Below are 57,356 nucleotides of genomic sequence, written 5' to 3'. Positions count from 1 at the left end.
ACGCCATTCCCGCCGCCGAGGTTGGCAGCGAGACTGGCCATTGCTGCGGCGCCTATGTGCCACACGATGCGATTCCGAGGTTCGACCAGTAAGGCTGCGAACAGAATGCCGCTGGGCGGCCACAGCATTGCGATCCCGTCAGCACCGCGGGTGAGGTAGAGGGACGCGAAGGCCGCCAGATAGTAACCAACGCCTGTGGCGATCGGTAGCGCTGCAAAACGTGTGAGCTCGGTTACACGGTGGGCTATTCGGTTCATGCGCAAAATGTAGGAGGCGACGGTTAACGGATCATAAGGACTGGTGTATTTTCAATCGGTTGTGAAGCCCGCTCCAAACTTCTGGTGTTGAGCCCCATCGCCAATAGCGAGACTTGGCCGGCACCATGCGAAACAGAGCAGGCCGTCTGATTTGTGCACCCGCCCTTGGGGATGCCTACGTGGCGTTATGTGAAGATTGCGGCGCATGAACCCGCACGCCGCGGATCTTCAGCGCCTCAAGCTGATCCAGGGTAGCGTGGGTTTGGCAAAGCGGGGCCACGACGGCCTCCAGCTTGTTTGCCCGAAATCCAGACAGCACGCTTGGGGCGGCGGTGCTAGGCACCGTGCCCAATGCCAGCCTCGCCCGCGGACACGCTGGGGCGCTGCAACAGATTTAGCAGATGCTCGTGGACCAGGGGTCGGCGGCAAGCGCAGTGACGAGCCGGGCAGGGCGAGCGCACGGCTAGCCCCTGACGTTCCAAGGCATCCTTATGATCGCAGGCGTCACGCTGGCGTTCTCGGTGTTCGTACGGCAAGCGACGAAGGAGCACGTGGCGCCAACCTAAACCGATGTCTGAGCGCAAGCAGCTGAAGCAGCGGCATCAAAGTCTGCCTGTGGGTCAACATCGCAAAGGCGCGCGGCAAATTCCGCCCAGGCCTATCCCCCCAACGCTACCGTTCAAACAGACGCCTCAAGAATACGGTTTCCACCTCGCGCCGCAGATCGTTGTTCGGCTTTTTCAGAAAGCCGTGCCCTTCGTCGGCGAACACCACATACCAAGTGTCGTTGCCGTTTGCGCGCAGCCGCGTCACGATCTGGTCCGATTCCGATTGGGGTACACGCGGGTCGTTGGCGCCCTGCATCACCAGCATTGGCTTCGCAATCCGCGCGACATTCGTGAACGGCGACACCCGCGTTAGTACCGCGCGCATCGCCGGATCGCGCTCGTCGCCATATTCTGCGCGGCGATTGTCGCGACGATAGGCCTCGGTGTTCTGGAGGAACGTGTTCCAGTTGCTGATCCCGTAGCGCTCGACCCCGCCGACCAGTCGGTCCGAATAATGCGTCATGACGGCAAGGCTCATATAGCCGCCATAGGACTGACCATAGACCGCGACACGGCCTGCATCGAGGCCCGGCTGCGTGCCGATCCAGTCGAGCAGGGCGCCGATATCCTTTACCGAGTCCTCGCGCTTCACGCCATTATCGAGGTTGAGGTAGCGTTTGCCATAGCCGTCGCTGCCGCGGACGTTGGGAAGGATCACCGTCGCCTTCAACGCATCGGCAAAATATTGCGCGCCGTAGTTCCAGATCGGGCGTGTCTGCGCCTCCGGGCCCCCATGGATGTCGATGATCACCGGGGTCCGCGTGCCTGCCGGCAAGCCCTTGGGCCGGTAGACGAACGCCGGGACCGACAGGCCGTCGAAGGACTTGAAGCGCACCAGCTCGGGCTCGGCAAGCGTGGTGGGATCGAGTTCGCCCAGCTCCGACACGGTCCAGCGTGTCAGGCCGCCTCTGGTCACGCCCCAGCTCCAGACGTCACCGGCAGAAGTGGCCGAGGTCAGGCCAATCGCCAGATTCCTGCCGTCGGGCGAAAATCTGAGCGCGGTCAGGACACCGCGCGGCAGCACCGGCTGCGGTAGCGCGCGGCGGGTGACCCGATCCTGCACCACCACGCGCGAGAAGCCGTCCTCGTTCACGGAATAGGCGAGCACGCGCCCGTCATCCGTCAGGTCAAAGCTCTCGACGTCCCATTTCAGGTCCGGCGTCAGGACCGTCTGCGCGCCGCTGGCGATATCGATCTCGACCAGTCGGCGCGTGTCGCTGCCGGAATCGGAGATGGCGATCAGCTTTCGTCCGCCCGGCAGATAGCGGGGGTCGGCATAGACGGCAGCGTCTGCCTTCGGCGCGATCCGGTCCGCCTTGCCGGTCTTAAGATCCAGCTCGAACAGCTGGTCCTCACGGTTGGAAAGGCTGCGCACAAATATCAGCCGCGCAGCGTCGGGCGCGATATCGGCGGGCGCCACCGCGCCGTCGGACTGGTAAAGCGAGCGCGGGTTGCCGCCCGCTTTTGGGTCGACCCCCAGGATTGCATAAGCGGCGCTTCCCTTGGTCGCCCGCGCCCATGCCATCAGCGCGCCATCCTTGCTGAAAACCGGCGACTGGTTGCGGGTGCCGGCTTCGGTCACCGGCGTGGCTACACCGGTGAGGCCGCGCGTATAGAGTTGAAACCACTCGTCACCGCCCGTGTCGCGCGTCATCACGAAACGATCGCTGCGGGGGATCGTCGTCGCGGCGGCAATCGGCTCGGCGCCGAACGTAATCTGTGTGCGTGCGCCACCGGGGGTTGCGACGTGATGCAATTGCTGCGTCGCGCCAAAGCGCGTGGCGATCAGCATCGAGCCGTCCGGCAGCCAATCCTCGAACTGCGCCGCCCGACTATTCTGATAGCGCTGCACCGCCTCGCGCACCTCGACGGGGATATTGGGCACGCCAGAGAGCGTGGCGCTGCCGACCTGCTGCGTCGGCACGGTCTGCGCTGCGGTTCCGGTAGCGAGCGCGAACAGCGCGACGGTTGCGACGAGAGGCTTGATCATTCGCCGGTTGTCGGTCGCCGGGCACCGTTAGGTCAAGGGCGGGTACAGCGGGTCCGCTGAATTGCTAGCGGTCTCGCGTGATCGACATCGTGATTTATCGCCCCGATTCTATCCTCAGCCGATCGGCGAACATCTCGCGTCCATCGCAGGGAGTGCGATTTGCGTCTCAACAATAGAACGCTCGATGATCGCAAGCGTCGCCTACAGCTTGAGCCAAAAAATGGTCTTTATCGCAGTTCCGGTCGCTTCTCGACGCAAGCCGATATAGTTAACTGCTAACTTCAGCATCGATGGAATGCGTAGCCATGGCGGCGCTTCTCCTCCATATATCTAGGACGCCCATGCTGCTTGAAGCAATGTGACCCAATGCAAGCGTTGACGGCAGAACCACGCTTAAGACGAGGCACATCGACGTGCCGCCTTCGCTTACCGCTTAGGAGTGTCTAGGCAGGTCGTGACCGGACCGACGATGGCGCGAACAGCCGAGCGAGATCCCTGTCCGGTAGGCCCGGAGGTGGGCATCGGCGTCGGTACCGGATGGGCGATCGGCGCCAACTTCTATTTCAGCACATAGCGCGGTATCAATCTGCATGGCTCGTGCGCAAAAGCTGAAAGTTTACAGGACCGTCGCTGGCTTCAATGATGCCTATGTCGCTACAACGAGTCAGAAGGCTGCCCTCGAGGCCTGGGGCAGCGAGCGAGACCTGTTCGCGCGAGGCATAGCAGAGCTCGTCACAGACCCGGCGCTTACCGCAGAGCCTTTGGCCTCGCCAGGCGTCGTCGTGAAGCACTCTCGGGGCACGACTGCGGAGCAGATCAAGGCCATGCCGGCCCCCGAACTGCGGACAGCGCGGGGGGATGTTTCGGCGCGCCCCGAAACGTCCAAACAGCCGCGAAAACCGAAGTCTACACCGAAACCGAAGCCGAGCAGCGCGAAGCTCGAGGGGGCGGAGGCTGCGCTGGAAACGGTTACGGCCGACTACGATGGCAGGATGATGGAGTTGGCGGATCGGAAGGCCAAACTGGCCCGCGAGCGACGTGAGCTTAAAGAACAACACCGCGCAGACGTCGGCGCGGCAGAGGCTGCAGTCGAAGCCGAGCGTCAACGATATGACGCCGCGATGCGACAATGGCGAAAAGCAAAAAACAACACTTGAGTCGCAGCTGCCTACGGACATGGTCTATCCCGCCTATGGCGTCCTGTGTCGCGACGCTGCTATTCATGGTTACCAGCTTGGTAACCCTCAATATCCGGAACGATCATCCTTCGACACGGCTTCTAGATCCGTGAGCAACCGAACTGTCGACAGGAATCATCATGAGCACGACCCTCGTATCAGCCGTTTTCGACAATCACGCCGATGCAGAGCGCGCCGTTTCAGAGCTGCGCGCTGCGGGCGTTAATGACAGCGCGATTTCGATCGTGGCGCAGCACGATGGCAAGAACACGACGACAGACGGCAACGGCGACACGCAGGAGTTTGTCGGCAAGGTCGCAGCCGGCGCTGGTATCGGGACCCTGCTCGGTATCGCGGCGCTCGCAATACCCGGCGTCGGCCCCCTCGTTGCAGCGGGAGCGATCGCGTCGGCAGCGATCCCCGGTGCAGCCGTCGTCGGTGCGGCGCTCGGTGGCGCCGTCGGGGGGCTGGAAAAAGTCATGACGGACCATGGCGTCAGCCGGGTCGATGCCAGCTATTATGAGGGGCGTATCAACGAAGGTGGTGTGTTCGTGTCGGTCGATACAGCCGGGGCAGGGGTCGCTCCCGAGGATGCAGCCGATGTGCTGTATCGCTCCGGCGGTCACACATCGACGCGTGCCAAGGTCGCGTCGGCGTAATCCTCTCTGATTTGCTGGCTCGAAGAGACGGGGCGTTCCTAAGGGGGCGCCCCGTCTCGGCATTGGACAGCATCGAAGGCAAGCATCGCGACGCCTGAGCCGAACCCGTGTGCGCATCATGCCATTTGCCAAGGCGACCAGGCCCGGTACAGGGCGCCCCGCAATGGCGTATGTCAGGACCTCATGATGATCAGTACACCCCGCTCGATTGACGACCGCATCGCAGAGGTGGCCACGCACGGGGACGCGGCCTGGTTCGACAATAATCCCGATCGACGCATCCGGATACGCCAAGCGGTTGCAGGGGAGTTCGCCGAGAATATCGGTCAGCCGCCTGTCGGAATGCGGTGGTTCGTACTCGTCCTCGAGGCGCAGCCCGGTGCTCGTCTCCGTCAGCCCATTGCCTTGTCGATCGGGTTTGACATCAGCGGTTTGGACGATGGCGCGCTGTTCAGTCTGTTCAAACAGGCGGCCCCTGTGGAAGCACGAGATCTGCTAAGCAAGCTCCGCGTGGCGAAGCTACCAGGGATCACGAAGCCGGCGAGCTAATGGTATCCCAGAGCTCGACGATCTTCTCGCGGGCAGAGGCCTTCCCAAGGAGCGCTTGGGGTAGAGCCGGTCCACCGCGACGTTCACGAGGGCGTCGGCCGGGGAAGGGCATCGAGCGCTGCCGATACCTGCAGGCGCAAATCGTCGTCCCGGGAAATCTCGAGCATCGCGCTGAGGCTGTTGCGGGCGCCGGCAACATCTCCCGCGACCAGCTGAAGTCTGGCTCGCTCCCACCAACCATGGGCGTGCGTGGGCGCCACGATCGTCATGCGATCGTACACGACTAGCGCGCGCGCGGTATTGCCGGCCCGCTCGGCACGGGTCGCCTGGTTGAGCAGCAGTCGAACAAGCGCCGATCGGTTCGACAGGGGCAGCATACCGTCGGAAAACCGCGTTTGGCCCGTCATCTGCTCCAACAAGGCTTCCACCTGTTCGGGGGCGACGATGCGACCGTCATTGAAGGGATCGATGATCAGCGCATCCGGTGCGTCGCCAAGGCGGACCAGGACGTGGCCGGGGGTATTGAGCGGCGTCGCCGACCATCCAAGGCGTCGGGCCATTGCCACATAGAGGATCGACAGACTGATCGGCAGACCGAGCCGTCGATCGACAACAGCGATCAGGTCCGCGTTCTGGGGATCGTCGTAGTGCGTGCGGTCGCCGGAGAATCCGAAATCCTCGACCATGACGCTGCGCAGGGTCTGGGCCTGAGCGACGCTGGCTGCTGCGTCGCCGTCCGCAGCGCGCAGGGCCAATTCTATGCCAGCCAGTTCGTCGATATATTCATCGAGATCGATACCGGGATGATCGAGCGCTGCGAGTTCCAGGGCGGCCAGATCGAGCTCGATCTCCCCGTCTTCCATGAGCCCGAGATGAAGAATGCTATTGGTCATAAGACGCTAGATGGGGGCTCTTCCGATCGTTCCTATGCCCGACTTGACTGCCGGCATGATCAGCCGAGCGACAACCGGATCGGCGTCGAGGATCAACAGGCCGCCACCGATCGGACTGGCGTGAAGGCTGCGCTGACCCGAACGAAACTTACCCCGGAGCCGGCGCGTTGCGGCGGTGCCGGAGCAGTTTGCTTCGCAGCCATTTGCTTAGCGAGGACACTATCATGGGCCTGTTTTCCAAAGACATCGTAACGTTCGACGACCTGTTCCTGCACCAGTTGCAGGACGTGTATTACGCCGAAAACCAGATCACCAAGGCGCTGCCGAAGATGGTGGCCAAGGCAACGGCGCCAGCCCTGAAGCAGGGTTTCGAAACCCATCTGCGTGAGACGGAAGGGCAGATCACGCGCCTTGAGCGGATCTTTGACCTGCTGGGCGAGAAGGCGAAGGCCGTGACCTGCCCGGCGATCGACGGCATCATCAAGGAAGCCAACGAAGTCGCCGGCGAGATCGAGGACAAAGCCGTTCTGGATGCCGCGCTGATCGCGTCGGCACAGGCTGTCGAGCATTACGAGATCGCGCGCTATGGTACGCTGATCGCTTGGGCGAACCAGCTCGGCCGCGCCGATATTGCTGCGATCCTGAAAGAAACGCTCGATGAGGAATATGCGACCGACGACAAGTTGACCGCGATGGCAACGTCGAGCGTGAACGTCAAAGCGGACGCGGTCACCGCATAAAGCGTTTCGGCGTCGGGGGGCCAATGCCCCCCGACCATATCCAGTTCATGAAAGGCACGTTCGATGGCTGATGATATCGCGTTCACGCTTCCCGAAGCCTTGCGTGCGCAAAAACACATGCGTGATGCACTGGGCCTGGGTGAGGAACGGTTCCCAGTCCCCGCCTTCATCAACATGGTAAGCGACGAGATCGAGCAGCTGCGCAACGCCGGGAAGACCGATGGCGAAATCGCCGCGCTTGTTGAAGAGTCGAGCGGTCATGCCCTCACCGAAGCGGATATCGCGCGCTATTACACGCCGGCCGAAGACCGGCATTCCAACGAGCACTGAAATCGTCCCGACCAGCTCGGGAATTGTGCCTCTTGTTGAGGGCAGGGGCCACAGATTTGCTGTCCTGAACAAGACCGCCACTTCCAGCGTCGAGCGTCCTACCGGTCCTGATACTGTGATCTACGCGTGGGTGGGTGATCATGAGCGCCGGCGATGCGACCCATCTCAGGGCGATACGCCATAGGCTGCGAACTCGTCGGCGGGTGCGCTTCGCGGTGAACATGCCGCCCTTTAACGTGACACGGCGGCGATGTTCGATGCCCGCGACTGTCCTGGCGATATCGTTCTTGCGGCAACAGGATCGTTTCCACCGTGCGCGTATGCAGTGGATAGGGGACGGCGTACGGCGCATCACGGTCGCGCCCGGCGTCGCGGGCGAAATCAGCACGACAGCCGCTCGCCATCCCGTCGGTTGGATACCAGCCTGAGGTCCAATCCATGCGCGCGTTACCCGTCATCGAAAGGCGTCGCTCGCCCGTCCTCGGATCGAAGCTGCTGGCGGTCGAATCGACATCGACAAAGTCGTATTCGCTCTTCCAATAGTCTCGCAACGCCTGGTCGTGCGCATCGCCGACCAGCCTGTGCTGGTGATCGTGGCGAAGATGATCGGGTCGCACCCCTTGCCGGAACTGGTACCCGATGGGCGGCAGGCTCAAGACCTATCCAGGCTATCCACATGACACGCCGACGTCATCAACGCTGACATGCTGGCGTTCATCCGCGGATGAGCGACGGGCGCAGGCGGGATACGTATCGCGCCTGCCAACCCTCTATCGAAACAGGTCGATGCCGGCGATGGCCATATGCGTCCTGGGGGATGCAAGACCGATGAAGGTCATGCGGACGTAGACGGCGTCAACCTTCGTGTCGAAGACGATGCGTTGCGGCGAGAGCGCGTTGGCGATATTCGAGAACTCGTCGGCAGCCGCCTTGACCCATGTCCTCCCGTCGAGGCTTGTCTCGACGAGGAATCGCTTCGGTGGCGCGGTATCCGTCATCACCGCGCGCGAGGGCGTCAGGATAAAGCCAGCCAAGTGCTGAGGCGTGGTCAATTTGAATGTGACGGTCGACCGATCCGCAGTCGACGCAACGGGAACCTGCCAGACTGTGTTCGAATCATTGTCGAGCACGGCGGCCGCGGTCTGTCCCGATGCCGAGACGATTGATATCTCGGGGGGCTGCAGCACATCGCGGCTACGCGCGGCGGGCAGTGCGACCGCGGTCGCCGCGATCTGGCGGAACAGCGCGATTTCGCTGATCGCCGGACACGCCTGTGCGGCGACGATCCGCAGCCGCAGTCGTCGTGCGACGACGGGCGCGGGCAGGCGGACGACGCGCTGGGCGGCGATGCACGTGCCCGATGCGATCTCCGACCACCCCTTGCCGCGATCGACGTCGATCGCAAAGCGGTCGACGCGGACGCCAAGCGGCAGGAACTCCCGGATCCGGACGAGATCGAAGCTGCGGCCGGGCGGAAGGTCGAGGACAAGGCTCGGCGTGTGGACGGTGTCGGGGGTCGACCAATAATTTGCGGGGTTACGATCGAGCACATTGGCCGCCGCAAAGCCCGGCCCGCGAACGTGATCGGCCGACGCGATCGCGCCGGTCGCATGATTGTCCGCGAACGTTGCGCGCTGCGCGGTACCGAATGCTTGCAGAACGGCGACGTCGGGATCGGCCAGACGCCCGCGCCGGTCGGGTGGCAGGTTCAGGATCAGATTGGTGCCACGCGCGATTGATTCGTCGAACAATTGCAGCATCCGCTCAGGATCCTTGACCTTCGCATCCTCGTCGGCGTGGTAGAACCAGCCCGGGCGGATCGAGGTGTTGGTTTCGGCGGGCCACCATAAGGGGCCGTTGCGAAGACCGGCGTTGCCGTCCGCCTGGCTCGGCTTGCGGTTGGCCATGGTCGGCCAGCACGGATCGCCGGCGACACCATCCTCGTTGCCGACCCACCGCACGTCGGACCCCAGCGGTTCGAAGGTGCAGGCCATGGGCTGATGCTGATGCACAAGGGCGAAGATCGACGGCCAGTCATAATAGGTCTCGGAGTCGATCTTCCGTGTCTCGCGGTCGCCGCCATAATAGCCGTCGCCGCCGTTGGCGCCGTCGAACCAAAATTCGAACAGCGGGCCATAGCGCGTACAGAGTTCGACGATCTGTTTGCGATAATAGTCGAGATAGGCAGGGCGGCCATATTCGGCGTGATTGCGGTCCCAGGGCGACAGATAAAGGCCGAAGTCGAGGCCGGCACGCCTGGCCGCTTGCTCGAATTCGCGGACCACATCGCCTTTGCCGTCACGAAACGGGCTGTTCCTGACGCAATGCTCGGTCAGCATCGTCGGCCAGAGACAGAATCCGTCATGATGCTTGGCGGTAAGCACGATCCCGCGCAGGCCGCCGGCCTTGGCCGCTCCGACGATCTGATCCGCCGAGAAGTCGGTTGGTGCGAACAATTTGGGGTCTTCGTCGCCATAGCCCCATTCGCGATCGGTGAAGGTGTTGATCGAAAAATGGACGAAGGCGTATTGCTCGCGTGCGTGCCAGGCGAGCTGGCGCGGGGAGGGGGTTGCTCCCCAGGACGCGGGTGGAGTTCCAGGCGATCGCTTGCGCGCCCAGCCGCTAGACGACGCTGTCGATGCCAGGCCGGAGGCGAGCCCCGAGGCTAGCATAGCGCGGCGGGTAATGATCGGCATGGGGACTCCTGGAACGTTTCGGGTCATGTGGCATCGCTCTCGCGTGGCGTGCTGCTGGCGGCGCCCTGAGCGGTTCTGCGTAGCGCGACGTCGTAGCGTCGGCCCTTCACAGTCTCGAACGTGATAGACTGTGCATCCTTCTCGAATCGGACGATCGTCCCCCGCTGAACAATCTTGAGCGGTTCGAACCCTGACGGCAATCGGACCGAAAGGCGCGTGTCGCCGGCAATTACCGTCGCGTCGACATGGCCATCGCTCCACGCGATCGCAACCTCGTGACCGCCCCGCGCGCGGAGCCCGACGACGCGACCGCTGGTCCATTGCGGGGGGACCGCAGGCAGCAGCGCGATCTCGGTTTCGCGGCTCTGTAGCAGCATCTCCGCGATCGCCGCGGTGATGCCCAGATTGCCATCGATCTGGAATACGGGCCGTGGCTTTGCCGGATGCGTGTCGAGCAGGTTCGCTGCGACGCTGTTGGCGATGAACGCGGAAAGCGATCGCCCGGCCTGCGCGCCGTCACCCAGCCGGGCCCAGACCGCGGTCGCCCAGGCACGGCTCCAGCCCGTGCTGGCACCGCCATGCGCCTCGCGGCGCGTGATCGACGCGCGCGCAGCCCGGGCGAGCGCGGGCGTCCGGACGGGGTCGATCGCATCGCCGGGATAGAGCGGATAGAGATGCGAGATGTGTCGGTGGCCCGGGTCCTGCTCGGCGAAGTCGGTCGCCCATTCCTGAAGTTGGCCATATTGGCCGGTGCGATAGGGCTCGATTTGCTTCAGCAACCCGGCGAGCTGCGCCGTGAGCCCGTCGACGTCACCGATAACCGCCATTGCCGCGATGCAGGTCGTGAACAATTCACGGATCAGCGCCAGGTCCATCGTACAACCTGCCGAAATTGCGGCGGACTTGCCTGTGGCGGTCAGAAACAGATTCTCGGGCGAGATTGACGGCGCGGTCGTGAAAAGGCCGCTTCGCGGGTCGCGAACCAGCCATGCCGCACAGAATTCTGCGCAGCCGCGCATCAACGCAAAGCCCCGCGCCTTGAGGAAGTCGCGGTCGCCGCTGAAGCGGTAATGTTCCCAGACATGTTGCACCAGCCACGGGCCGGCCATCGGCCAGTTCGCCCAATTGGGATCGCCGACGCCCTCACCGACGGGGTTGCTCATCGCCCACAGATCGCTGTTATGATGCACGCACCAGCCCGGCATTCCGTAGAATTGCCGCGCGGTGCGCGCGCCGGTGACCGCGAGCCGTTCGATATGATCGATCAGCGGAAGATGGCAGTCTGCGAGATTGCAGGTCTCGGCGGCCCAATAGTTCATCTGGAGATTGATGTTGGTCGTGTAGTTCGAGCTCCAGGGCGGACGTACCGCCGCATTCCACACGCCCTGAAGATTGGCGGGCATCGTATCGGCACGGGAACTGGCGATGAGGAGATAGCGGCCGAGCTGGAACAGGCGTTCGGCACGCGGTGTATCCCCGTCCCCGATCGTGCCGTTGAGTTCGAGCGAGGCGCGGCGGTAGAGCGACTGATGATCGCTGACGTGACGCTTTACTAGTGTCGTATAGTCATGATGTCTGGCAGCCGCGAGGTCGCGTTCGGCCGAAGCGCGGACCGCGGCGATGGGTGTGTCGGGCGCCAGGTCGAAGCGGCGAAACCCTGTGGCGGCGGCGATCCGGACGATCGCGGTTTTGGCGCCGCGGATGTGCAGCGCGCCCTCCGACGCGGTGATTGCGCCGCCATCGGTTTCGACCGACAGGATCGTCGCGAACGCCATGCCCCGACCGGGGCTATCCGAATACCGAATGGGGTCGGGGACATCGCGGTAATCGGGCTCGCTCTGCGTCGGCGCCTTGCCGAGCAGGGTGATCTGGTTGCTGCCCGGTTGCGCGGTGGACGTCGCCGTCGCGCGCAGCTTGCTCGTCAGCATCAGGCGGCAATTGATCATGCCGCGTCGATCCGCGGTAAGCCGCAGCGTGATCACGCCATCGGGGTGCGAGGCGAACAGGTCGCGGCCGAAGCCTGTCCCGCCAGAGCGATACGTGACAGATGCAACCGCGCGATCGAGGTCGAGCGTCCGGCGATAGTCCTGCGGGGCTTCGCGATGGTCCATCTCGAGGTGGAGATCCGCCATCGGTGCATAGCTCGCACTGAACGGCCCCTGGAGCGCATGGCTCAGTTGATCGGCACTGATCGGATCATCGGCGAACACGGCGCGGCGCACCGCAGCGAGCGCATCCCGGTTGCGAGGATCGGCATGGTCTCGATCGCCGACCGCATGCCCGGGGCTGACGTCGGGCTGGCCGCTCCACAATGAATCGTGATTGAGCGATAGCATGTCGCGTACGACCCCGCCGCCCATCATCGCGGCGAGCCGGCCGTTACCGACGGGATGCCCGAGCAGCCACTCGCTCGCGGGCTCGGTCGCCGTGATCCGGTGGCGCTCGTCCGCGCCGGGGGCGCTGGCTTCGGCGGCGCCCAGCCCTGTGAAGAGCCCGGCGAACATGGATCCGGTCCCTGCTGCCATCACGCGGCGACGTGACACGCTGGCGAATGCGTCGGCGACGCCCGGTGGTTGACCCGTCATGCTTTCCCTTCCCGCATGGCGGCGCGTCCGGTGGCGCCGCCATGCCCGGCTACGGCCCTAGAAATCCAGGGTCGCCCCGATGTTGATAGACCGGCCGAGCGCATCATAGACCGAAGGCGAGGTGTTGACGCGCTCCGCCGCCTCGAGCGGGGGGCTGGGACGAACCGGCGCCGCCCGGTTGAGCACGTTGTTGACGACCAGTCTCAGCGTCAGCGCCCGCGATACGGTGACGCTCCCGCTCAGGTCGAACACGTCATAGGCCGGCAGATACTTATACGCATCCGGCACGTTCGGATCGTCCTCGCCGAAGATCGGATTTCCATCGAGGCGCGAGTTCTTCAGCCCCGAATTATGCCTCCAGTTGACCGAGACCAGCGCCTGAGTCTGCGCAGCTTCGGGCGAGCTGAGCGTAAACCGGAAATTGTGCTGATACCGGCGATAGCCCTGCCCGGCATAGGGCCCGAACAGCCCGACCACGTTGAAGTCGGTGTCGGGGAGGCCGAGATCACCGCCCTTGGCGGTCTGCAGCGTCGCGACATAGCTGGTGGAGAACCGCGCCCAGTTGCCCATCCGCGTGTCGTAATTGGCAGAGAAGTTGATCCCGCGGGCATTCGTTCGGCCAAGGTTGCTGTATCCCTGGTTGATATAGCCCGTTGCTGCTCCGGCGTTGCTGAACAGCGTCCCGTCAGCGTTGCGCTTGAGCTGTCCGCAGAAGAAATCATAGCCGGTGTTCGCGCAGGTCTGCAGGAAGTCGATCGCGCGGTAATAGCCGATGCCGTTCTGGATCTCGATGCTGTAATAATCGGCGGTCGCGGAAAAACCGCGCAGCATGCGGGGCGTCAGGACGAGGCCGTAGGTGTAGGTGTGCGCGACTTCGGGCGTCACCAGACCTTCGGAACCGTTGCGGACAGTGCACAGGAAGTCCGGACATTGCTGGATCGCGCCATATTGGGCGGCGGTCACGCCGGTGCTCGCGCAGACCTCGCGGCTCGCAACGGGGCTCGTCCCTGCGCACGGATCGCCCAGCGTGTTCGTGTCGAGCACGCCGTAACTGGCGTTGGCGTTCGACGAGAGTTCGTAGATGCTCGGTGCGCGGGTTGCCTTGTTGTAGCTCGCCCGGAAGAGCAGATCCTCGATCGGCCGCCAGCTGCCGTCGATCTTGTACGTCGACCGCACCCGTTCGACCCCGGAATATTTCGATCCACGGATCGCGGCGCCGATACTCAGGTCGCGGATCAGGGGGCGATCGCTGACCAGCGGCACGTTGACCTCACCGTAGAGGTCGACCGCGTTGTTGGACAATGTCGAGGGCGTCGACCCGAACGCAGCCTGATAGGCGGCGTCGGGGCGCGAACGATAGCCGCTCGACCGATATTCCCCGCCAACCGCGATGTTGATCCCCTTGGTCGAAAACGGGCTTCTGATGCCATATTCGCCGAGGTCGCCGGTGACGTTGGCATTGCCCACCCATTGCTCATACCGCTCGCGGAACACGCCGCCGCCTTGCGCGAACGACAGATAGTCGACGGCCGCGGCGCTGGGCCCGTTGGTCGAGAAAATGTCGAGCGGGACGCAGCTCGGGTCGGATCCGCTGACCACCGCGGCGCAGGTCGGCGTGCCGTTGACGTCGACCACTTGCAGTGCGGTGGCGACCTTGGCGGGGTCGATGCGGCCGAGCTGTTGCTGGCGGTAGAGCGTGGTCGAATAAACGCCGCCTACGTCATAATGCCATGCGCTGCCCAGATCGCCGCGAAACCCCGCCACCGCGCGATAGATCTCGTTGGACGACAGCGTCGATTGGGCGTCGGTAAAGCGGTAGCGGACATCGGTGCGGACGTTCGTTGCCGTCCCCGCGGCAGTACCGCACAACGCCCCCGCCTGCTGTTGCGACAGTAGTGGATTGTCGCAGTTGATGTCATAGGGGATCGAGCCGGGCTGGATCGTGGCCGGATCCGACTGGCTCCGCGACTCGGATCTCAGATAAAGCCCGTTTGCATAGAGCTGCAGCGCGGGGGAAACCTCGTAGTTGAGGAAGACGGCGCCGTTGTATCGCTTGTTCTCGCGCTGGAAATAGAAGCTGTCGTTGTAGTTGTAGCTGTTGGCCCCCGTGAACGGGACGAATTCGCGACCGCCACCCGCCGCGTTCGTGAGGACGGAGCCATTCTGCGCCGGCCCGGACAGCGCCTGGAAATAGCCAGCCGGCGTTGCCGAGGACGGTGAGGCGCAGACGACCGACTGCCCCGACAAGGTGATCGGGCAGACGGAAAACGATCGCGACGACGCAAGGACAGGCTCGACCTGACTATAGGCCCCGAACAGCGAGATGTTGCCGCGGCCGCCGGCGAAATTTTTGCCCATGCTGATATTGGCGTCGAACCGGCCGCCATCATTGGCCATGCCGCTGGGCACGGCGAAGCCTGCGTCACGCGCGGCCTGCGCCGCGATGTTGTCGCGGTTGTCGGCGTTGTAGAAGCCGTAATTGACGTTCGCGTTGACGCCCTCGAAATCCTTGCGGAGGATGAAGTTCACCACGCCGCCGATAGCGTCCGAGCCATAGACGGCAGAGGCGCCGCCGGTCAGCAGATCGACGCGCTCGATCAGTCCGACCGGTACGACGGATGCATCGATGCCCTCGGTGACACCGATCCGCTGACCATCGATCAGCGTGAGCGTCCGGTTGGTCCCGAGGCCATGGAAATCGAACTGCTGGCGCCCGTTGCCGTTCGATAGATTGGTGTCATTGTTCTTGATCGCCGGAACGCGGTTCAGCACCTCCTGGACGCTGAAAGCTGCCTGCAGCTTGATGTCCGCCTGGCTGACGCTGGTCACCGGCGCGGTTTCGACGAGATTTTTCGAGCGGATGCGCGATCCCGTCACGACGATGTCGCCACCAGGCGGCGTCGGACCCATCGTGTCGTCCTGTTCCGTGTCGGGCTGGTTCGCCGGGCGTTGCGGCAAAACCTGTGATTGAGACCCCGTCATTGCCACGCGCGTCAGCGCGGCGGGGCGTGCGATCACATAGACGCCCTGTCCCGTTCGCGACGTGACGAGACCACTGCCCTGCAGGAGCCGGTCGATCGCCACGTCCGGCGTCATCGAACCGCTGATTGTCGGGGATACGCGGTCGGCGAGGAGGGTTTCGTCGAACACCATCTGCACGTGCATCTGGCGGCCGAGCGACCGTAGCGCCGGGCCGAGTGGCTGGGCCTTGATGTCGACGCGAACCACCCGCTGCGCCTGTGCCGGAGAGACCGCCATCACCGTAGCGATTGCCACGCAGCTTACGCCAAGAATTCGTCGGTCCCTTAACATCATCGATCGCCCCTCTTCCTCTGTTATACTTTTGTGACGTGCGAGGGGGTCGAACACTCACATCATTACGGAAATTATCTTATAATTTCGCTTTATCTCGGTTTCAGCGACGGCGGCTCAAGCGGATCGCCTCGCCGTTAACAGCGGCATCGACCGGGAAGGTTGTGGCGATTGCGTCGGCAAAGGCATCGACATCACCATTGTTGAAGACCCCGCTGACGCGAATGTCCGCGGCACCGGGATCAACGATAATCCGGCGGCGCTGGGCATAGCGGTTCATGCGCTCGGCGGCGGCGACGAGCGTCTCCGACGTGAAACTCACCTGCTCCGCGCCCCAGCCGTCGTTTCCGATCGATGAGCTCACGGATCCGACGAACCCCGATACCGGCAGGCCGATCTCATGCCCCGGGGTCAGCGCGCGCTCTGCGGTCAGTTGGTGCCCACCCAGCCGAACGACCTCGTTCATCTGCCCCTGGGGGGTATCACGCAACACCGCGACCCGACCCTCGAACAGCGCGACCCGCACTTCGCGGCTGAGCCTTTCGACCGAAAACTCGGTCCCGGTTGCGATCACCACGTTTCGCCCGCTGCGCACCGCGAACGGGCGCAGCGGATCCTTTGCGACCTTGAAGCGCGCGCGACCCTTCTCGAGGACGATGTCGCGGCGTTGCGGGCTGAAGGCGACCGTGACCATGCTGTCGGCGTCGAGCGACAGACGCGAGCCATCTGCCAGCGCGATGACACGTCGCTCACCGATCGCGGTGCGATATTCGTCGCGGGCGCCGTGGCGCCACGCCAGCGAGCCCAGCGACAGCGCAAGCAGGAGCACAGCCGCGATCGCCCAGACCACAGGTCGGGACACCATCGGCGTCCGGATCCAGCGACGCTGCCCCGCGCGATGTACGGCACCGAGGGCTTCGCGGCGTAGCGCGAGCATCTCGGGAGCGTCGGCATTCTCCTCAACCGCGTCCCAGGCGGCAAGCGCTGCGCCCAGGCGCTCGCCCCGGCGCGGGTCGTCGGCCAACCACGAGTGCAGGTCGGTGCGCTCCTTTGGAGACAAGGCCCCGTCGGACAACCGCAGGCACCAGTCGATGACGGTGTCCGCATCGGATTGCGGCGCAGTCATTACGAGTCTCCCATGGCGGCAAGCAGCGCGCGCATTGCGTTCGCGATATGTTTCTCGACCGCGCTCACGGAAATGCCGAACGCATCGGCGATCGCCTTACGCTGCATGCCTTCCAATCGGTAGAGAATGAAAATTTGGCGAGTCCGGTCAGGCAGGCCGCCCAGCGTGCGCGCGACGCACCCGACGCTCTGCCGCGCGGACAGCAACCGCTCGGCGTCGATCGGATCGACGCCAAGGTCAGCATCGGTCGCTCGTGATTGCTGATATCGGTACCTGGTCGCATCACGTCGATATTGATCGCGCAACAGGTTGGCGGCCGCTTGGAAAATATAGCCTTCGGGATTGTCGGTGGCCGGCCCCCTCATCGTCGCCATGCGGATGAAAAGATCCTGGATCAGATCTTCCGCCTGCACGGGATCACTGAGACGACGGACGAAGAACGCCATGAGCGCCGGCCGCATGCGTTCCATGACCGCCGAAAGATCGCGTCCCGGCATCGCGCCGGCCGGAGGCCTATGCTTCATCATGCTAGATAGACGGGCAGGCGCGCAATGTGCACAGTTTAAACGAGCGCTTTGGTCGGTGGGGTTCGTCAGGCAGCTCCACGATCAGCAGCGCGTACCGCGGGCGGGGTGGGTAGATACATATTGCCAGCTTGGCGAGAACGGCCGAACGCAACGTCTTGGCGCGAGAGCGTGACCGCGGACTGAGAGCCCTGCGGCGCATGCGACGACGAGGATGGCGATGAAGCAGAGGATGATCCCGGTTCCCCGTCTGACGACTTTCGTCGCAGTGCCGCTTGCGCTGCTGCCGTGCGCCTGCACGGGTGGGCCGAGCACCGCGTCGATCGCCCCGCAACCGGCCTTTGTCGCCGAACGGTTCTTCGCCGGGCGGCTGGACGGCACGGGCGTGCTCAAGATCGCATTTCGGGCGCCGGTCCGGACGCATGTCGCGAGCGTCGGTCGCGTCGCTCCCGACGGCACCTTGATCCTGGACCAGCATATCGAGCAGCAGGGCAAGCCGCCGCGCGATCGGCAATGGCGGATCGTTCCGCTCGGGCAAGGGCGCTACACGGGCACATTGACCGATGCGTCCGGACCGGTGACGGGCGAGGTGGTCGGCAATCGCCTGCATCTGGCCTTTCGGATGCGCGGCGGCATGATGGTTGATCAGTGGCTGACGCTGTCACCCGATGCCCGGGTCGCGCAGAATCGGCTGATCGTCCGCAAGCTCGGCATGACGGTGGCGACGCTCGGCGAAACGATCAGGATACTGCCATGAGCGCGCATCGCGAACGTCATCTTGTATCGCGGAGCGGCTGGCTTCGTGCCGCGGTGCTCGGCGCAAATGACGGGATGGTGTCGACCGCGAGCCTGATCGCGGGCGTCGCCGCGTCGGGCGCAACGACCGGCGCCGTGTTCGTGGCCGGCGCGGCGGCGATGGTCGCGGGGGCGATGTCGATGGCCGCGGGCGAATATGTGTCGGTCAGTTCGCAGGCCGACAGCGAGGCTGCCGATCTGGCGCGCGAGCATGGCGAACTCGCCAGCGACTGGGCGCATGAGCATTACGAGCTCGCGCAGATCTACGTGGCGCGCGGTCTCGATGCGACGATCGCGAGCGAGGTCGCGCGGCAATTGATGGCGCATGATGCGCTCGGCGCGCATGCCCGTGACGAACTTGGCATCTCCGAAATCGTCATGGCCCGCCCGCTCCAAGCGGCATTCGCGTCCGCTGTCAGCTTCGTCGTCGGCGCGATACCACCGCTGCTGGTGGCCATCCTGACGCCTGCGCCACACCGGCTGCCAGCGGTGACTGCAGCGACTTTGGTCTTCCTTGCGCTGCTGGGCATTGTCGGGGCGCGAACGGGTGGCGCAAGCCCGTGGCGCCCGGCGCTTCGCGTCCTGTTCTGGGGTGCGGCGGCGATGGCCGCGACGGCCGCGATCGGGCATCTCGTGGGTCGCGCGGTCTGATACCTGGCCCCGATCCGGGTACGGATTTCCGCGGCTCGCCTGAATGCGAGCGCGGCGGCTTCGACGAAAGGGCGCAATTAGCAGCGTTTTGATCGTGGGTGCGACTGGTAACCGTCTCCTATCGGCGTATACGACCGGATCGTAGACGGGAGGGCCGGGGACCGGCCCGCAAGGAAAGATGCTGCTGCACCCTTATGGATTCTGCTGATCAGACCCTGGAACAGCTTGGCTGGGACGCACATTTCGAGAACCAGATCTCGGCCGCCGAAGCCGCCTATTGTCATCCCGCCAGGGTCATGGCCGTCCACCGCGGCCAGATTGCCGTGGCAGGGTCGGGCTGGGCTGGCGATCTCTCGCCCTATATTGCCGGTGCCACGCCGTCGGACGATCACCCGACCGTCGGCGACTGGCTGCTGACCAGCGCGGACAGGGCACAGGCGCTGCGTGTGCTCGGTCGCAAAAACCTGTTCAAGCGCCGTGCGCCGGGTGACCCGCGCGGTGAGCAGATGATCGCCGCGAATGTCGACACGGTCTTCCTCGTCGCGTCGTGCAACCAGGATTTCAGCGTCGCGCGGCTGGAGCGCTATCTTGTGCTGGCACGTGAGGTCGGGGTCGATGCGGTCGTGATCCTCACCAAGATCGACCTGACGGACACGCCGGAGACCTATGTGGACGCGGTTCGCGCGATCGAGCCCGGACTGATCGTCGAGACCGTCGACGGGCGCGAACCTGACGCTGTCGCGCGGCTCGCCGCCTGGTGCGGTATCGGCAAGACCGTCGCCTTTCTGGGGTCGTCGGGCGTTGGCAAGTCGACGCTCGTCAACACGTTGCGCGGATCCGCAAGCATCGCGACCCAGGCGATCCGCGAACATGACGGGACGGGGCGGCATACGACGACGGTGCGCCAGATGCACCGGCTCGACCAGGGCGGTTGGCTGCTCGACCTGCCGGGCATGCGCGAATTGCAATTGTCCGACGCGGCCGCGGGCATCGCGGAAGTGTTCGATGACTTTACCTTCGCCGCGCAGGAGTGCCGGTTTTCGAACTGCGCGCATGGCGGAGAGCCGGGCTGTGCGGTGCGCGCGGCGATCGATGCAGGCACTTTGACGCCTGAACGCTTTGCGCGCTGGCGTGCGCTGGAAGCGGGCGAGGCCGCCACCACCGCACGCACATCCCGACGGCGCCCCCGCTAGCGCCGCGTCGGGGGGCTTGCAGCCATGGTCGAGGTCGAGAACGGGCGCGACGATTCGCTCTTCCCCCATTGCCGGTTCGGCCGAGCGCTCATCACGAACCGCAAGTCGCCGCCCTGCCGGATCTCGTCGTCGCGAAGATAGGTGCGGGTGAGGGGCCGACCGTTCAATGTGACCGATTGGACGTAGCGATTGGCGGTCGAGAAATTGTCCGTGCTGATCACGAACCGCTTGCCGCCGGGCAACATCAGTGTCGCCTTGGGCAGGAAGGGGCGGCCGATGACATATTCGTTCGCGCCCGGTGCGACCGGGTAGAAGCCTAGCGCGGTGAACACAAGCCAGGCGGACATCTGTCCGAGATCGTCGTTGCCGCTCAATCCCGCCGGCGTGTCGGCATATTGGCTGGCGACGATCTGCCCCAGCCGCTCCTGCGTCCGCCAGGGAGCCCCGGCATAGCTGTAGAGATAGGCGACGTGATGGCTCGGCTCGTTGCCGTGGATATACTGGCCGATCAGCCCGGCAATATCCTCGGCGTGGCTGTAGTCGATCTTCGACAGGTCGAAATCGAACATCGCGTCGAGCTTCCGGATCGTCTTGGCGTCGCCGCCCAGCAGGCGGAACAGCCCCGCCTGATCCTGCGGCACGAACCAGCTATATTGCCACGCATTGCCCTCCGTATAGTCGGAGCCGTAGTTGATTGCGGTCGGGTCGAAGGGGGTGCGGAACTGTCCGTCGGTCTTTCGCGCGCGGAGCCAGCCCGACGACGCGTCGAAGCTGTTGCGCCAGTTGCCCGCCCGCTTCTCGAAGCGCGTGGCGATATCCGACCGGCCGAGTTTTCGCGCCATTCGCGCGATCGTCCAGTCGTCATAGGCATATTCGACGGTCTTGGAGGCGGCTTCGGGTTCCTTGTCGATCGGCACATAGCCCCGCGCGATATACTCGCCGAGACCGCCATAGCTGGCATGGTCGGCGCTCGCGACCATCGCGTCCAGCGCCGCATTGGCATCGAAGCCGCCAATCCCCTTCATATAGGCATCGGCGATGACGGGTACGGCGTGATAGCCGATCATCGTCCACGTCTCGCGCCCGGCGAACTGCCAGACCGGGAGGATACCGTCGGGGCTGTGCGTCTGGCTGGCGAGCAGCGAGCGGACGATGTCGGTGTTCGTCTTTTCCGGCTGGATCAACGTGAGCAGCGGGTGTTCCGCGCGGAACGTGTCCCAGAGCGAGAAGGTCGACCGGACCGTGAAGTCGGTCGCCTGGTGGATCTGGTCGTCGGGTCCGCGATAGCGGCCGTCGCGGTCGCTCCAGATGCTCGGCGCTAACAGGCTGTGGTAGAGCGCGGTGGCGAAGATGCGGCGCATCGGCGCCTCGGCCTCGAACGTGACAGCGCCGAGCGCGGTGTCCCAGGCGGCCTGCGTCTGCGCATGGATATCGTCGAAGCCGCCCGCTTCACCGTCGAGATTGGCGAGCGCGCCGGCTTCGTCGACGCCTGAGATCCCGACCTTCACCTCGAGCGGTTTCGTCAGGACGCCGAAATCGAGACGGGCCTCGAGCGCCTGCCCGAGCTTTTCCGCGAGCGCGTCGCTGTCGCGGCCCGGCCCCTGGAACCCCTTGTAGGGAATGGCGGTCTCCCGGTTGACGAGTGCGTGGCCCGTCAGGGGGGCGGAGAAGCGCATCGCGAAAAAGAGCTTGCGCCCGGGGGCCCATCCGCGGGTTTCGCGAAAGCCGGTCAGGACGCCGTCGTCGCGCAGGTGCAGCCCAGACCACAGGATCTTGCCGGGGTAATTGTAGAGTGACGAGCGGAGGTCGAGAACGAGATGCGCCGCCTTGCCTGCGGGAAAGCTGTAGCGGTGCACGCCGACCCGTGAGCCGGCCGTCATCTCGGCGCGGATGCCGCGATCGGCGAGCGTGACGGCGTAATAGCCGGGCTTCGCGGTTTCGGTGGCGTGCGAGAAGCGCGAGCGATAGCCGGGGGCGGCGGGCGTGCCCGGGTCCATCGGCACGTCGTCGCCGGCGACCGGCATCACCAGGACGTCGCCGAGATCCGAATGGCCGGCGCCGGAGAAATGGGTGTGGCTGAAGCCGACGATCGTCGGGTCGTCGTAACGATAGCCCGCGGCGTGCGGATAGCAGTCGCGGAGGACGCAGGAGGTGTCGGTGTCGGGCGAGAGCTGGACCATGCCGAACGGGGCGACGGCGCCGGGGAAGGTATGCCCCTCACCACCGGTGCCGATCAGCGGATCGACCGAGTCGCTAGGTCGCGGCGCAGTCTGGGCGGGGGCGGGGCACACGGCGAGCAGGGCGAGCGCCGATCCGGCGAGGCAGAGACGCTTGAGCATTGGCATGGCGGTCACCCGGTCTGGGAGGGGAAGGGGCTCCGGAGTCTGGGGCCGGAGCGGCAAGGCCGGGTGCTGATACCGGCCGAGTTGAAGACGACAGCATTCAGTTTGCGGGGCGATTTGGCAAGACGGCGCGCCGCCGGCGAACCGCCCGGCAGGATTAGTGCCGGTTCGGCCAAGTTCCGAGCCGCGGCGAATGTTGCGAATGTTGAGACCGAAACGGCACAAATCTGCTCCGCATAATCCATTTGACAATTTACTTTTATAATTGGCAAATAGGCAAGCAAAGACGACGTACCGTGATGATCCGATGAACCGGACGTCCCACCCGAATACGGGGGCAGGCACGCGATCGGCAGGGAGACGTGAGGGGGCAAGGACGTCCCGCACGCCGAAAAGGGGAAGTCTGATGAGCGCGACCAAGACACTATATGCTGTTCCGTCGCATCGCCGCCGCGCGCTGCGGTTTCTGCTCGCGGGCGCAAGCCTGAGCGCGGCGCTGGCCGGGACGGCGGGCGCGCAGGAGGTCGCGCCGCCATTGCCCGCAGCCGCCACGACACCGCAGACCGGCGACACGACCGGAGCGCCCGACGCGGTAACGCCCGCATCGACGGCGACCGCGCCCTCGGGCCAGACGGCGGACACCGCGTCGGCCGTTGCGGGTGAGCAGGATATCGTCGTCACCGGCTATCGCCGCTCGATCGAGAAGAGCCTGAACCAGAAGCGCGAAGCCAATGCGTTCGTCGACGTCATCACCGCCGAGGACATCGGCAAGTTCCCCGACAAGAACGTCGCCGACGCGCTGCAGCGCGTGCCGGGCGTGGTCATCACGCGCGACGGCGGCGAAGGCGCGCGGGTCAGCATCCGCGGGCTCCAGTCCGACCTGACGCTGACGCTGCTCAACGGCAACTTCCTGGCCGGCGCGGACAGCGGCGATCCACAGCGGTCGTTCAACTATGTCCTGCTGCCGTCGAGCTTCATCGCCAGCACCGAGGTCTACAAGTCGCCCGAGGCACGGCTGGAAGAAGGCGGTGTCGGCGGCACGATCATCCTCAACACGCGCAAGCCGTTCGACGTCCCGGCCTGGTCGGGCTTCGTCTCGACCGAGGGGACCTATTCGGACACCACCGAGAAGTTCGAGCCGCAGCTCGGCGGACAGCTGTCGTGGAAGAACGAGGACGAGACGTTCGGCCTGCTCGTCGGCGGCGTGTGGCAGAAGCGGACCAACCGCGAATTGCGCAGCGAGGCGGAAAGCTGGCTGTGGTGGAGCGACCGCGACGCGCAGGGCAATGTCCTGACGCCCGCGACCGACGTCAACGGCAAGCCCTTCGCCAATGACGACGCGATCTCCTATTGGCCGGGGCAGGGCACGACCACGCGCGACGGCACGCATTATTCAGGCTATTGGGCACCGCAGACGGTCAATGCCGAAGTGTTCGACCAGGAACGCGAACGCTATGGCATCCAGGCGACGGCGCAGTTCCGCCCGTTCGACAATGTCACGGTGACGTCCAACTATTTCCGCTTCGGCTACAGCAGCGACTTCACCTCGAATACCGTCAAGATCCCCGAATGGGGCTATAACGACTTCTTTACCGGCGCGACGCTCGACAAGAGCGGGACGATCTTCCAGTCTGCGAATTTTGCGGTGCCGGCGGCGGGGACGGGTTGTCTGCTCCGTGCGACCCCGTGCACGATGGAAACGCCGCAGATCGCGGGCACCTACAGCCGCGAGAAGCAGGTCTCGAACACGTTCGAAACCGAGGTCAAGTACAGCCAGGACCGGTTCGACGCGGTGCTGAAGCTCGGCAAGACCAAGTCGAGCGGCGGGCCGTCGGCGCGGTTCAGCGCCGCCGCGAAGCCGCGCGTGACGGTGCCGGGGCAGGAGCAGAACGGCAATCTGGTGAGCAACTGGGACGTTTCGAACGGGATCGGCGATTTCACCTTCTCGCCCGATCTGCAGCAGAACATCCGCAACGGCATCGCGCAGATCGACGTCGGTTCGACCAATTCGAGCTTCACGAACAGCGACCTGGCGCAGCGGTATCTTCAGCTCGACCTGACGCGCCGGTTCGACGGGTTCCTGAAATCGGTGCAGATCGGCGGCAAATGGCGTGACCTGAGCATCCACCGCGAGACCGGACGCAATGAATGGTATGCGGATGCGGCCAGCGAGCTGCGCTATCAGGATACCGCGGCGGGCGCGGTCGCACGGCCCGAATTCTTCTATGAAAACCCGATCGGCAACGTCAACGGCGGGTTCAACGCCAACGTCATGCCGGGGATCAATTTCGACAAGTATCTCAGCTATCTGAACGCGACCTATGGCGACGCGGTCCGCGTCAACGAGCGCGACTTCGTCTATGATCTTGGTGAGCGCGTCTTCGCCGGTTACGCCCAGGCGAACTTCGGCACCGGCGGTCTGCGCGGGAATATCGGTGTGCGGATGGCCAATACGCGTCAGTCGGGCAACACGTCCGACCGGCTCCAGTATCTGAACGACTATTGCGTCAACGGGCCGAACGGCTCGTTCGATCCGAACCGGCCACTCGGCGCGGACGGTAATTGCCAGCTCCTGCCGCTGAACGTCCGCGAGACGATCGTCAACACGCGGGCCGACCAGACCAAGACCTACACGGACTGGCTGCCGAGCTTCAACGTGTCGTACGAGATTACCCCGGACCTGCTCGTCCGCGGTGCGGTCGCCAAGGTGATTTCACGGCCGTCCTTCGCCAATCTCGGCTCCGAACGGTCGCTGACCTATCGCTCGCCCGAATATGCGTTCGACCGCGGCCAGTTCGGCGAATTCGAGGGCTGGTCGGGCAGAGGCGGCAATTCGGAACTCAACCCGTTCTCGGCATGGCAGTATGACGCCGGCATCGAATGGTATTTCCATCGCGGCTCGGTGCTGGGCGCGACGCTGTTCCGCAAGGACGTGTCCGATTTCGTCGTGCCGCTGGTGCTGAACGTCACGCGCGAGGTGGCGGGCGAACAGGTGCTGATCCAGCCCTATTCGACGGTCGCGAACGGATCGAACGCGCGGTCGCAGGGTGTCGAGCTCTATGCGCAGCACACTTTGTCCTTCGGGCTGGGTGCGCAGGTCAACTTCACCTATAACGACACGTCGGTCGCCGACGTGACGCTCGACGGCCAGTCGGTCGGCTCGTCCGCGCTGGTCGGGAGCGCGAAGACGCAGATGAACGCCTCGGTCTTCTACGAACATGGCAAGGTTCTGGTCCGCGCGTCGTACAACCGTCGCGGCGAGGTCGTCGGCGGGCTCCAGTCGGGGCTGAACGTCTATACCAGCCCCTATGAACAGGTCGATCTCAACGCCGCCTATGCGCTGACCGACCGGCTCAACATCACCGCCTCGATCATCAACCTGACCAAGTCGGAAGAGAGCCAGCATCTCGGCAACGATACCAAGGATCGCTTCGTCTATCGGAATTACTTCGGGCGCCGTGCCTATGTCGGCGTGTCGTTCAACTTCTGATGGCGGGGCCAAAACCTTCCTCTCCCCTGGTGGCTCCTTCGCGGAGCCACCGTTTTTTTGATAGATTTTCCCGCGTCCTGCGCCGGGCCCTGACGCTGGCGGGCCTGCTCGCGTGCGGAGCGGCGACCGCGTCAAACCCGATCGTGCCGGGCTGGTATGCCGATCCCGAGATCCGCGTGTTCGCGGGGCAATACTGGATCTACCCGACCTATTCCGACCATGCCGGAAAGCCCGTAGCGCCGAGCCGCTTCACGCCTGCGCAAAATGCGGCCCGACTGCGCAAGACGGTCCGCCCGTCCTATGGCATGCAGACGTTCTTCGACGCGCTTTCGTCGCCCGACCTGGTGCACTGGACAAAGCATCGCCGCGTGTTCGACGTGCAGGATGCGGGCTGGGCCGCCTATGCGATCTGGGCGCCGTCGGTGCTCCAGGCGAACGGGCGCTATTACATGTTCTTCAGCGCGAACGACATCCAGAGCGATGGTGAGCTGGGCGGCATCGGGCTTGCGGTCAGCGCGACGCCCGGCGGTCCGTTCAGGGATGCGCTGGGCAAGCCGCTGGTCGGCGCGTTCCATAACGGCGCGCAGCCGATCGATCCGTTCGCATTCCGGGATCGCGACGGGCAGGTCTATCTCTTCTACGGCGGCTGGAGGCATTGCAACGTCGTCCGGCTGAGCCCGGACCTGAAGCGCGTCCTGCCGTTTCCCGACGGGACGATGTTCAAGGAGATCACGCCCCCCGGCTATGTCGAGGGGTCGTTCATGATCGAACGCCACGGCGTCTATTATCTGATGTGGTCGGAGGGCGGGTGGACCGGGCCGGACTATAGCGTCGCCTATGCGACCGCGCCGAGCCCGACCGGGCCGTTCACGCCGAAGGGCAAGATCCTGTCGCAGGACCTGCGCATCGCGCGCGGCGCGGGGCATCATTCGGTCGTCAACGTGCCCGGCACCGACGACTGGTACATCGCCTATCACCGCCGGCCGCTCGATACCGATCGCGGCGAACACCGGCAGATTGCGGTCGACCGCATGGTCTTTGCCGCCGACGGGACGATCAAGCCCGTCGTCATGACCGATACCGGCGTCGCGCCGCGGCCGATCCGTGCCGGGTCAACCGCTTCAGGACGCGACGAACATTCATCTGGGAGAGCGATGTGAGACACAGGGTAATCGCCGCATTGCGCGGCACGGTGGCGGCGGTCGCGTCGATCGCGCTCATCGCACCGGTGCCGCTGTCGGCACAGGCTGCGGCCAGCGCCGAGGCGCAGCCGTCGGTCGACATCGTCAACCCGCTGATGGGCACCGATTCCGACTATACTCTGTCGTACGGCAACACCTATCCCGCGGTCGCGGTGCCGTGGGGGATGAACTTCTGGACGCCGGTGACGGGCAAGCCGGGCAGCGGCTGGGGCTACACCTATGACGCCAACAAGATCAACGGCATCAAGCAGACGCACCAGCCCAGCCCATGGATGAACGATTATGCCGCGTTCGCGCTGATGGCGACGACCGGCGCGCTAAAGGTCAAGGCGGACGAACGCGCCTCGTGGTACAGCCACAAGGCGGAGGAGAGCCGGCCCTATAGCTACAAGGTCTATCTCGCCGATTACGACGTGACCGCGGAGGTCGCGCCGACCAACCGCGCCGCGCAGTTCCGCTTCACCTTCCCCGAAAGCGACGACGCGCACATCATCCTCGATGGCTATGCGGGCGGATCGATGGTGTCGGTCGATCCGGCCAAGCGCCGGATCACCGGCTATGTCCGCAACAATCACGGCGGCGTGCCGGGCAATTTCCACAATTACTTCGTCGCCGAATTCGACCACGCCTTCACGGTCAGCCGGACCTGGGACGATAATGGCCAGATCGCCGCGACGCCGGTGCGCGAGGGCGATCATGTCGGCGCGGTCGTCAGCTTCAAGACGCGCAAGGGCGAGCAGGTCGGCGTCAAGGTCGCGTCGTCGTTCATCAGCCTCGACCAGGCCGAGCGCAACCTGCGCGGCGAGATCGGCGGCGACGGCTTCGAGCAGACCAAGGCCAAGGCGAAGGCGGTCTGGCAGCGCGAGTTCGACCGGATCGAGGTGAGCGATCCCGACATCGACAACCGGCGCACCTTCTACTCCGCGCTCTACCGCATGCTGCAGTTCCCGCGCATGTTCCACGAGGTCGATGCCAAGGGGCAGACGGTCCATTACAGTCCCTATGACGGCAAGGTGCATCCGGGCTTTCTCTATACCGACAACGGCTTCTGGGACACGTGGCGTGCGGTCTTCCCGTTCTTCGCGCTGATGTATCCCGAGCGCGACAGCGAGATCATGCAGGGGCTGGTCAACACCTACAAAGAATCCGGCTGGCTGCCCGAATGGGCGAGTCCCGGCCACCGCGACGTGATGATCGGGTCCAACTCGGCGAACCTGATCGCCGACGCGTATCTGAACGGCGTGCGCGGGTTCGACGTCGAGACGCTGTACGAGGCGATGGTCAAGAATGCGACCACCTCGCAAGGGCGTCCGGTCGACAAGAAGGGCGAGGTCGTCGGCGCGGTCGGGCGCGAGGGCGTCGAATATTACAACCGGCTGGGCTATGTGCCCTATGACGTCGGCATCAACGAGAATGCCGCGCGCAGCCTCGAATACGCGACCGCCGACTTCTCGATCTCGCGGCTGGCGAGTGCGCTCGGCAAGACCGAGGATGCGAAACTCTATGCCGCGCGCGCGCAGAATTACCGCAAGCTCTACGACACGCAGAGCGGGTGGATGCGCGGTCGTAACCAGGACGGCAGCTGGTCGGCCCCCTTCAACCCGTATAAATGGGGCGACGCGTTCACCGAGGGCAATGCGCTCCATTACAGCTGGTCGGTGATGCAGGACGTGCAGGGGCTCGCCGACCTGATGGGCGGCAAGGAGGCGTTCGTGAAGCGGCTCGATTCGGTCTTCACCACGCCGCCGATCTTCGACGACAGCTATTACGGGCAGACGATCCACGAGATCCGCGAGATGCAGATCGTCGACATGGGCCAATATGCGCATGGCAACCAGCCGATCCAGCACATGCCCTATCTCTATGACTGGGCGGGCGCGCCGTGGAAGACGCAATATCATGTCCGCGACGTGATGAAGAAGCTCTACGCGCCCACGCCCGACGGCTATCCGGGCGACGAGGACAATGGCCAGACCTCGGCCTGGTACGTGTTCTCGGCGCTCGGCTTCTATCCGGTCACGCCCGCGGTCGGCCAATATGCGATCGGCAGTCCGCTGTTTCGCACCGTCAAATTGACGATGCCGGGGGGCAAGAGGCTGACGATCGAGGCGGCGAACAACGGGCCGGGCAATGTCTATATCCAGTCGGCGAGCTTCAACGGGACGCCGCACGACAAGCCGTGGCTGACGCGCGAGGCGCTGCAGAAGGGCGGTACGCTGCGCTTCGTGATGGGGCCGACGCCGAACCGGAAATGGGGGGCGGCGAGCAGTGCTGCGCCCTTCTCGATGAGCGCACCGGTGGCCAAGCCATGAGCGACGCGCGCTTCACCCCCCGCCGCCGCGACGTGATGACCGGCGCGGCGGCGCTCGCACTGGCGACGGCGTTGCCCGGCGGGGCGGTCGCCGCGCCGCTGGCGAGCAAGCGCCCGCCGCGTGGCGAGCGTCGCTTCGTCAGCGCCGCAGTCGAGGCCGAGATCGCGCGCGTGAAGGCGAAGATCGCCGACCCCGAACTCGCCTGGCTGTTCGAGAATTGCTACCCCAACACGCTCGACACCACGGTCCGGCTGGGCATGGTCGACGGCAAGCCCGACGCGTTCGTCATCACCGGCGATATCGAGGCGCTGTGGCTGCGCGACAGCTCGGCGCAGATGCAGACCTATGTCCATCTCGCACCCAAGAATGCGGGGCTGCGCCGGGTCTTTGTCGGGCTGATCGCACGGCAGGCGCGCTGCATCCTGATCGACCCGTACGCCAACGCGTTCATGGACGATCCGACCGCGAAATCGAACCTGGGCGCGCGGACCGACCAGACCGAGATGAAGCCGGGCGTCGCCGAGCGAAAATGGGAGATCGACTCGCTCTGCTACCCGATGCGGCTCGCGCACGGCTACTGGACAGCGACGCGCGACAAGACGCCGTTCGACGACCTGTGGGCGCAGGCGATGGTCCGCGCGGTCGCGACCTTCCGCGAACAGCAGCGCAAGGACGGCAAGGGTCCGTATCATTTCCAGCGGCTGAACGTCTCGCCCACCGAGACGCTGATGTTCGAGGGATACGGCGCACCGACGCGCAAGGTCGGGCTGATCCATTCGATGTTCCGCCCGTCGGACGATGCGTGCCTCTACCCCTTTCTGATCCCGTCCAACCTGTTCGCGGTGTCGGCGCTGCGCATGCTGGCGACGGTCCAGCGCGAGGCGCGCGGCGATACCGCGGGCGCGGCGGACAGCGAGGCGCTGGCGACCGAAGTCGAGGCGGCGCTGCGCGCGCATGGCCGGATGCCCGACGGGCAGGGCGGCGAGGTCTGGGCCTATGAGGTCGACGGCTTCGGCAATGCGATCTTCATGGACGACGCCAACGTGCCGAGCCTGTCGGGGCTGCCGCTGCTCGGCGCCGCGGACCGCGCCGACCCGCTGTTCCGCCGCACCGCCGCGCTCGCCTGGAGCGACCGCAACCCCTATTTCTTTGCGGGCAAGGCCGCGCAGGGGATCGGCGGGCCGCATATCGGCCTCGACATGATCTGGCCGATGTCGATCGTCACGCATGCGATGAACAGCGATGACGACGCCGTCATCCGCCAGTGCCTGACATGGCTGAAGACGACGCATGGCGGCACGGGCTTCATGCACGAATCCTTCCACAAGGATGATCCGACGAAATTCACGCGCAGCTGGTTCGCCTGGGCCAACGGGCTGTTCGGCGAGCTGATCCTCGACCTCGAGCGCCGCAAGCCCGGCTTGCTCGCCGCGCGCTACTGACATGGATTCACGGGAGAGACACATGACCACCGCCAACCGCCGCCAGGTGCTTGCCACCACCGGGCTTGCCGGCCTTGCGGGCGTGCTGCCCGCCGCCGCTGCCACCGCGCAGGGCCAGCGCCCGACCGCGGGCAAGCCCGATCTGTTCATCGGCACGGGCGGGCACGGCCACACCTATCCCGGGCCGTCGCTGCCATTCGGGATGGTCCAGCTCGGCCCCGACACCGACAACAGCCGCTGGGACGCGTGCTCGGGCTATCACCAGGATGACGGCTCGATCATGGGGTTCAGCCACACGCATCTGTCGGGAACGGGGATCGGCGACATGCTCGACGTCCTCGTCGTGCCGACGCGCGGGCCGCTGAAGCTGAAACCCGGTGCGCTCGACAAGCCGCAGGAAGGCTATCGCCAGCGCTTCTCCGACGAACTGGCCGAGCCCGGCTATTACCGCGTGAAGCTCGAATCGGGCGTGCTCGCCGAGCTGACCGTGACCGAGCGGACGGGGCATCACCGCTACACCTTCCCGCAGGGCGCGGGGCACATCCTGATCGACTTCGCGCACATGATCCTCGACGTCTGGGACAAGGGTGTGCTGATCGACGAGGCGTCGCTGGCGCTGTCGCCCGACGGCATGCTGACCGGCAGCCGCCGCGTCCACCGCTGGGCGAAGGGTCGGCGGATCCATTTCGCGATGCAGCTGTCGCGCCGCCCCGACCGTGTCGAGTTCTTCGGCGACGACGACACACCGGCAGCCGCGGGCGCGAAGGCGATCACCGGCAACCGGCTGAAGGTCGCTTTGTTCTTCGACCAGGCGGGCGGCGAACCGATCCTGATCAAGACGGGCATCTCCGCGGTCGACGTCGCGGGCGCCAAGGCCGCGCTGGCGGGCGAGGCCCCGGGCTGGCAGTTCGACAGCGTGCGCCGGTCGGCGGCGCGGACCTGGCAGACGCAGCTCGACTGTATCCGTGTCGAGGGCGGCACGTCCGATCAGCGCACGATCATGGCGAGCGCGCTGTACCATACGTTCCTGTCGCCGACGCTCTTCACCGACCGCGATGGCCGCTATGTCGGGCTCGACCGCAACGTGCACACAGCGGCGGCGGGCGACACCGCGTACAGCACCTATTCGCTGTGGGACACGTATCGCGCGCTGCACCCGCTGCTCAATCTGGTCCAGCCCGACAAGGCCGCGCAGTTCACGCGCGATCTGGTCCGCCAGACGATCCAGAGCCCGGCGGGTTCGCCGGTCTGGCCGCTCCAGGGTGTCGAGACCGCCTGCATGATCGGCTGGCATTCGGTGTCGGTGCTGGCCGAGGCGTGCGTGAAGGGCGTGAAGGCCGACTATGCCGCCGCCTGGCCGCAGATCCGCCGCCGTGCGTTCGACCGCAGCTTCCGCGATCTCGAAAGCACGCTCGGCCGCGGCTATTATTACGACCTCGGCTTCATCCCCGCCGACAAGGTCTGGGAATCGGTCAGCCGGACGCAGGAATATGCGTATGACGACTGGGCGATGGCGGTGCTCGCGGACGCGGCGGGCGCCTCCGCGGACGCGCAGGCGTTGCGCAAGCGCAGCCTCAACTACCGCAACGTCATCGATCCGAAGATCGGCTTCGCACGGCCGCGCTTCGCGGACGGGACCTGGTGGGCGGACTATGATCCGATCCAGCTTGGCCACAACCCCGACAAGCACCGCGATTATACCGAGGCGAATGGCTGGCAGGCGACGTTCCTCAACCAGCACGACATCTATGGACTGATCGACCTGTTCGGCGGCGATGCCGGGTTCGTGAAGAAGCTCGACGCGCTGTTCGCGGCGCCGTCGACCCTGCCCAAGAACGCGCCGCCCGACATTTCGGGGCTGGTCGGCCAATATGCGCATGGCAACGAACCCGACCAGCATGCCGCGTACATGTATGCCTATGCCGGTGCGCCGTGGAAGACGCAGGCGATGGTGCGGCGGCTGTGCACCGAGATGTACAAGGCCGATCCCGACGGCGTGATCGGCAACGACGATTGCGGGCAGACGAGCGCGTGGTTCATCTTCTCCGCGCTCGGCCTTTACCCGGTCGATCCGGTCAGCGCGGTCTATGTGTTCGGCTCGCCGTTGTTCGACGCCGCGGAGGTCGCGCTGGGCGGCGGGAAGACGCTTCGGATCACCGCGTCGGGCAATGGTCCGCAGGCGCCCTATGTCCAGTCGGTGCGGTGGAACGGCAAGCCCTGGACGAAGAACTGGATCAGGCATGCGGACCTCGCCCGGGGTGGCGAACTCGCCTTCGTGATGGGGGACAAGCCGTCACGCTTCGGCACGGCGAAGGCGGATCGTCCGCCATCCTATCACCCCGGACCGCGCCCGACGCGGGCTTGAGGGCGACCGCGCCGCGCCGGGTAAACCGGGCGCGGCGCGGGGGTGCGTCAGCGGACGACCAGACGCGTATAGAGGTGCCAGGTTGCATAGCCGAGCCAGGGCAGCACCACCGCCAGCCCGATCGCGAGCGGGATCAGCCCGAGGACGAGCAGCCCGGTGACGCGCGCGCCCCAGCCGAACACCGCGCGCGGGTTGCGCCGCGCTGCCGCGAGCGAGGTGCGCAGCGCGAGGCCCGCATCGACCGGCTGATCGACCACCATCGGGAACGCGACCAGCGCGAAGACCAGCGTGGCGATCGCGAACGGCGCGCCCGCCAGATTGCCGAGCAGGATCAGCGTCCACCCCTCCTGCGTGGTGAACAGCCGGCCCGCGACGTCGCCGATCCGCAGCGGCGGGGTCGCACCGAAGGTCAGGTCATAGACCGCATAGGCCGTCGCCAGCCATCCGACCATGAGGGCGGCGAGGCCGGCGGTGAGGATCGCGAGCGGCAGGCGGCTGCGCCCGTTGAGCGGATCGAGGAAATGCCACCAGCTCGAGTCGCGCCCCTCTTCGCGGCGGCGCGCGAGTTCGTAGAAGCCCGAGGCGGCGGCGGGGCCGAGGATCGAGAGCCCTGCGACCAGCGGGAAGAACAGCGGGAGCAGCGGCGCGTTGTACGTCACCACCGCGGCGACCAGGCAGACGATCGGGTAGAGCAGGCCGATCACGATCAGGTCGCCGCGCTTGGCGAGAAAATCCTTCCACCCCTCGGCGAGGGCCCAGCGCAGGTCGGCGGTGCCGATCTCGCGGATCTCGGGGATGGCGGGTGCTGGCGCGATGAAGCTGTGCGGATGGGTGGCCATGATCTGCTCTCCGTTCAGGGGGTGGCGTATATCCTCGTCATGCGGGGTATCGTTGGGCGGCGTGACCGAACGGCCGGTTCAGCCGCACGATCGCCCAGTTGAGCCAGGCCGCAAAGCTGACCCACAAGAGATAGGGCGCGATCAACAAGCTCGCGAAGCGGTCGATGGGCCACAGCCCGACGACCAGCGCGACCAGCGACGCCCAGAGAAACACGACCTCGATCAGCGCCCAGTCGGGGCGCCGGGCGCGGAAGAACAAGGGGCTCCACAGCAGGTGGAAGACCGCGTTGACCGCAAACAGCGTGACCACCTCCGCGCGCGTCGCGGCGTCGGGCGCGGCGGTCCAGGCGATCGACGCGGACCAGGCGGCCAGGCCGAGGATGATCGTCCAGGCGGGACCGAACAGCCAGTTTGGGGGCTGCAACCGCGGCTTGCGAAGCGTGCGGTACCAGGGGCCGATCGGCGTCATCAGTCCGCCGACGACGCAGAGCGCGATGGCGGCACTGCCGCTCACGACAATCGGGTTAAGCATTACATTGTCCATCTTGCCGAGTGTCCAATGCGTGTTACACCTTTGGCATGCGCGTGTCTTTCCCCTTTTCGGCGATCGTCGGCCAGGACGAGATGAAACGCGCGCTGCTGATCGCGGCGGTCGATGCCCGGATCGGCGGGGTGATGGTGTTCGGCGATCGCGGCACGGGCAAGTCGACCGCGGTGCGTGCGCTCGCCGCGCTGCTGCCGCCGGTGCGGGCCGACCAGGCGGGGTATCAGGACGGAACGCCGCGCAGCGGGCAGGTGCCGGTGCCGTTCGTCGACCTGCCGCTCGGCGCGACCGAGGACCGGGTGGTCGGCGCGCTCGATCTCGAACGCGCGCTGGGCGCCGGGATCAAGGCGTTCGAACCGGGCTTGCTCGCGCGTGCCAATGGCGGTTTCCTGTATATCGATGAGGTCAATCTGCTCGAGGATCATATCGTCGACCTGCTGCTCGACGTCGCCGCGTCGGGCGAGAATGTCGTCGAGCGCGAGGGGCTGAGCGTCCGCCATCCGGCGCGGTTCGTGCTGGTCGGCAGCGGCAATCCCGAAGAGGGCGAATTGCGGCCGCAGCTGCTCGACCGGTTCGGGCTTTCGGTCGAGGTCCGCACGCCGCAGGAGCTCGAGCAGCGCGTCGAGATCCTCAGGCGCTGCGACGCGTTCGAACGGTCGCCGTCGGCGTTCGTCGAGCACTGGGCGGCCGACGAGCGCGCGACGCTGGCGGCGATCGCGCGGGGGCGGGCGGGGTTGCCGATGGTCGCGCTGCCCGACGCGGTGCTCGCCTTCGCGTCGCGGCTGTGTATCGCGGTGGGGGCTGACGGGTTGCGCGGCGAACTGACGCTGATGCGGGCGGCGCGCGCGCTCGCGGCGCTCGAGGCGGTGTCGGAGGTGACACAGGCGCATGTCGCGACGATCGCGCCGATGGCGCTGCGCCACCGGTTGCGGCGCAACGTGCTCGACGAGACCGGGTCGACCGCGCGGATCTTGCGCGCGCTGGAGGAGGTGGCGGGGTGACCGGGCGGGCAGCGGGGGCGCCTGATCCGCTGGCCGATGCGCTGATCGCGGCGCGGCTCTGTGCTGCCGATCCCGGGCTTGGCGGCATCGCGCTGCGCGGCGGCGGCGAGCTGCGCGATGCGGTGATCGCGGCGCTGCGGTCGCATCTGCCGCCCGATGCGCCGCTGCGGCGGGTGCCGGTTCATGTCGATGACGACCGGCTGTTCGGCGGGCTGGATCTGGTCGCGACGCTGGCCCAGGGGCGGGCGGTGCAGCGCGCGGGGCTGCTCGTCGAGGCGGATCGCGGGGTGCTGGTGCTGGCGATGGCGGACCGGCTGTCCGATGCGGTTGCGGGGCGGATCGTCGCGGCGATGGACGGCGGCGGCGACGGACGATGCCTTGTCGTGGCGCTCGACGACGGGATCGGGCCCGACGAGCGCCCGCCCGCGGCGCTGCTCGAACGGCTCGCGTTTCGCATCGACCTGCACGACGCGAAGCCTGCGGCGACGATGCAGGGCGGGGAAGATTTCGGGGATGCGGGGACGCCGCCGACGCCCGACGCGGTCCTTGCGACGCTGGTCGCGACCGCGGCGGCGCTCGGCATCGAGACCGCGCGCGCGCCGCTGTTCGCGTTGCGCGCGGCGCGGGCTGCGGCGCGGTGTGCGGGGCGCGACGTGATCGGCGATGAGGATCTGATGCTCGCCGCCCGGCTGGTACTCGCGCCGCGTGCGACGCGGCTGCCGGCCGAGCAACCGGACGACTCGCCGCCGCCCGAGCCGCAGCCGCCTGACGCGCCGCCGCCGGACGTGGGGGATCGCGACCAGCCGGAAGGAGAAACCCGGCCGCTCGACGACGTCGTGCTGGAGTCCGCACTCGCGGCGCTGCCGAAGGACGTGCTGGCACAGATCGCGGCGGGGGGCGTCCGGCGTGGCAGGACGCGCGCGTCGCACGGTGCGGGCGAGCGGCGTCGATCGCCGGCGCGCGGCCGGCCCGTCGGGGTGCGCCCGGGGGGGCCGGGCGGCGGGCAGCGCCTGAGCCTGATCGACACGCTGCGCGCGGCGGCGCCGTGGCAGCGGCTGCGGCGCACGGCGGACACCGCGTCGCGGGTGCTGGTCCGCCGCGACGACCTGCGGATCCGCCGGTTCGAGACGCGCGCGGAATCGGTCACGATCTTCGTCGTCGATGCATCGGGATCCGCCGCGCTGTCGCGGCTCGCGGAGGCGAAGGGCGCGGTCGAACTGCTGCTCGCCGACTCCTATGTGCAGCGCGCGCAGGTCGCGCTCATCGCGTTCCGGGGCAATGGCGCGACTGTGCTGCTTCCGCCGACCCGGTCGCTGGCACGCGCGCGGCGATCGCTCGCCGAGCTGCCGGGCGGGGGTGGCACGCCACTTGCGGCCGGACTGCGTGCCGCGATCGACGTTGCCGATGCGGCACGCGCGCGCGGCCAGACGCCGTTCGTGGTCCTGCTGACCGACGGGCGCGCGAACATCGCCGCGGATGGCCGGGCGGTGCGCATCGTCGCCGCCGCGGACGCGAGCGCCGCCGCCGCCGCGCTCGGCCGTGCAGGGATCGCCGCGGCATTCCTCGACATCTCCGCGCGGCCGGGACCCGAGGGGGCGGCGCTCGCCGCAGCGATGCAGGCGCGCTATCTGCCGCTGCCGCGCGCGGATGCGGTGCGGATGCACGCGGCGGTCCGCGCGGTGCAACCCGCATGAGCGCGCCGCGCTGGAGCGTCGAGGGACGCGACTGGCCCAATCGCGCCGCCAGCCGCTTCGTCGCGGCCGGTGGCCTGCGCTGGCATGTCCAAACCTTCGCGGCCGAGGCGCCCGACGCCCGCGATCCGCCCGCGACGATCCTGCTGCTCCACGGTACCGGCGCGGCGACGCATAGCTGGCGGGCGCTCGCGCCGTTGCTCGGCCGGGAGTACCACGTCGTCGCGGTCGACCTTCCGGGGCATGGCTTCACCACCGGCCGCCCGGTCGGCAGCCTGTCGATCGCGGGAATGGCGGGCGCGGTCGCGACGTTGCTCGGTGCGCTGCAGGTCACGCCGCAGGTGATCATCGGTCATTCGGCGGGGGCGGCGATCGCGGCGCGGCTGGCGATCGACGGCAGGGCGTCCCCCGCGGCGATCATCGGGTTGAGTGCCGCGCTGCTGCCCTTTCCGGGGTTGGCCGCCACATTGTTCCCGACGATGGCGCGCGCGCTGTTCGTCAACCCGATCGCGCCGCATCTGTTCGCGCGGATTGCCCGCACCCCGGGCGAGACGGGTCGGTTCCTGTACCGGTCGACCGGATCGCGGATCGATGATGCGGGCGTGGCCTGTTATGCGGCGCTGCTCGGCACGTCGGCGCAGTGCGCGGGCGCGATCGGCATGATGGCGGCCTGGGATCTGGTCGGATTGCGGCGGGATCTGGCGCGGTTGAAGACGCCGGTGCTGCTCGTGCACGGCGACGCCGACCGGGCGATCCCGTTGTCGAACGCGCGCGAGGCAGCGGCGGCGGTCGGTGACGGGCGGCTCGAGACGCTGCACGGGCTCGGCCATCTCGCGCATGAGGAACGCCCCGAAGAGGTCGCGGCGATCATACGACCGTTCATGGAGGCCCGTATATGACCGGCGTTCTCGGCCTGCTCGACCTGATGATTGTGGGCGCGCCGGTCATCATCTTCTGCGTGTGGCAGCTCGTTTCGGTCAATCGGGCGATCGCGAAGGACAAGGTCGCCAGAGACTCCCTGACGCCGCCCGACGCCGCTTCACCAGAACGCGCTTCACCAGAAGGCGCGGGGCATCCGGTAGGGGAGCATCGACTGGACGACCGGTGATCGAAAGCGGCCGAGCGCGAGGCTTTCGTGCACGGCGCGCACCTCCTCGCCGAACAGCCTCGTGGCGAGCGCGGAACGGGCATAGAAGGGGGCATCGATCCACGTCTTCACCACGCGGGGGCGATGTCCCGCATCGGCCCGGGTCGCGCGCTTTATGAGCCAGCCGGTCCGGGGCAAGGCCGCCGGGGCGGGCTGGACGACGTCGTGCCACCGGCCCTGCGCATCGAATTTGAGCGCGAGGTCGAACGGCGTGCCGTCGCGCCGTCGCCCCTCGTACAGCACTGCGACGTCGCTTTTCAGATGCGCGCGCGACCAGTGCCAGTCGTCGAACCCCGCCTCGAGCGGTTCGTCGCCGAAATTTGAATCGAAATAGCCGGGGCCCGACCAGCGGACGCCGGGATGCGTCATCGCGACCTCGACCTGGGCGCGCGGCGCGACCGGATGCCAGCGATGCCGCCCGCCCGGATCGAGCGCGAAGGCGGTGGTGCCGATCATCGCGGGGGTGACGCGGATCGTGCCGCGCACAGGGTAGGGCAGCGGCGCGGATCGTTCGCGGATTTCGATCACCAGCGTGTCGCCGTCCCAGCTGAGGCTGCTCGGGCCCACCACGAAATGATCGGTGCCCCGGTCGACGCGGTGCGCGGGACGTTCGGTCATCGCCCAGGCGCTGCCGCGCGGGCCGGTCAACGCGACGTTGATCGCGCAGTGGTTTTCGGGGTTCGCGCGGCCGCTGAGCTTGTAATAGGGCGAGAAGACGCTGCCGATGAAGGCGATGATCGTCAGCCCATGGGCGCCGTCCGCGCTGGTCGCGTCGACATACCACCAGGCATAGCCCTGGGCATCGACACGAACGTCGAAGCGTGGTCCCTGAGCAGGCAGTCGACGGCTAGCCGGCCGGAAAGCGCCGCCATCGGGACGCCCGCGCCGGGGTGGGTGCTCCCGCCCGCGCAATAGAGCCCAGGGATCCGTGTCCGGCTGCCCTGCCGGCGGAAGGACGCCGCCCACCCGTGCGAGGCCCGTCCATAAAGGGCTCCACCCGTCGAGGGACACAGCGCCTCGAACGCGTGCGGCGTCGTCATGACGGTCGAGGGCGCCAGATCGAGCGAAAGTCCCGCCTGCGAAACGCCCTCCAGCATGCGCCTCGTCCATGTCGCGATCTCCTCCTGGCTGGTGTCCGGGCCGTCGCCGGTGGGCGGCGCGTTGACGATGATCTGCACGCGTTCGGGGCGGGCCGGGGCGGGCGCGCCGCGGCGGTCGTCGTGGCCGCTGTCGCTGCGATCCTGCGCGCAGACATAGACGCTCGGCCGGGCGGCGGCGCGACCGGCCGACAGCGCGGCGAATTCGGCCGGATAGTCGTCCGAGAAGAAGACGGTGTGGCGGGCGAGCGGAAAGCCCGCGGCGTGCGCGTGTCCGGTCCAGACCATCGCGCTGAGCGATCGGTGCGCGGCGGCGACGGGGGCGACCGCGTGACGGACCGCGGCGCCGAACCGGCCGACGGCGAGGGCGGCGGGATCGGCGTTGCAGATCACCGCCGACGCGGCGATGCGCTCGCCGTCCTCGAACATGACCCCGGCGGCGCGGCCGCGCTCGATGAGGATCGCGCGGACCGGTGCGTCGTAGCGGAAGTTGACGCCGTTCTGCCGGCCAAGCGCCTCGAGTGCGAGCGCGAGCCGATACATGCCGCCGTCGATCAGCCACACGCCGCTCGCCTCGACATGCGCGATCAGCATCAGCGTCGCCGGGCACTGCATCGGCGACGCCCCGCAATAGGTCGCATAGCGTGCGAAGAGCTGGCGCAGGCGCGGGTCGGTGAAATAGCCGCCGAGCGCATGCCACAGCGACGTATAGGGGCGCAGCGTGCAATAATCGCCAAGGCCGCGCAGACCCATCCGCCAGCCCAGCGTCAGCGGCCCCGGGCGTGTCGCGTGGAGAAAGGGCCGGTCGAGCGCGGTGAACAGCCGTTCGGCCTCGGCCCGGAACGCGCGATAGCCGCGGGCATCGGCCGCGCCGGCAAAGGCGCCGATCGCGTCCTCGCTCGCAGCGGGATCGGCGAACAGGTCGAGGCGGGCGGGACCCCAGGCATGGCGGGCAAGCAGCGCGGCGGGGCGCATCGTCACGTGCCGGTCGAGCGTGTCGCCGCATGCCGCGAAGACATCCTCCATGACCGATCGCAGCGTGAACACCGTCGGCCCCGCGTCGATCGCGTCGCCGTCGACCGCGATCGTGCGCAGCTTGCCCCCTGGCCCGGGTTGCGCCTCGACGACCGTCACGGTGCGGCCTTGCGCGGCGAGCAGCGCGGCGCTGACCAGCCCGCCGACCCCCGCCCCGATCACCACCACGCCCGCATCCGACACCGGCATCCTCCAATTGACGCGATGCTAACATCTGTCCACAAATATGGACACATGAAAACGTATCATCATCTTTTCGCCCGGGTGCGGGAGCGGTGGCTGGACTGTCGCAACCGCCTGCTCGCCGATCCGCGCGTCCAGCATGCGGCGCAGCGCTTTCCGCTCAGCCGGCCGATCGCGCGTCGCCGGGCGGGCGCGCTGTTCGATCTGGTCGCAGGGTTCACCTATTCGCAGATCCTTGCCGCCTGTGTCGAAACCGGGCTGCTCGCGCTGCTGGCCCGCGGCCCGGCGGACGCGCAAGCCCGGCGAGCGCCCCAGAGTCAACATCATCGGGCCGATGTACGGCAGCTTCAACATGCCCTCCGATCTCGCCGAGATCCGCCGCCTGATCGAGGGGATCGGCGCGGATGTGGGCATGGTCTTCCCGCTCGGCAGCCATCTCGCCGATGTCCGCAAGCTGGCGGACGCGCAGGTCAATATCTGCCTGTACCGCGAGTTCGGACGCGGACTGTGCGAGATACTCGAACGGCCCTATCTGCAGGCGCCGATCGGGCTGGAGAGCACGACGCTGTTCCTGCGCAAACTCGGCGAGCTGCTCGGGCTCGATCCCGAGCCGTTCATCGCGCGCGAGAAGCACACGACGATCAAGCCGCTCTGGGATCTCTGGCGCTCGGTCACGCAGGATTTCTTCGGTACCGCGAGCTTCGGCATCGTCGCGACCTAAACCTATGCTCGGGGTATCCGCAACTTCCTCGAAACCGACATGGGGCTGCCCTGCCATTTCGCATTCGCGCGCTCGGCCGGGATCAAGCCCGACAACCAGGCGGTGATCGAGGCGATCCGCGGCAACCCGCCGCTGATCGTCTTCGGCAGCTTCAACGAGCGGATGTACATGGCCGAGGCCGGCGCGCGGGGCGTCTATATCCCGGCGAGCTTCCCCGGCGCGGTGATCCGCCGGCACACCGGTACGCCGTTCATGGGCTATGCCGGCGCAACCTATCTGATCCAGGAGGTGTGCAACGCGCTGTTCGACGCGCTTTTCCACATCCTGCCGCTTGCCGGACAGCTCGACCAGGTCGAGGCGACCCCCGCGCGGATCGACCGCGACGTGGCCTGGGACGACGATGCCAAGGCCGCGCTCGACGCGGTGATCGAGCGCGAACCGGTGCTGGTGCGGATCTCTGCCGCCAAGCGCATCCGCGACGCGGCCGAACGCGGCGCTCGCCGCGCGGGCGAAGCGTCGATCAGCACGGACCGCCTCGCGCACGCAATCACCGAAAGCCGCGGGCGATGACCCCGGCACTGCCTTTCCCGTTCGGCCCGACCGGTGCCGATGCGGGTGACTCCTTCCTCGCGGGCATCCGGTCCGCCTGGATCCAGGGAGCGCGATTCACGCTCCCCTTCTCCTCGGGAACAACGGAGACGTCATCATGAGCGACCTGAGAGACAAGGACGAGAGGATGGGGCTTGGCACCTACCTCACGCCCGAAGAGGCCAAGGAGTTTCACAAGCTGTTCATCACCAGCTTCCTGATCTTCACCGTCGTCGCGGTCATCGCGCATTTCCTGGTCTGGAACTGGCGCCCCTGGTTTTGAGCCGCACGCCCTAATCGCAAACCAATGAGAGGAACCACGTCATGTGGAGAATCTGGCTGATCTTCGATCCGCGGCGTTCGCTCGTCGCTCTGTTCACGTTCCTGCTGGTGCTGGCACTGCTGATCCACTTCATCCTGCTCAGCACCGATCGCTTCAACTGGCTCGATGGCCCGCACAAAGCGCCCGCCGTCACCGCGCCCGCGGGCAGTTGATGCGACGATCGGCGGTTGCGGAGGACGGGGGCAGACCGAACCCGTCCTCCCATACCCCCTGGCTCCACCGCAGTCCCGACCCCGGCCGATCGGCACGGGGTGATGGGACGGCGTGACGGGATGCCGTGACGAAACGGGGAAACGGAGACGTGCCATGGCGCTGTTGAGCTTCGAGCGAAAATACCGGGTGCGCGGCGGGACGCTGCTTGGCGGCGACCTGTTCGACTTCTGGGTCGGGCCCTTTTACGTCGGGTTCTTCGGCGTCACGACCGCGATCTCCGCGCTGCTCGGCACGTTGCTGATCTTCTACGCCGCGTCGCTCGGGCCGAGCTGGAATCCCTGGCTGATCAGCATCGCGCCGCCCGACATCGCCTATGGCCTGGGGCTGGCGCCGCTGCGCGAGGGCGGGTTCTGGCAGGTCATCACGATCTGCGCGATCGTGGCCTTCGTGTCCTGGGCGCTGCGCGAGGTCGAGATCTGCAACAAGCTCGGCATGGGCTATCATGTGCCCTTCGCCTATGGCTTTGCGATCTTCGCCTATGTCTCGCTGGTCGTCGTCCGACCATGGCTGCTCGGCGCGTGGGGCTTCGGCTTTCCGTACGGGATCTTCAGCCATCTCGATTGGGTGTCGAACACCGGCTACCAATATCTCCACTTCCACTACAATCCCGCGCACATGCTCGCGGTGAGCTTCTTCTTCACGACCGGGGGCGCGCTGGCGTTCCACGGCGCGCTGGTGCTGTCCGCGGTCAACCCGGCGGAGGGCGAACCGGTCAAGTCGCCGGAATATGAGGACGCGTTCTTCCGCGACACGATCGGCTATTCGATCGGAACGCTCGGCATCCACCGGCTGGGCCTGTTCCTCGCATTGTCTGCGGGGTTCTGGAGCGCGATCTGCATCATCATCTCGGGGCCGCTCTGGACGCGCGGCTGGCCCGAATGGTGGACGTGGTGGCTCAACCTGCCGATCTGGTCCTGAAGGGGGTATCTGCTGACGGCCATTCCGGGCGTCCATCATGACGTCGCCACGGCGGCGGCGGTGCCCGTGGTGATCGCGCTTGTCGCGCTGGGGCGCTGGCGGATGCACAAACACCTGGCGGCGTGACGCCCGGCGACGGTGGTCCAGAGCCGTCGGCGCCCTTTAGACGCCGACGGCACCCGGTCAGGCCGCCATCGCCCGCCGCGCCAGCGCGCATTGCGACCAGATCTCGCTGAGCGCGGTCACCAGCGTGTCGATATCGGCATCGCTATGCACCGGCGACGGCGTCAGCCTGAGCCGTTCCGTCCCGACGGGGACGGTCGGGTAATTGATCGGCTGGACGTAGATGCCGTGATGTTCGAGCAGCCAGTCGCTGATCCGTTTGCACTTGTGCGCATCGCCGACCATTACCGGGATGATATGGCTCGGATTGTCGACCGTGGGGATGCCAGCGGCGTCGAGCCGGCGGCGGACGGTGGCGACGCGATCGCGGTGCCGCGCACGCTCGACCTGGCTTACCTTGAGGTGGCGGATGCTCGCGGTCGCGCCCGCGGCGAGCGCGGGGGGGAGGGCGGTGGTGAAGATGAAGCCGCTAGCGAAGCTGCGGACGAAATCGCACAGCGCCGCCGACGCGGCGATATAGCCGCCCATTACGCCAAAGGCCTTCCCGAGCGTGCCCTCGATCACCGTGACGCGGTCCATCAGCCCCTCGCGCTCGGCAACGCCGCCGCCGCGCGGACCATAGAGACCGACCCCGTGCACCTCGTCGAGATAGGACAATGCGCCATGCGCCTCGCAGACGTCGAGCAGCTCGGCGATCGGCGCGATGTCGCCGTCCATCGAATAGACGCTTTCAAAGGCGACGATCTTGGGCCGCGACGGATCGAGTTGCGACAGCCGGCGATCTAGATCCTCCGGGCTATTGTGCGTGAAGACCTGCACCTCGGCGCGGCTGTGGCGGATGCCCTCGATCATCGACGCATGGTTGAGCGCGTCGGACAGGATGACACAGCCGGGCAGCCGCGCGCCGAGCGTACCCAGCGCGGCCCAATTCGAGACATAGCCCGACGTGAAGAGCAACGCCGCCTCCTTGGCGTGGAGATCCGCCAGTTCGGCCTCGAGCAGCACATGGCTGTGTGTCGTCCCCGAGATGTTGCGCGTCCCGCCCGCGCCCGCGCCGCACCGGTCGATCGTCGCATGCATCGCCTCGAGCACCGCGGGATGCTGGCCCATGCCGAGATAATCGTTCGAGCACCACACCGTCACCGGTCGCCGGGTCCGGCGGATGACCTGTTCGGCGGCGGGAAAGGCGCCCGCGGTGCGCTCCAGCTCGGCAAACACCCGGTAGCGCCCATCGTCGCGGAGCGCCGCGAGTTCACCTTCGAAAAATGCCTCATAGTCCATGCGATCGTCCCCGTCCGTCGGTGATGGCGGCCTGTGCCGCTCGTGTGGAGGAAGCGGCCCAGCGCCAGAGGCGCGCATCACGCATCGGCAGGAGCAGAAACAGATGCTCGACGAGCCCGAGAACCGCCAGCCCCGCGAACAGCGTACCCGCGGCCGCGGCGCCGCTGCCGGCGGGGGCGGCCTCCGCGACCGTCCAGGCCCACGCCGCGATCGCGCCACTGGCCAGGATCGAGACCGGGAACAGCGCGTTCAGCCGGCGCTTGCGGAAATAGCTCTTGAGATAGGCCAGATGCGCGGGAAACACCTCGTCGCTGAGATTGGGCACGCCCAGATACAGGTTGAACTTGGCGGATAGCCGCAACACGAACAGCAGCAGGAAGGTGAGCGGCGCGGCCTGGTTCGGCCCGCCCCAGCTGACCGCGAAGAGCAGGATCGCGGTCGCGGCGATCGCGAGCTCGTGATGGATCACGGTGGCGGTCGCGGCGCGGAAGCGGGGCCACCCGGTCGCGTCGGGCGGACATTCGGTGCGACGCGGACCCGCGACCGCCCCCATGAGAAAGCTCATTTCGTGCCAGCCCCAGATCAGGATCGCCGCGGCGAACCCGGTATAGGCGGCACCGGCGCTCGCCTGGTCGGCGATCGACCCGACCAGCGCGACCGCGGCGATCGCGACCAGCCCGGCCAGCGTCAGGCTGGTGCGGAACGTCGCCGCCGGACGGCTGTCGAGCCAGACCACGGCGGCGGTCCCGATAAACCACATCAGCAGCGCGAAAAGCAGCGGGGGGACGCTCACCACGCCGGCGCCCGACAGATGGTTGTCGAGCGTGACGATCACGACATGCAGCGGGACCGGGCGGCGGATGGCGCTATCGGGCATAATGGGCCTTCGCATCATAGAGCGTGTCGATCGTGATCGTTGCGACGTCGCGCTCGGCGGCGAACCGTTCGGTGTTGCGACGCGCCTTGCCGCGGACGAAGAAGGGGATCTTGAGCAGCTCGCGCTCGGCATCGGCGGACCAGACACGCGCGGCCCTGGCGTCAGGGGCGGGGCGGGGCGCGACCTCGGGCGATACCGGCTGCGGCGCTGTCTCGGGCGCCACCGGGAGGGGCGCAAGATGGCTCGCGCCGGCCATGTCGCTGAACTCGAAATCGTCGCGGAACATCGTCAGCAGATGCTCCTCCAGCCCCATCACGAGCGGATGGACCCAGGTGTCGAACAGCACGTTCGCGCCCTCAAACCCCATTTGCGGCGAATAGCGCGCGGGGAAATCCTGGACATGGACGGGGGCCGAGATCACCGCGCACGGGATTCGGAGCCGCTTGGCGATATGCCGTTCCATCTGCGTGCCGAGCACCAATTCGGGCTGCAGCGCCTGGATCGCCTCCTCGACGACCAGATAATCGTCGGTGATCAGCGGCGTGACGCCGTAGAGCGCCGCGGCGGTGCGCAGGTCACGCGCGAATTCGCGGTTGTAGCAGCCGAGCCCGACGACCTCGAACCCGAGTTCGTCGCGCGCGACGCGGGCGGCGGCGATCGCATGCGTCGCATCGCCGAAGATGAAGACGCGCTTGCCCGTCAGATAGGTCGAGTCGACCGAGCGGCTCCACCAGGGAAGGTGACCAAGGTCGCACGCGCCCGTCGGATCGATTCCGGTCAGCGCCGCCAGCTCGGCGATGAAATCGCGCGTCGCGCCGTGGCCGATCGGCACGGTGGTGACGACGGGCTGGCCGTGTTCGCGCGCGAGCCAGCGGCAGGCGGTGTCGGCGATCTCGGGATAGAGGCAGATGTTGAAATCGGCGTCGGGCAACCGGGCGATGTCCGCGGTGGTCGCACCGAGCGGCGCCACGACGTTCACGGCGATCCCCAGCGCGTCGAGGATGCGGCGGACTTCGATCACGTCGTCGCGGTGCCGGAAGCCGAGCGCGGTCGGGCCGAGGATGTTGGCGGTCGGGCGCGCGTTTGCCCGGTTGGGCGCGGGGTTGGGCGCGAGGGTCCGGACGAGCTGGTAGAAGGTCTCCGCCGCGCCCCAATTCTCCTTGCGCTGATAGCTGGGCAGTTCGAGCGCCACGACCGGGCAGGGCAGGTCCATCGCCGCGACCAGCCCGGCGGGATCGTCCTGAATCAGTTCGGCGGTGCACGAGGCGCCGACCAGCATCGTGCCCGGCGTGAAGCGCGCATAGGCATCGCGCGCCGCGGTCTGGAACAGCGCGGCGGTATCCTTGCCGAGGTCGCGCGCCTGGAAGGTCGTGTAGGTGACCGGCGGGCGCTTGCCGCGCCGCTCGATCATCGTGAACAGCAGGTCGGCATAGGTGTCGCCCTGCGGCGCATGGAGGACATAATGCACGTCCTCCATCGCGGTCGCGATCCGCATCGCGCCGACATGGGGTGGTCCCTCATAGGTCCAGACGGTCAGCTGCATCACACCCTCAGCAGGTCGCGCCGCCGCAGCGGTCGCGCGAAGAGGTCGGCGAGGTCGCCCGCCTGGTCGAAGCCGTGGACGGGCGAGAAGACGAGCTCGATCGCCCATTTCGTCGTCAGACCCTCCGCCTCGAGCGGGTTGGCGAGACCGAGGCCGCAGACGGTGAGATCGGGGCGATCCGCACGGACGCGGTCGAGCTGGCGATCGACATCCTGCCCCTCGCTCAGCCGCGTCGCGGCGGGGAGCAGTGCGAGTTCGCGCGCGAGGTGGCGGCGGTGCAGATAGGGGGTGCCGACCTCGACCGGGACCATGCCGAGCTCGGTCGCGAGAAAGCGCGCGAGCGGGATTTCGAGCTGGGAATCAGGGAGGAAGCTGATCCGCCGGCCCTCGAGCAGCGGACGTGCATGCGCGAGCGCACGCTTGGCGCGTTCGCGGCCGGGCGCGATCGTGCGCAGGAACTGCATCGCGTCGACGCCGAACGCCAGGGCGGCGGCGTGCAGCCAGTCGGTCGTGCCCTCGGCACCGAACGGGAACAGCGCGTCGAGTCGGGTCGCGCCGCGATCCTCGAGTGCGCGCGCCGTCTCGCCGAGAAACGGCTGGGCGAGCAGGAAGCGCGTATTGGGGCCGACCGGCGGCATCGCGCCGGCGCGGCGCGCGGGCAGCGTATGGACGGGGCCGATGCCGAGCGCGTCGAACAGCCGGAGGAACTGGTCCTCGACGACATCGGGCAGCGCGCCGACGATCATCAGGCTCGGCGCGGGGGATGCGTCAGCGGCGAGGCCGGGGACCAGCGCCGCGAGGCAGGCATCCTCCCCCTCGGTGAAGGTCGTCTCGATCCCGCTGCCCGAATAATTGAGGATCCGGGTCGTGCGGCCGTGCTTGACCGACAGCCGGGCCGCGGCGCGCGAGAGGTCGAGCTTGATCACCTCCGACGGGCAGGAGCCTACAAGGAACAGCAGCTTGATATCGGGCCGGCGCAGCAGCATCTGGTCGACGATGCGGTCGAGCTCGTCATTGCAGTCCGCCATCCCCGCGAGGTCGCGCTCCTCGATGATCGCGGTGGCGAAGCGCGGCTCGGCAAAGACCATCACGCCCGCCGCCGATTGCAGCAGATGCGCGCAGGTCCGCGAGCCGACGACGAGGAAGAACGCGTCCTGGATCTTGCGGTGCAGCCAGATGATCCCGGTGAGCCCGCAGAACACCTCGCGCTGGCCGCGTTCGCGCAGCACGGGCGCGGCGTCGCATCCGGTCCGGCCGAGATGCTGCGCGGTTGCCAGGGGGGCGGTGGGCAGGGGGGTGGAAAGCGGGGCGGTCATGACGCGACCATGCCCGCCGGTGCACGCTGCAACCGCGCGGCCCGCAGCTTGATCAGGAACTGCGCGGCATTGACGACGTAGCTCGCATAGGCCGCGAGCGCGAGCCACATGCGTCCCGCCTCGCTGCCGAAGTCGCGGGCAAGCGCGACGAGATAGGCGGTGTGCAGCGCGAGCACGAGCATGCTCACGACGTCCTCCCAGAAGAAGGCGGGGGCGAACAGCCATCGGCCGAACACCTGCTTCTCCCAGATCGCGCCGGTGATCATGATCGCATAGAGCGCGCCCGTCTTGACCATGATCGATATCGTCGCGGCGACCACGCCATCGCCCGTCGCCAGATAGCGCAGGACCAGCGTCAGACTGACGAGGAAGATCAGGAACTGGATCGGGGCGAGCACCCCCTGGACCAGCGTCCAGGCCGACGAGTCGCGGCGCTCGCGCTGGTCCGGCGTGTAGAGCGGGGCGGCTGCCCGGCGGGCGCCCGGGACGGCCGTGCCGCCCTGCCGATCTGCCGGAGAAAGGTCGTTCGCTCGCATCGCGCCCCGCCTGCCCAAGTTCCGATCGGACCTTACGCCCGCCCCTCAAAAAGTGTCAAGTTATTTGGACGTCCATAATCCGGGACAGTTTGTGCGGTGCAGCAAAACCGTCCGGTTGTCAGTCAATTGCAAGTGGGATATGCTGCGAGTCGCCGCTAATCTGCCAAATGCAGGTCCCGGTCTGTAGTTGTTGGCGTGTCGACCAGGCTGGGGAGAGCCGGTAATGGCAGCGGTTACTCACTATTTGCGCGGTTTCCGGTGGAGCACCGGGTCGTTTGCACGTCGGGACTGGAGCGATGGCCGCCGAGATCTTGGTCCGGGGCCGCGTCGCGATGACGGGGACTATGATCGCCCTTTGTCGGCGCTGATCGAATGCGAGATCATTCCGCGGCTGATGGCTGCGCATGCCAGTGCGGCGATGCCCTCCGCCGAGATCGGGACGGATGGCCCGATCGACAGCGTCGAGGTGGGCATCTTCGCGCCGCTGGTGATGCAGGTCGATGCCGACCGCCTGCTCGCGCATATCGAGACGATCCTCGACCGCGGTGTCTCGGTCGAGACGGTCATGGTCGATCTGCTTGCACCCGCCGCGCGTCTGCTCGGTGAATATTGGGATGATGATCGCTGCGATTTCGTCGATGTCACGATGGGGTTGTGGCGGCTGCAGGAAGTCGTGCACGAGATTGCCGGTCGCATGCCGAGCATCCGGACAGATCCGGGCGACCGGCATCGGGCATTATTCGCGTCGTTACAGGGCGATCATCACAGCTTCGGGACGATCGTCCTCGACGAGGTCTTTCGGCATGGCGGCTGGCTGACGGACCGGATCAACGACGCGGAGACGCCCGTGTTGCTGGATGCCGCGACGGCGGACTGGTTCGGTATCATCGGATTGACGATCAGTTGCGACTGCCATATCGCCGGACTTGCTTCGATCATTGCTGCGTTGCGAAGGGTTTCGCGAAATTCTCGTGTCTGCATCATGGTCGGCGGCGCGATTTTCAATGCAGACCCGGATCTCGCCACCAAAGTCGGCGCCGATGGTACCGCGTCCGATGCGAAACTCGCGCTGAAAATGGCCGGCGATCTTCTCCGCGAAAGCGCATGGGGGACCACGGCGTGTAATTGATTGCTGCAGATTGGAGCGCGACGCTCGTCGATGGACAAGACTATCGCCTCTTCCCCGCATCTGGCCTTCGCCCGCCCCGACGCCGCGCCCGGGGCCCTGAGCGCGCGCGTGGCCGCGTCACTGCTCGCGGCCGTCGGCGACGTCGCCTTCATCCTCGCCGCCGATGGGCAAATCCTCGACGTCGCGGTGTCGCAAGGTGATCTTGCCAATCACGGTTTTGCCGGCTGGGTCGGCGAACGCTGGATGGACACGATGACGGTCGAAAGCCGTCCCAAGGCGGCCGAGATGCTCGCGGCGGCGGGCCGCCCCGAACCCGCGCGCTGGCGACAGGTGACGCATCCCGCGGCGGGTGGCGACGTACCGGTCCGCTATCTGGTGATGTCGCTCGGCACGCCCGATCGGCTCGTCGCGATCGGCCGCGACCTGCGCGGCGCGGCGGCGACGCAGCAGCGGCTGCTCCAGACGCAACAGGCGCTGGAGCGCGACTATATTCGCCTGCGCCAGGCCGAGACGCGGTACCGGATGCTGTTCGACATGGCGTCCGATGCGATCCTGGTCGTCGATGCCGGGTCGCGCCGCATCCGCGAGGCGAATCCGGCGGCGCTGCGGCTGCTCGATGCCGCCGCCGATACGCTGGTCGGTGCACCGGTCAGCACGATCGTCGATCCGCATGATCGCGACGATCTGGTCGCGCATCTCGGCGCGGCGGAGGCGGCGGACGATGTCGCACCGGTCGCGCTGCGCCTGAACGATCGCGCGGTCGACGTGCGAATCGATGCGAAGCTGTTCCGTCAGGCGCGCAGCCCGTCGCTGATCGTCCGGATCGAGGCGGTCGAGCCGGTCGTCGGTGCGCGGCGGCACGAGGCGACGCTCGGCGACGTGGTCGAGCGTATGCCCGATTCGTTCGTGCTGGTCGATCGCGACCTGACGGTGCTGACCGCGAACGCCGCCTTTGTCGAGCTGACCGAAATGCCGTCGATCGAGCGGCTGATCGGCGCGCGGCTGGGTGCGTGGCTGGGTAGGCCGGGCATCGATCTCGAGCTGATCGTCGCGCAGCTGCGCGAACATGGCTCGGTCCGCAACGTCGCGACGATCCTGCGCGGCGCGGCGGGTGCGCAGGCCGAGATCGAGGTGTCCGGCGTGGTCGCACCGATGGGGGGCAGCGAGTGTTTCGGCTTCACGATCCGCCATGTCGGACGCCGCCTGCGCCAGGTGCCGCTGGTCGCGCACGACACGCCGCGATCGGTCGAGCAGCTGACCGAGCTGGTCGGCCGCATGTCGCTGAAGGAGATCGTGCGCGAGAGTACGGACCTGATCGAGCGGCTCTGCATCGAGGCGGCGCTGGCCTATACGTCGGACAACCGCGCGTCCGCGGCGGAGGTGCTCGGCGTGAGCCGGCAAAGCCTCTATTCGAAGCTTCATCGCCACGGCCTCGGCAATCTCGTGTCGGGCGACGGCTGACCGGCAGGTTGTCGATGATTGGTGTCAACATATATTGACAGCCAAGACCGTCTGATCCTAGCTTCGCGACATGGATCGCCTGTCCGCTTCCCGTGTCGCGATGCCGCCGCCCGCGGCCCGCGACGTGCTGGAACTGCTCAAGCCGGTCACCTGGTTTCCACCGATCTGGGCGTTCCTGTGCGGGGTCGTGTCGTCGGGCGTTCCGCTGGGCGATCGCTGGCCGTTTCTTGTCGGGGGTATCCTGCTGACGGGGCCGCTGGTCTGCGGAACGAGCCAGGCGGCCAATGACTGGTTCGACCGCCATGTCGATGCGATCAACGAGCCGCTGCGGCCGATCCCGTCGGGGCGGATCGCCGGCAGTTGGGGCTTGTGGATCGCGATCGCGGGCAGCCTGATCTCGGCAGCGGTTGGGGCGGCGATGGGGCCGCTGGTGTTCGCGGCGACCGGCGTCGCGCTGGCCTGCGCCTGGGCCTATAGCGCGCCGCCATTCCGGTTCAAGGCGAGCGGGATCTGGGGGCCCGCGGTGGTCGCGCTGACCTATGAGGGGCTGACCTGGTTTACCGGCGCGGCGGCGATGACGGGCGGCTGGCCCGATGCTGCGGTGCTGGTCATACTCGGCCTCTACACCGCCGGCGCGCACGGCATCATGACGCTCAACGATTTCAAGGCAGTCGAGGGCGATCGGATGATGGGGTTGCGCTCGCTGCCGGTCGTGCTGGGAGTGAATCGCGCCGCCCGGCTGGCCTGTATCGTCATGGCGGTCCCGCAGGTCGCGGTGATCGGCCTGCTGGCTTTGTGGGGGCACGGGCTGATCGCGCTGTTGGTCGCGGCGTTGCTGGTGGGGCAATTGGCGCTGATGGTGCGGCTGCTGCGCGATCCGCTCAAGAACACCCCGTGGTATAATGCGACCGGCACGACGCTCTATGTCCTCGGGATGCTGGCGTCGGCGTTCGGGCTCGGCGGGGTGGCGGGGTTGTGAGCGTGGTCCCGCTCGGCTGGCTCGGTATCGTGCGGCTCGGGCTGGTGCAGAGCGCGATCGGCGCGATCGTGATGCTGGCGACGTCGCTGCTCAACCGCGTGATGGTGGTCGAATATGCACTGCCCGCGGCGCTCCCCGCCGGTCTGGTCGCCTGGCATTATGCGGTCCAGCTGTCGCGACCGGTCTGGGGGCATGGTTCGGATCGCGGCGCGCGGCGGACACCCTGGATCATAGGGGGCATGGCGGTGCTCGCGCTCGGCGCTTTGCTCGCGGTCGGTGCGCTGCCGCTGCTCGCCGCACGCGCGCCCGGGGGGCTGGCGCTGGCGATTGCCGCGTTTGCGATGATCGGCATGGGCGTGGGCGCGGCGGGCACCTCGCTGCTGGCATTGCTCGCGACCCGAGTCGCGCCCGAGCGGCGCGCGGCGGCGGCGGCGATCACCTGGATCATGATGGTCGCGGGGATCGCGGTGACGGCGGGTATAGCCGGTGCGCTGCTCGAACCTTTTTCCGCAGCGCGGCTGACCCAGGTCGCGGCCGGTGTTGCGGGGTGCGCGTTCGCGCTCGCGGTGGTGGCGCTTCTCGGCGTCGAGGGGGCTGCACCGTCCAGGGCGCTCGCCACGCCGGTCGACGCATCCCGGCGGGGGGAGCGATCCGCTACGCTGACGGCGGCGTTGCGGACGATCTGGGCCGATGGCGAGGCGCGCCGCTTCACGCTCTTCGTCTTCGTCTCGATGCTGGCCTACGCCATGCAGGATCTGATCCTCGAGCCGTTCGCCGGGCTGGTGTTCGGGCTCGCGCCGGGGGCCTCGACGCAGCTGTCCGGGGTGCAGCATGGGGGTGTGCTTGTCGGGATGATCGTCGCGGGGGTCGGCGGCGGGGCGTTTGGCGGCGGGCGGGGTGAAGGCGGGGAGACGCGCGGACTGCGCTGGTGGATCGGTGGCGGGTGTCTCGGGTCGGCGGCGGCGCTGGCGGGGCTCGCGCTGGCGGCGCGGATCGGGCCGGGTTGGCCGCTGACCGCCAATGTCGCGCTGCTCGGCCTGGCCAATGGCGTCTTCGCGGTCGCGGCGATCGGCGCGATGATCGCGCTGGCGGCACGCGGGCAGGCAGAGGGGCGGGAGCAGGCGGGACTCCGCATGGGCGTGTGGGGCGCGGCGCAGGCGATCGCCTTCGGGCTTGGCGGGTTGCTCGGCGCGACGGGCGTCGATCTCGGGCGGAGCCAGATCGAATCTCCCGCCACCGTCTTCACCCTGGTCTTCCTGGCCGAAGCGCTGGTCTTCGTCGCCGCCGCAGGGCTGGCGATGCGCAGGCCGGGTCGCCAGCAGGACATGACGCCAGTCGCGCGCGCGCGCGGCGGCGGCATGACGACCTATGACTGCGTCGTCGTCGGCGGCGGTCCGGCCGGGGCGACCGCCGCTGCCGAGCTGGCGCAGGCGGGGCGATCGGTGCTGCTGCTCGATCGCGCGGGCCGGATCAAGCCGTGCGGCGGCGCCATCCCGCCGCGGCTGATCCGTGATTTCGCGATTCCCGATCATCTGATCGTCGGGCGGGCGCGAACCGCGCGGATGATCGCCCCGTCGCGGCGTGCGGTCGACATGCCGGTCGATCCGAGCGGCGCGGGCGGCTATGTCGGCATGGTCGACCGCGACACGTTCGACGAGTGGCTGCGCGACCGCGCTGCCAAGCAGGGCGCGGAGCGGCGCACCGGGCGGTTCGAGGCGATCGTCCGCGACGGCGATGGTGGCGCACAGGTCCGCTACACCGATGGCGAGGGCGATCATCGCGTCCGCGCGCGGTGCGTGATCGGCGCGGACGGCGCCCGGTCGCGCGTCGCCGAGGCGGTGTTCGACGATGCGGTGCGCAACCCGTGCGTCTTCGCCTATCACGAGGTGATCCGTACGCCGCAACCCGGCACCGCGGCGTTCGACCGCACCCGGTGCGACGTCTTCTATCAGGCCGAATTTTCGCCCGACTTTTACGGCTGGCTGTTCCCGCACGGCGATACAGCGAGCATCGGCGTCGGCAGCGCGCACAAGGGGCATGGTTTGCGTGACGCGACCATCCGGTTGCGCGTGCGGCTCGGGCTCGAGTCGTGCGTGACGCTGCGTCGCGAGGGTGCGCCGATCCCGCTCCGCCCGTTGCGGCGATGGGACAATGGCCGCGACGTGTTGGTGATCGGCGATGCCGCGGGGGCGGTCGCGCCGGCCTCGGGCGAGGGGCTCTATTACGCCATGCTGTCCGCGCGGTTCGCTGCCGAGGCAGTCGATACCTTCCTCGCCAGCGGAGACCCCAAGGCGCTCGGCGCGGCGCGGCGGCGGTTCATGCGTGCGCATGGGCTGGTGTTCCGCATCCTCGCGATCATGCAGCATTTCTGGTACCGCGACGATCGCCGCCGCGAACGCTTCGTGGCGATGTGCGCCGACCGCGACGTCCAGCATCTGACCTGGCACGCCTATATGAACAAGCAGCTGATCTATGCGCGGCCGCTCGCCTATGCGCGGATCTTCGCCAAGGACATGCGGCATCTGCTGCAGACCGTGAGCTGATGCGCGATGGATAGGGTCTGGATCTTTCCGGTGTGCATCGCGGCATTGCTCGCGACATTGGTGGCGCTGGTGGGCGCGACGATCATCGACACCGGATCCTGGTATGGCAGTCTGCTCAAGCCGCATTGGGCACCGCCCGACGCCGCCTATGGTCTGGCCTGGACCGCGATCTACAGCTGCACGGCGCTGGCGGGCGTGACGGGGTGGCGGGCGATTGCGGGGTGGCGCGAGCGCGAATGGCTGCTCGGGCTGTTCGCGGGCAACGGGTTTCTCAACATCCTGTGGAGCCTCGTCTTCTTCCGGCTGCAGCGGCCCGACTGGGCGGTCGCGGAGATAACCGTGCTCTGGCTGTCGATCCTGGTGCTGATCGTCGTCCTAGCCCGGCATTCGCGGTCCGCGGCAGCGCTGTTGCTGCCCTATCTGCTGTGGGTGGGGTTCGCGGGTTACCTCAATCTGGCGATCGTCCAGCTCAACGGACCCTTTTCCTGACCTGGCTATTCGCCAGCGGGCACGCGGTCGATATCGTGCTGGGGGTGATCGCCCTCGAACTTCTCTGTCTGCGACGGCAGGGGTGGAGCATGGCGACCGCGGCGCTCCGGCTGGCGCCGGGCATGCTGATGCTGATCGCGCTGCGCGCCGCGCTGACCGGGCTCGACTGGCCTTGGATCGCGGTGCCGCTCATCGCGTCGCTGCCGGTCCATCTCGCCGATCTGGCGCGGACGGCACGAAGCTGAATGTCGGTTAGCCAGTTTGCAGAACCGGGCCTTGCGTTTCACACCCTGCTCTGCGGCGACCGGACCATGGTCACGGGGTCAAGCGAAGCTGCGACCGATCCCGCCCGTTCCCGCAACAGGCAGGAGCGGGACCGGTGGGGCAGGGGCGGCGGTTCTGCTCAGCCGCCGGCTTGCAGATAGGCGATCACGTCGGCGCGTTTCTGCGGATCGGGGATGCCCGGGAACGCCATCTTGGTACCCGGGACGACGCGTTGCGGTTTTTCGAGATACTGGAACAGCTTTTCGGGGGTCCAGGTGATCCCGCTATTCTTGTTGGCGGCGGAATAGGTGTAGCCGGCGACCGTTCCCGCGGCCCGGCCGACCACTTCGTGCAGCGAGGGGCCGATCTTGTTCACGCCGGCCTCGACCGCGTGACAGGTCTGGCAGGTGATGAACGCGGTCTTTCCTTTCGCGGCATCACCCGTGTAGCCGGCGAATTTGACGCCGCTGAGCGTATCGACGTTATCAGGGGCCGGCGCGGCGGTGGATGCGGTCGCCGCCGGCGCGGCAGTCTCAGCCGGAGCCGCAGCGTTTGCGGTAGCGGCTTCCGGCGCGGCGGCAGCGGTTTCGCCCGCGGCGGGCTCCTCGGCCGCCTTTTTCGAGCAGGCGCTGAGCACCGTCGCCGAGAGCGCGACGCAAAGTGCCAGATGTCCAAACCGAATCGTGGATGCTGATTTCATAATCCTGCTCCTCTCGACCAAGCGCCGGGTCCGCATGCCAGGCTGTGCACTGTCTATTATTCTTCACAGTATCTGCCGTCCAACACTTTGTTTCAACAACTGTAAGGAGCGGCCCCCGGAAAGGCGTTGGAGGGCGCGGGAATGCGCCGGAGATAGCGACCGCGAAATGCGCGGCATGGTTCGATATCGCGACGTGCCGGGCGATGTACGACAACGCGGCCGGCCGCTATCCGGCGCGGGATCTGCTCACGCTGTTGGGCAGGCTGCGTGCTGCGGGGACGGTGGAACGTCCCGCACCGGTGTGGGACTGCAAGACAACCACCGCGATGCCGATGACCGCGCCCGCAGCCGGCATCGCCCACGCCATGGCCAGGAGCTGCCCACCGCCGGTCTCGCCGAGCGGGGCGGTGCCGGTCCAGCCGGCCAGGGCGAGGCCCTGACCGAACAGCGCACCGCCGACTCCGCCGCCCAGCTTCAGCGTGAGGAGCAGCAAAGCGACCGGCACCGCCTCGAGCCGGACGCCGGTCTGGCGCTCGCCGTGATCGATCGCGTCGGC

48 protein-coding genes and 1 pseudogene (2 of these 49 cut by a window edge) are annotated in these 57,356 nt (G+C 67.0%); 27 read left to right on the top strand and 22 right to left on the bottom strand.

The annotated features are described in order from the left end of the window. Positions 1-257: the start of a sensor domain-containing diguanylate cyclase gene (locus FHY04_RS18150; protein WP_183937365.1), read on the bottom strand. 1,546 nt of this gene lie to the left of the window's left edge; the window shows 257 of its 1,803 coding nt (coding positions 1-257); it begins with the start codon at positions 255-257; its stop codon lies beyond the left edge, outside the window. 672 nt (positions 258-929) lie between these two features. Beyond that, entirely contained in the window at positions 930-2,855 is a 1,926-nt protein-coding gene (locus tag FHY04_RS18145; RefSeq protein ID WP_183937364.1) for a prolyl oligopeptidase family serine peptidase, read from the bottom strand. A 590-nt stretch (positions 2,856-3,445) separates the two neighbouring features. On the opposite strand from FHY04_RS18145, the gene FHY04_RS18140 reads away from it, so the two are divergent. The 3 genes from FHY04_RS18140 to FHY04_RS18130 all read left to right on the top strand — a co-directional run bounded on the left by FHY04_RS18140 (position 3,446) and on the right by FHY04_RS18130 (position 5,241). Beyond that, positions 3,446-4,012 carry a hypothetical protein gene (locus tag FHY04_RS18140; protein ID WP_183937363.1) on the top strand — a complete coding sequence of 189 codons (567 nt, stop codon included), beginning with the start codon at positions 3,446-3,448 and terminating at the stop codon, positions 4,010-4,012. A gap of 161 nt (positions 4,013-4,173) precedes the next feature. Beyond that, positions 4,174-4,692 carry a general stress protein gene (locus FHY04_RS18135; protein WP_051916334.1) on the top strand — a complete coding sequence of 173 codons (519 nt, stop codon included), beginning with the start codon at positions 4,174-4,176 and terminating at the stop codon, positions 4,690-4,692. A gap of 186 nt (positions 4,693-4,878) precedes the next feature. Continuing rightward, a complete protein-coding gene (locus FHY04_RS18130; RefSeq protein WP_183937362.1) occupies positions 4,879-5,241 on the top strand; it encodes a hypothetical protein in 363 nt (120 codons plus the stop codon). A gap of 83 nt (positions 5,242-5,324) precedes the next feature. Here the strand turns inward: FHY04_RS18130 and FHY04_RS18125 are convergent, their stop codons facing one another. Next, positions 5,325-6,134, bottom strand: a complete 810-nt coding sequence (locus tag FHY04_RS18125; RefSeq protein ID WP_183937361.1) for a SirB1 family protein — start codon at positions 6,132-6,134, stop codon at positions 5,325-5,327. Between the two features lie 224 nt (positions 6,135-6,358). On the opposite strand from FHY04_RS18125, the gene FHY04_RS18120 reads away from it, so the two are divergent. Then, positions 6,359-6,874: a ferritin-like domain-containing protein gene (locus tag FHY04_RS18120; RefSeq protein ID WP_183937360.1), complete on the top strand. Its 516-nt coding sequence runs from the start codon at positions 6,359-6,361 to the stop codon at positions 6,872-6,874. Between the two features lie 63 nt (positions 6,875-6,937). Beyond that, positions 6,938-7,204: a hypothetical protein gene (locus FHY04_RS18115; protein WP_146163733.1), complete on the top strand. Its 267-nt coding sequence runs from the start codon at positions 6,938-6,940 to the stop codon at positions 7,202-7,204. A 98-nt stretch (positions 7,205-7,302) separates the two neighbouring features. Here FHY04_RS18115 and FHY04_RS18110 read toward each other — a convergent pair whose 3' ends face one another. The 6 genes from FHY04_RS18110 to FHY04_RS18085 form a co-directional block, all read right to left on the bottom strand. Continuing rightward, a complete protein-coding gene (locus FHY04_RS18110) occupies positions 7,303-7,860 on the bottom strand; it encodes a hypothetical protein (protein WP_166748227.1) in 558 nt (185 codons plus the stop codon). A 114-nt stretch (positions 7,861-7,974) separates the two neighbouring features. Further along, the gene (locus FHY04_RS18105; protein ID WP_221211872.1) at positions 7,975-9,900 is read right to left on the bottom strand and encodes an alpha-L-fucosidase; all 1,926 of its coding nucleotides are present in this window, start codon (positions 9,898-9,900) and stop codon (positions 7,975-7,977) included. A 23-nt stretch (positions 9,901-9,923) separates the two neighbouring features. Next, the gene (locus tag FHY04_RS18100; RefSeq protein WP_183937359.1) at positions 9,924-12,485 is read right to left on the bottom strand and encodes a glycosyl hydrolase family 95 catalytic domain-containing protein; all 2,562 of its coding nucleotides are present in this window, start codon (positions 12,483-12,485) and stop codon (positions 9,924-9,926) included. 57 nt (positions 12,486-12,542) lie between these two features. After that, on the bottom strand, positions 12,543-15,761 hold the full coding sequence (locus tag FHY04_RS18095) for a TonB-dependent receptor (protein WP_183937358.1): 3,219 nt from the start codon (positions 15,759-15,761) through the stop codon (positions 12,543-12,545). A gap of 139 nt (positions 15,762-15,900) precedes the next feature. Then, the gene (locus tag FHY04_RS18090) at positions 15,901-16,923 is read right to left on the bottom strand and encodes a FecR family protein (protein ID WP_183937357.1); all 1,023 of its coding nucleotides are present in this window, start codon (positions 16,921-16,923) and stop codon (positions 15,901-15,903) included. Further along, positions 16,923-17,420, bottom strand: a complete 498-nt coding sequence (locus FHY04_RS18085) for an RNA polymerase sigma factor (protein WP_037532990.1) — start codon at positions 17,418-17,420, stop codon at positions 16,923-16,925. Before FHY04_RS18085 ends, FHY04_RS18090 begins: the two co-directional genes overlap by 1 nt. Positions 17,421-17,667: 247 nt before the next feature. On the opposite strand from FHY04_RS18085, the gene FHY04_RS18080 reads away from it, so the two are divergent. The 3 genes from FHY04_RS18080 (at position 17,668) to rsgA (ending at position 20,086) form a co-directional block, all read left to right on the top strand. Then, the gene (locus tag FHY04_RS18080; RefSeq protein WP_221211871.1) at positions 17,668-18,204 is read left to right on the top strand and encodes a DUF3833 family protein; all 537 of its coding nucleotides are present in this window, start codon (positions 17,668-17,670) and stop codon (positions 18,202-18,204) included. Then, on the top strand, positions 18,201-18,893 hold the full coding sequence (locus tag FHY04_RS18075) for a VIT family protein (RefSeq protein WP_183937355.1): 693 nt from the start codon (positions 18,201-18,203) through the stop codon (positions 18,891-18,893). The genes FHY04_RS18080 and FHY04_RS18075 overlap by 4 nt, the downstream gene beginning before the upstream one ends. A 194-nt stretch (positions 18,894-19,087) precedes the next feature. Next, positions 19,088-20,086, top strand: a complete 999-nt coding sequence (rsgA, locus tag FHY04_RS18070; RefSeq protein WP_183937354.1) for a ribosome small subunit-dependent GTPase A — start codon at positions 19,088-19,090, stop codon at positions 20,084-20,086. On the opposite strand, the gene FHY04_RS18065 is transcribed toward rsgA, so the two are convergent. Beyond that, positions 20,083-22,431, bottom strand: coding sequence for a GH92 family glycosyl hydrolase (locus tag FHY04_RS18065; protein WP_260171617.1), 2,349 nt, complete (start codon positions 22,429-22,431; stop codon positions 20,083-20,085). The two genes, rsgA and FHY04_RS18065, sit on opposite strands and share 4 nt — an antisense overlap. 403 nt (positions 22,432-22,834) lie before the next feature. On the opposite strand from FHY04_RS18065, the gene FHY04_RS18060 reads away from it, so the two are divergent. The 5 genes from FHY04_RS18060 (at position 22,835) to FHY04_RS18040 (ending at position 33,239) form a co-directional block, all read left to right on the top strand. Then, positions 22,835-25,918, top strand: coding sequence for a TonB-dependent receptor (locus FHY04_RS18060; RefSeq protein WP_183937352.1), 3,084 nt, complete (start codon positions 22,835-22,837; stop codon positions 25,916-25,918). Between the two features lie 143 nt (positions 25,919-26,061). Further along, positions 26,062-27,078 carry a glycoside hydrolase family 43 protein gene (locus FHY04_RS18055; protein ID WP_311725489.1) on the top strand — a complete coding sequence of 339 codons (1,017 nt, stop codon included), beginning with the start codon at positions 26,062-26,064 and terminating at the stop codon, positions 27,076-27,078. Next, on the top strand, positions 27,075-29,432 hold the full coding sequence (locus FHY04_RS18050; protein ID WP_409349177.1) for a GH92 family glycosyl hydrolase: 2,358 nt from the start codon (positions 27,075-27,077) through the stop codon (positions 29,430-29,432). The genes FHY04_RS18055 and FHY04_RS18050 overlap by 4 nt, the downstream gene beginning before the upstream one ends. Beyond that, on the top strand, positions 29,429-30,874 hold the full coding sequence (locus FHY04_RS18045) for a glycoside hydrolase family 125 protein (protein ID WP_260171616.1): 1,446 nt from the start codon (positions 29,429-29,431) through the stop codon (positions 30,872-30,874). Before FHY04_RS18050 ends, FHY04_RS18045 begins: the two co-directional genes overlap by 4 nt. Before the next feature lie 22 nt (positions 30,875-30,896). After that, on the top strand, positions 30,897-33,239 hold the full coding sequence (locus FHY04_RS18040; protein WP_183937349.1) for a GH92 family glycosyl hydrolase: 2,343 nt from the start codon (positions 30,897-30,899) through the stop codon (positions 33,237-33,239). A 47-nt stretch (positions 33,240-33,286) separates the two neighbouring features. Here the strand turns inward: FHY04_RS18040 and FHY04_RS18035 are convergent, their stop codons facing one another. Beyond that, on the bottom strand, positions 33,287-34,078 hold the full coding sequence (locus FHY04_RS18035; protein WP_183937348.1) for a DUF2189 domain-containing protein: 792 nt from the start codon (positions 34,076-34,078) through the stop codon (positions 33,287-33,289). 37 nt (positions 34,079-34,115) lie between these two features. Continuing rightward, positions 34,116-34,610 (bottom strand): TspO/MBR family protein, encoded by a 495-nt coding sequence (locus FHY04_RS18030; protein ID WP_183937347.1) that lies wholly within the window; start codon positions 34,608-34,610, stop codon positions 34,116-34,118. Between the two features lie 47 nt (positions 34,611-34,657). Here FHY04_RS18030 and FHY04_RS18025 point away from each other — a divergent pair, with 47 nt between their 5' ends. The 4 genes from FHY04_RS18025 to FHY04_RS18010 are packed head-to-tail and all read left to right on the top strand — an operon-like array spanning position 34,658 to position 38,422. After that, a complete protein-coding gene (locus FHY04_RS18025; RefSeq protein ID WP_183937346.1) occupies positions 34,658-35,623 on the top strand; it encodes an ATP-binding protein in 966 nt (321 codons plus the stop codon). Continuing rightward, positions 35,620-37,317 carry a magnesium chelatase subunit D gene (locus FHY04_RS18020; protein ID WP_311725484.1) on the top strand — a complete coding sequence of 566 codons (1,698 nt, stop codon included), beginning with the start codon at positions 35,620-35,622 and terminating at the stop codon, positions 37,315-37,317. Before FHY04_RS18025 ends, FHY04_RS18020 begins: the two co-directional genes overlap by 4 nt. Continuing rightward, positions 37,314-38,213, top strand: coding sequence for an alpha/beta fold hydrolase BchO (gene bchO, locus FHY04_RS18015; protein ID WP_183937345.1), 900 nt, complete (start codon positions 37,314-37,316; stop codon positions 38,211-38,213). The genes FHY04_RS18020 and bchO overlap by 4 nt, the downstream gene beginning before the upstream one ends. Beyond that, complete coding sequence (locus tag FHY04_RS18010; RefSeq protein WP_183937344.1) at positions 38,210-38,422, top strand: hypothetical protein; 213 nt, start codon at positions 38,210-38,212, stop codon at positions 38,420-38,422. The genes bchO and FHY04_RS18010 overlap by 4 nt, the downstream gene beginning before the upstream one ends. Here the strand turns inward: FHY04_RS18010 and FHY04_RS18005 are convergent. The 3 genes from FHY04_RS18005 to FHY04_RS17995 all read right to left on the bottom strand — a co-directional run bounded on the left by FHY04_RS18005 (position 38,369) and on the right by FHY04_RS17995 (position 41,130). Continuing rightward, complete coding sequence (locus FHY04_RS18005) at positions 38,369-39,079, bottom strand: hydratase (RefSeq protein ID WP_183937389.1); 711 nt, start codon at positions 39,077-39,079, stop codon at positions 38,369-38,371. The two genes, FHY04_RS18010 and FHY04_RS18005, sit on opposite strands and share 54 nt — an antisense overlap. Before the next feature lie 122 nt (positions 39,080-39,201). Next, positions 39,202-40,782, bottom strand: coding sequence for a 1-hydroxycarotenoid 3,4-desaturase CrtD (gene crtD / locus FHY04_RS18000; RefSeq protein WP_183937343.1), 1,581 nt, complete (start codon positions 40,780-40,782; stop codon positions 39,202-39,204). Between the two features lie 18 nt (positions 40,783-40,800). Continuing rightward, positions 40,801-41,130, bottom strand: coding sequence for a hypothetical protein (locus FHY04_RS17995; RefSeq protein WP_183937394.1), 330 nt, complete (start codon positions 41,128-41,130; stop codon positions 40,801-40,803). On the opposite strand from FHY04_RS17995, the pseudogene bchZ reads away from it, so the two are divergent. The 4 genes and pseudogenes from bchZ to pufL form a co-directional block, all read left to right on the top strand. After that, positions 41,057-42,067 (top strand): annotated as a pseudogene (gene bchZ / locus FHY04_RS22980) (chlorophyllide a reductase subunit Z); the annotation flags it as partial. The gene FHY04_RS17995 and the pseudogene bchZ sit on opposite strands and share 74 nt — an antisense overlap. Before the next feature lie 136 nt (positions 42,068-42,203). Beyond that, positions 42,204-42,368, top strand: a complete 165-nt coding sequence (gene pufB, locus FHY04_RS17985; protein ID WP_081874172.1) for a light-harvesting antenna LH1, beta subunit — start codon at positions 42,204-42,206, stop codon at positions 42,366-42,368. 41 nt (positions 42,369-42,409) lie between these two features. Further along, positions 42,410-42,580 (top strand): light-harvesting antenna LH1, alpha subunit, encoded by a 171-nt coding sequence (pufA, locus tag FHY04_RS17980; protein WP_081874173.1) that lies wholly within the window; start codon positions 42,410-42,412, stop codon positions 42,578-42,580. A 154-nt stretch (positions 42,581-42,734) separates the two neighbouring features. Continuing rightward, on the top strand, positions 42,735-43,559 hold the full coding sequence (gene pufL / locus FHY04_RS17975; protein WP_031439813.1) for a photosynthetic reaction center subunit L: 825 nt from the start codon (positions 42,735-42,737) through the stop codon (positions 43,557-43,559). Positions 43,560-43,742: 183 nt separating this feature from the next. Here pufL and hemA read toward each other — a convergent pair whose 3' ends face one another. The 5 genes from hemA to bchF are packed head-to-tail and all read right to left on the bottom strand — an operon-like array spanning position 43,743 to position 49,235. After that, complete coding sequence (gene hemA / locus FHY04_RS17970; RefSeq protein ID WP_183937342.1) at positions 43,743-44,963, bottom strand: 5-aminolevulinate synthase; 1,221 nt, start codon at positions 44,961-44,963, stop codon at positions 43,743-43,745. Next, a complete protein-coding gene (puhE, locus tag FHY04_RS17965) occupies positions 44,953-45,840 on the bottom strand; it encodes a putative photosynthetic complex assembly protein PuhE (protein WP_221211870.1) in 888 nt (295 codons plus the stop codon). The genes hemA and puhE overlap by 11 nt, the downstream gene beginning before the upstream one ends. Beyond that, positions 45,830-47,383, bottom strand: coding sequence for a ferredoxin:protochlorophyllide reductase (ATP-dependent) subunit B (gene bchB, locus FHY04_RS17960; protein WP_183937341.1), 1,554 nt, complete (start codon positions 47,381-47,383; stop codon positions 45,830-45,832). The genes puhE and bchB overlap by 11 nt, the downstream gene beginning before the upstream one ends. Further along, on the bottom strand, positions 47,383-48,699 hold the full coding sequence (locus FHY04_RS17955) for a ferredoxin:protochlorophyllide reductase (ATP-dependent) subunit N (RefSeq protein ID WP_183937340.1): 1,317 nt from the start codon (positions 48,697-48,699) through the stop codon (positions 47,383-47,385). Before FHY04_RS17955 ends, bchB begins: the two co-directional genes overlap by 1 nt. Further along, positions 48,696-49,235 carry a 2-vinyl bacteriochlorophyllide hydratase gene (gene bchF, locus FHY04_RS17950; protein ID WP_183937339.1) on the bottom strand — a complete coding sequence of 180 codons (540 nt, stop codon included), beginning with the start codon at positions 49,233-49,235 and terminating at the stop codon, positions 48,696-48,698. The genes FHY04_RS17955 and bchF overlap by 4 nt, the downstream gene beginning before the upstream one ends. Before the next feature lie 223 nt (positions 49,236-49,458). Between bchF and FHY04_RS17945 the strand changes: the two genes are divergently transcribed. From FHY04_RS17945 to FHY04_RS17915, 6 genes are all read left to right on the top strand, one after another. After that, a complete protein-coding gene (locus FHY04_RS17945) occupies positions 49,459-50,364 on the top strand; it encodes a B12-binding domain-containing protein (RefSeq protein WP_183937338.1) in 906 nt (301 codons plus the stop codon). 30 nt (positions 50,365-50,394) lie between these two features. After that, positions 50,395-51,825 (top strand): transcriptional regulator PpsR, encoded by a 1,431-nt coding sequence (ppsR, locus tag FHY04_RS17940; protein ID WP_183937337.1) that lies wholly within the window; start codon positions 50,395-50,397, stop codon positions 51,823-51,825. Between the two features lie 70 nt (positions 51,826-51,895). After that, the gene (gene chlG, locus FHY04_RS17935) at positions 51,896-52,804 is read left to right on the top strand and encodes a chlorophyll synthase ChlG (protein ID WP_183937336.1); all 909 of its coding nucleotides are present in this window, start codon (positions 51,896-51,898) and stop codon (positions 52,802-52,804) included. Beyond that, positions 52,801-55,347 carry a geranylgeranyl diphosphate reductase gene (locus FHY04_RS22975; protein ID WP_311725472.1) on the top strand — a complete coding sequence of 849 codons (2,547 nt, stop codon included), beginning with the start codon at positions 52,801-52,803 and terminating at the stop codon, positions 55,345-55,347. The genes chlG and FHY04_RS22975 overlap by 4 nt, the downstream gene beginning before the upstream one ends. A 6-nt stretch (positions 55,348-55,353) precedes the next feature. Then, on the top strand, positions 55,354-55,836 hold the full coding sequence (locus FHY04_RS17920) for a TspO/MBR family protein (RefSeq protein ID WP_183937335.1): 483 nt from the start codon (positions 55,354-55,356) through the stop codon (positions 55,834-55,836). Between the two features lie 89 nt (positions 55,837-55,925). Further along, positions 55,926-56,081: a hypothetical protein gene (locus FHY04_RS17915; RefSeq protein ID WP_221211869.1), complete on the top strand. Its 156-nt coding sequence runs from the start codon at positions 55,926-55,928 to the stop codon at positions 56,079-56,081. A 158-nt stretch (positions 56,082-56,239) separates the two neighbouring features. Here the strand turns inward: FHY04_RS17915 and FHY04_RS17910 are convergent, their stop codons facing one another. Next, positions 56,240-56,800 (bottom strand): cytochrome c family protein, encoded by a 561-nt coding sequence (locus tag FHY04_RS17910; RefSeq protein ID WP_183937386.1) that lies wholly within the window; start codon positions 56,798-56,800, stop codon positions 56,240-56,242. Between the two features lie 226 nt (positions 56,801-57,026). Continuing rightward, positions 57,027-57,356: the 3' portion of an MFS transporter gene (locus FHY04_RS17905; protein ID WP_183937333.1), read on the bottom strand. It continues 714 nt past the right edge of the window; the window shows 330 of its 1,044 coding nt (coding positions 715-1,044); its start codon lies off the right edge, out of view; it ends in the stop codon at positions 57,027-57,029.

The sequence above is a fragment of the Sphingomonas sp. BK481 genome, assembly GCF_014194875.1.
Classification (GTDB): Bacteria; Pseudomonadota; Alphaproteobacteria; order Sphingomonadales; family Sphingomonadaceae; genus Sphingomonas; species Sphingomonas aerolata.
The sequence above is the reverse complement of the archived record's forward strand: the minus strand, read 5'-3'. Positions and strand labels throughout refer to the sequence as shown.

Coding starts and splice junctions, on each gene's coding strand:
- FHY04_RS17955 (WP_183937340.1), bottom strand. CDS start 48,699: ATGACCGCCCCGCTTTCCACCCCCCTGCCCACCGCCCCCCTGGCAACC.
- FHY04_RS18140 (WP_183937363.1), top strand. CDS start 3,446: ATGGCTCGTGCGCAAAAGCTGAAAGTTTACAGGACCGTCGCTGGCTTC.
- FHY04_RS18035 (WP_183937348.1), bottom strand. CDS start 34,078: ATGGCCACCCATCCGCACAGCTTCATCGCGCCAGCACCCGCCATCCCC.
- FHY04_RS18045 (WP_260171616.1), top strand. CDS start 29,429: ATGAGCGACGCGCGCTTCACCCCCCGCCGCCGCGACGTGATGACCGGC.
- bchB (WP_183937341.1), bottom strand. CDS start 47,383: ATGCAGCTGACCGTCTGGACCTATGAGGGACCACCCCATGTCGGCGCG.
- FHY04_RS18145 (WP_183937364.1), bottom strand. CDS start 2,855: ATGATCAAGCCTCTCGTCGCAACCGTCGCGCTGTTCGCGCTCGCTACC.
- FHY04_RS18130 (WP_183937362.1), top strand. CDS start 4,879: ATGATCAGTACACCCCGCTCGATTGACGACCGCATCGCAGAGGTGGCC.
- pufL (WP_031439813.1), top strand. CDS start 42,735: ATGGCGCTGTTGAGCTTCGAGCGAAAATACCGGGTGCGCGGCGGGACG.
- FHY04_RS18025 (WP_183937346.1), top strand. CDS start 34,658: ATGCGCGTGTCTTTCCCCTTTTCGGCGATCGTCGGCCAGGACGAGATG.
- FHY04_RS18060 (WP_183937352.1), top strand. CDS start 22,835: ATGAGCGCGACCAAGACACTATATGCTGTTCCGTCGCATCGCCGCCGC.
- FHY04_RS18090 (WP_183937357.1), bottom strand. CDS start 16,923: ATGACTGCGCCGCAATCCGATGCGGACACCGTCATCGACTGGTGCCTG.
- FHY04_RS18105 (WP_221211872.1), bottom strand. CDS start 9,900: ATGCCGATCATTACCCGCCGCGCTATGCTAGCCTCGGGGCTCGCCTCC.
- pufA (WP_081874173.1), top strand. CDS start 42,410: ATGTGGAGAATCTGGCTGATCTTCGATCCGCGGCGTTCGCTCGTCGCT.
- FHY04_RS17910 (WP_183937386.1), bottom strand. CDS start 56,800: ATGAAATCAGCATCCACGATTCGGTTTGGACATCTGGCACTTTGCGTC.
- pufB (WP_081874172.1), top strand. CDS start 42,204: ATGAGCGACCTGAGAGACAAGGACGAGAGGATGGGGCTTGGCACCTAC.
- FHY04_RS18135 (WP_051916334.1), top strand. CDS start 4,174: ATGAGCACGACCCTCGTATCAGCCGTTTTCGACAATCACGCCGATGCA.
- bchO (WP_183937345.1), top strand. CDS start 37,314: ATGAGCGCGCCGCGCTGGAGCGTCGAGGGACGCGACTGGCCCAATCGC.
- FHY04_RS18065 (WP_260171617.1), bottom strand. CDS start 22,431: ATGCCAATGCTCAAGCGTCTCTGCCTCGCCGGATCGGCGCTCGCCCTG.
- FHY04_RS17945 (WP_183937338.1), top strand. CDS start 49,459: ATGGCAGCGGTTACTCACTATTTGCGCGGTTTCCGGTGGAGCACCGGG.
- FHY04_RS17995 (WP_183937394.1), bottom strand. CDS start 41,130: ATGTTGAAGCTGCCGTACATCGGCCCGATGATGTTGACTCTGGGGCGC.
- FHY04_RS18125 (WP_183937361.1), bottom strand. CDS start 6,134: ATGACCAATAGCATTCTTCATCTCGGGCTCATGGAAGACGGGGAGATC.
- hemA (WP_183937342.1), bottom strand. CDS start 44,963: ATGGACTATGAGGCATTTTTCGAAGGTGAACTCGCGGCGCTCCGCGAC.
- crtD (WP_183937343.1), bottom strand. CDS start 40,782: ATGCCGGTGTCGGATGCGGGCGTGGTGGTGATCGGGGCGGGGGTCGGC.
- FHY04_RS18100 (WP_183937359.1), bottom strand. CDS start 12,485: ATGACGGGTCAACCACCGGGCGTCGCCGACGCATTCGCCAGCGTGTCA.
- FHY04_RS18005 (WP_183937389.1), bottom strand. CDS start 39,079: ATGACCGAACGTCCCGCGCACCGCGTCGACCGGGGCACCGATCATTTC.
- FHY04_RS18085 (WP_037532990.1), bottom strand. CDS start 17,420: ATGCCGGGACGCGATCTTTCGGCGGTCATGGAACGCATGCGGCCGGCG.
- bchF (WP_183937339.1), bottom strand. CDS start 49,235: ATGCGAGCGAACGACCTTTCTCCGGCAGATCGGCAGGGCGGCACGGCC.
- rsgA (WP_183937354.1), top strand. CDS start 19,088: ATGGATTCTGCTGATCAGACCCTGGAACAGCTTGGCTGGGACGCACAT.
- chlG (WP_183937336.1), top strand. CDS start 51,896: ATGGATCGCCTGTCCGCTTCCCGTGTCGCGATGCCGCCGCCCGCGGCC.
- FHY04_RS18010 (WP_183937344.1), top strand. CDS start 38,210: ATGACCGGCGTTCTCGGCCTGCTCGACCTGATGATTGTGGGCGCGCCG.
- FHY04_RS18030 (WP_183937347.1), bottom strand. CDS start 34,610: ATGCTTAACCCGATTGTCGTGAGCGGCAGTGCCGCCATCGCGCTCTGC.
- FHY04_RS17915 (WP_221211869.1), top strand. CDS start 55,926: ATGGCGACCGCGGCGCTCCGGCTGGCGCCGGGCATGCTGATGCTGATC.
- FHY04_RS18040 (WP_183937349.1), top strand. CDS start 30,897: ATGACCACCGCCAACCGCCGCCAGGTGCTTGCCACCACCGGGCTTGCC.
- FHY04_RS17920 (WP_183937335.1), top strand. CDS start 55,354: ATGGATAGGGTCTGGATCTTTCCGGTGTGCATCGCGGCATTGCTCGCG.
- FHY04_RS18080 (WP_221211871.1), top strand. CDS start 17,668: ATGAAGCAGAGGATGATCCCGGTTCCCCGTCTGACGACTTTCGTCGCA.
- puhE (WP_221211870.1), bottom strand. CDS start 45,840: ATGCCCGATAGCGCCATCCGCCGCCCGGTCCCGCTGCATGTCGTGATC.
- FHY04_RS18115 (WP_146163733.1), top strand. CDS start 6,938: ATGGCTGATGATATCGCGTTCACGCTTCCCGAAGCCTTGCGTGCGCAA.
- FHY04_RS18120 (WP_183937360.1), top strand. CDS start 6,359: ATGGGCCTGTTTTCCAAAGACATCGTAACGTTCGACGACCTGTTCCTG.
- ppsR (WP_183937337.1), top strand. CDS start 50,395: ATGGACAAGACTATCGCCTCTTCCCCGCATCTGGCCTTCGCCCGCCCC.
- FHY04_RS18075 (WP_183937355.1), top strand. CDS start 18,201: ATGAGCGCGCATCGCGAACGTCATCTTGTATCGCGGAGCGGCTGGCTT.